Source organism: Mesorhizobium sp. M7A.F.Ca.US.008.03.1.1, assembly GCF_003997495.1.
In the GTDB taxonomy this organism is placed as follows: domain Bacteria; phylum Pseudomonadota; class Alphaproteobacteria; order Rhizobiales; family Rhizobiaceae; genus Mesorhizobium.
The window spans coordinates 1-56,997 of record NZ_RZRU01000033.1; the positions used below are offsets into that span (position 1 = coordinate 1).

52 protein-coding genes and 1 pseudogene are annotated in these 56,997 nt (G+C 64.0%); 30 read left to right on the forward strand and 23 right to left on the reverse strand.

What is annotated here, in order from left to right:
- A pseudogene (locus EOA16_RS33410) lies at positions 1–191 on the forward strand (ISAs1 family transposase); the annotation flags it as partial.
- 121 nt (positions 192–312) lie between these two features.
- Here EOA16_RS33410 and EOA16_RS29865 read toward each other — a convergent pair.
- On the reverse strand, positions 313–1,365 hold the full coding sequence (locus EOA16_RS29865; protein WP_127261349.1) for a TadE/TadG family type IV pilus assembly protein: 1,053 nt from the start codon (positions 1,363–1,365) through the stop codon (positions 313–315).
- Positions 1,366–1,624: 259 nt separating this feature from the next.
- Between EOA16_RS29865 and lepA the strand changes: the two genes are divergently transcribed.
- On the forward strand, positions 1,625–3,430 hold the full coding sequence (gene lepA, locus EOA16_RS29870) for a translation elongation factor 4 (protein WP_127261350.1): 1,806 nt from the start codon (positions 1,625–1,627) through the stop codon (positions 3,428–3,430).
- 112 nt (positions 3,431–3,542) lie between these two features.
- Here lepA and EOA16_RS29875 read toward each other — a convergent pair whose 3' ends face one another.
- A complete protein-coding gene (locus EOA16_RS29875) occupies positions 3,543–4,610 on the reverse strand; it encodes a cyclic nucleotide-gated potassium channel (RefSeq protein WP_127261351.1) in 1,068 nt (355 codons plus the stop codon).
- A 233-nt stretch (positions 4,611–4,843) separates the two neighbouring features.
- Here EOA16_RS29875 and EOA16_RS29880 point away from each other — a divergent pair, with 233 nt between their 5' ends.
- On the forward strand, positions 4,844–5,128 hold the full coding sequence (locus EOA16_RS29880) for a hypothetical protein (protein ID WP_245456060.1): 285 nt from the start codon (positions 4,844–4,846) through the stop codon (positions 5,126–5,128).
- An 895-nt stretch (positions 5,129–6,023) separates the two neighbouring features.
- Here the strand turns inward: EOA16_RS29880 and EOA16_RS29890 are convergent.
- The 9 genes from EOA16_RS29890 to EOA16_RS29940 all read right to left on the reverse strand — a co-directional run bounded on the left by EOA16_RS29890 (position 6,024) and on the right by EOA16_RS29940 (position 17,395).
- Positions 6,024–7,664: an ABC transporter substrate-binding protein gene (locus EOA16_RS29890; RefSeq protein ID WP_127261353.1), complete on the reverse strand. Its 1,641-nt coding sequence runs from the start codon at positions 7,662–7,664 to the stop codon at positions 6,024–6,026.
- Positions 7,665–8,007: 343 nt separating this feature from the next.
- Positions 8,008–8,985, reverse strand: a complete 978-nt coding sequence (locus EOA16_RS29895) for an alpha/beta hydrolase (RefSeq protein WP_164754430.1) — start codon at positions 8,983–8,985, stop codon at positions 8,008–8,010.
- Positions 8,982–9,662, reverse strand: a complete 681-nt coding sequence (locus EOA16_RS29900; protein ID WP_127261354.1) for an isochorismatase family protein — start codon at positions 9,660–9,662, stop codon at positions 8,982–8,984. The genes EOA16_RS29895 and EOA16_RS29900 overlap by 4 nt, the downstream gene beginning before the upstream one ends.
- Before the next feature lie 260 nt (positions 9,663–9,922).
- On the reverse strand, positions 9,923–11,227 hold the full coding sequence (locus EOA16_RS29910) for a Xaa-Pro peptidase family protein (protein ID WP_127261355.1): 1,305 nt from the start codon (positions 11,225–11,227) through the stop codon (positions 9,923–9,925).
- A 154-nt stretch (positions 11,228–11,381) separates the two neighbouring features.
- Positions 11,382–12,353, reverse strand: coding sequence for a GlxA family transcriptional regulator (locus EOA16_RS29915; protein ID WP_127261356.1), 972 nt, complete (start codon positions 12,351–12,353; stop codon positions 11,382–11,384).
- A gap of 221 nt (positions 12,354–12,574) precedes the next feature.
- Positions 12,575–13,756, reverse strand: a complete 1,182-nt coding sequence (locus EOA16_RS29920) for a PLP-dependent aspartate aminotransferase family protein (protein WP_127261357.1) — start codon at positions 13,754–13,756, stop codon at positions 12,575–12,577.
- A complete protein-coding gene (locus tag EOA16_RS29925) occupies positions 13,753–15,174 on the reverse strand; it encodes a pyridoxal-phosphate dependent enzyme (RefSeq protein ID WP_127261358.1) in 1,422 nt (473 codons plus the stop codon). Before EOA16_RS29925 ends, EOA16_RS29920 begins: the two co-directional genes overlap by 4 nt.
- Before the next feature lie 351 nt (positions 15,175–15,525).
- Entirely contained in the window at positions 15,526–16,860 is a 1,335-nt protein-coding gene (locus tag EOA16_RS29935) for an FAD/NAD(P)-binding protein (RefSeq protein ID WP_127261359.1), read from the reverse strand.
- Positions 16,861–16,891: 31 nt separating this feature from the next.
- Positions 16,892–17,395 (reverse strand): Rrf2 family transcriptional regulator, encoded by a 504-nt coding sequence (locus tag EOA16_RS29940; protein WP_127261360.1) that lies wholly within the window; start codon positions 17,393–17,395, stop codon positions 16,892–16,894.
- Positions 17,396–18,222: 827 nt separating this feature from the next.
- Here EOA16_RS29940 and tauA point away from each other — a divergent pair.
- The 8 genes from tauA (at position 18,223) to EOA16_RS29985 (ending at position 25,226) form a co-directional block, all read left to right on the forward strand.
- On the forward strand, positions 18,223–19,236 hold the full coding sequence (gene tauA / locus EOA16_RS29950) for a taurine ABC transporter substrate-binding protein (protein WP_127261393.1): 1,014 nt from the start codon (positions 18,223–18,225) through the stop codon (positions 19,234–19,236).
- A gap of 105 nt (positions 19,237–19,341) precedes the next feature.
- The gene (locus tag EOA16_RS29955; protein ID WP_127261361.1) at positions 19,342–20,151 is read left to right on the forward strand and encodes a taurine ABC transporter ATP-binding protein; all 810 of its coding nucleotides are present in this window, start codon (positions 19,342–19,344) and stop codon (positions 20,149–20,151) included.
- The gene (locus tag EOA16_RS29960; RefSeq protein ID WP_127261362.1) at positions 20,148–21,008 is read left to right on the forward strand and encodes an ABC transporter permease subunit; all 861 of its coding nucleotides are present in this window, start codon (positions 20,148–20,150) and stop codon (positions 21,006–21,008) included. Before EOA16_RS29955 ends, EOA16_RS29960 begins: the two co-directional genes overlap by 4 nt.
- Positions 21,009–21,037: 29 nt before the next feature.
- Positions 21,038–21,223 (forward strand): hypothetical protein, encoded by a 186-nt coding sequence (locus EOA16_RS29965; protein ID WP_013528709.1) that lies wholly within the window; start codon positions 21,038–21,040, stop codon positions 21,221–21,223.
- Between the two features lie 247 nt (positions 21,224–21,470).
- On the forward strand, positions 21,471–22,424 hold the full coding sequence (locus EOA16_RS29970; protein WP_127261363.1) for a sulfonate ABC transporter substrate-binding protein: 954 nt from the start codon (positions 21,471–21,473) through the stop codon (positions 22,422–22,424).
- Between the two features lie 69 nt (positions 22,425–22,493).
- A complete protein-coding gene (gene ssuD / locus EOA16_RS29975) occupies positions 22,494–23,651 on the forward strand; it encodes an FMNH2-dependent alkanesulfonate monooxygenase (RefSeq protein ID WP_127261364.1) in 1,158 nt (385 codons plus the stop codon).
- Complete coding sequence (locus EOA16_RS29980; RefSeq protein WP_127261365.1) at positions 23,648–24,424, forward strand: ABC transporter permease subunit; 777 nt, start codon at positions 23,648–23,650, stop codon at positions 24,422–24,424. Before ssuD ends, EOA16_RS29980 begins: the two co-directional genes overlap by 4 nt.
- A gap of 10 nt (positions 24,425–24,434) precedes the next feature.
- A complete protein-coding gene (locus EOA16_RS29985; protein WP_127261366.1) occupies positions 24,435–25,226 on the forward strand; it encodes an ATP-binding cassette domain-containing protein in 792 nt (263 codons plus the stop codon).
- Between the two features lie 224 nt (positions 25,227–25,450).
- On the opposite strand, the gene EOA16_RS32790 is transcribed toward EOA16_RS29985, so the two are convergent.
- Positions 25,451–25,627 carry a hypothetical protein gene (locus tag EOA16_RS32790; RefSeq protein WP_164754431.1) on the reverse strand — a complete coding sequence of 59 codons (177 nt, stop codon included), beginning with the start codon at positions 25,625–25,627 and terminating at the stop codon, positions 25,451–25,453.
- A gap of 309 nt (positions 25,628–25,936) precedes the next feature.
- Between EOA16_RS32790 and EOA16_RS29995 the strand changes: the two genes are divergently transcribed.
- From EOA16_RS29995 to EOA16_RS30015, 4 genes are all read left to right on the forward strand, one after another.
- Entirely contained in the window at positions 25,937–26,296 is a 360-nt protein-coding gene (locus tag EOA16_RS29995; RefSeq protein WP_127261367.1) for a septal ring lytic transglycosylase RlpA family protein, read from the forward strand.
- Between the two features lie 291 nt (positions 26,297–26,587).
- The gene (locus EOA16_RS30000; RefSeq protein WP_127261368.1) at positions 26,588–27,865 is read left to right on the forward strand and encodes a polyhydroxyalkanoate depolymerase; all 1,278 of its coding nucleotides are present in this window, start codon (positions 26,588–26,590) and stop codon (positions 27,863–27,865) included.
- A 233-nt stretch (positions 27,866–28,098) separates the two neighbouring features.
- The gene (locus tag EOA16_RS30010) at positions 28,099–28,716 is read left to right on the forward strand and encodes a transglutaminase-like cysteine peptidase (RefSeq protein WP_127261369.1); all 618 of its coding nucleotides are present in this window, start codon (positions 28,099–28,101) and stop codon (positions 28,714–28,716) included.
- Positions 28,717–28,951: 235 nt separating this feature from the next.
- Positions 28,952–29,182: a hypothetical protein gene (locus EOA16_RS30015; protein ID WP_127261370.1), complete on the forward strand. Its 231-nt coding sequence runs from the start codon at positions 28,952–28,954 to the stop codon at positions 29,180–29,182.
- A gap of 80 nt (positions 29,183–29,262) precedes the next feature.
- Here the strand turns inward: EOA16_RS30015 and EOA16_RS30020 are convergent, their stop codons facing one another.
- The 4 genes from EOA16_RS30020 to EOA16_RS30035 are packed head-to-tail and all read right to left on the reverse strand — an operon-like array spanning position 29,263 to position 32,041.
- Positions 29,263–29,631 (reverse strand): helix-turn-helix transcriptional regulator, encoded by a 369-nt coding sequence (locus EOA16_RS30020; protein WP_013528719.1) that lies wholly within the window; start codon positions 29,629–29,631, stop codon positions 29,263–29,265.
- 25 nt (positions 29,632–29,656) lie between these two features.
- Entirely contained in the window at positions 29,657–30,187 is a 531-nt protein-coding gene (locus tag EOA16_RS30025; RefSeq protein ID WP_127261371.1) for a Smr/MutS family protein, read from the reverse strand.
- On the reverse strand, positions 30,184–31,308 hold the full coding sequence (locus EOA16_RS30030) for a murein transglycosylase A (protein ID WP_127261372.1): 1,125 nt from the start codon (positions 31,306–31,308) through the stop codon (positions 30,184–30,186). The genes EOA16_RS30025 and EOA16_RS30030 overlap by 4 nt, the downstream gene beginning before the upstream one ends.
- Before the next feature lie 25 nt (positions 31,309–31,333).
- Positions 31,334–32,041, reverse strand: a complete 708-nt coding sequence (locus EOA16_RS30035; RefSeq protein ID WP_127261373.1) for a Tim44/TimA family putative adaptor protein — start codon at positions 32,039–32,041, stop codon at positions 31,334–31,336.
- Between the two features lie 217 nt (positions 32,042–32,258).
- Between EOA16_RS30035 and EOA16_RS30040 the strand changes: the two genes are divergently transcribed.
- Both EOA16_RS30040 and secB read left to right on the forward strand, forming a co-directional pair.
- Positions 32,259–32,759: an FxsA family protein gene (locus EOA16_RS30040; protein ID WP_024502218.1), complete on the forward strand. Its 501-nt coding sequence runs from the start codon at positions 32,259–32,261 to the stop codon at positions 32,757–32,759.
- Between the two features lie 129 nt (positions 32,760–32,888).
- Complete coding sequence (secB, locus tag EOA16_RS30045; RefSeq protein WP_023813420.1) at positions 32,889–33,386, forward strand: protein-export chaperone SecB; 498 nt, start codon at positions 32,889–32,891, stop codon at positions 33,384–33,386.
- Between the two features lie 149 nt (positions 33,387–33,535).
- On the opposite strand, the gene dnaQ is transcribed toward secB, so the two are convergent.
- The 5 genes from dnaQ to EOA16_RS30070 all read right to left on the reverse strand — a co-directional run bounded on the left by dnaQ (position 33,536) and on the right by EOA16_RS30070 (position 37,549).
- Positions 33,536–34,237: a DNA polymerase III subunit epsilon gene (dnaQ, locus tag EOA16_RS30050; protein ID WP_127261374.1), complete on the reverse strand. Its 702-nt coding sequence runs from the start codon at positions 34,235–34,237 to the stop codon at positions 33,536–33,538.
- Positions 34,238–34,312: 75 nt separating this feature from the next.
- On the reverse strand, positions 34,313–34,918 hold the full coding sequence (gene coaE, locus EOA16_RS30055) for a dephospho-CoA kinase (RefSeq protein ID WP_127261375.1): 606 nt from the start codon (positions 34,916–34,918) through the stop codon (positions 34,313–34,315).
- Positions 34,915–35,757 (reverse strand): shikimate dehydrogenase, encoded by an 843-nt coding sequence (locus EOA16_RS30060; protein ID WP_127261376.1) that lies wholly within the window; start codon positions 35,755–35,757, stop codon positions 34,915–34,917. The genes coaE and EOA16_RS30060 overlap by 4 nt, the downstream gene beginning before the upstream one ends.
- Positions 35,750–36,349: a Maf-like protein gene (locus EOA16_RS30065; protein WP_127261377.1), complete on the reverse strand. Its 600-nt coding sequence runs from the start codon at positions 36,347–36,349 to the stop codon at positions 35,750–35,752. The genes EOA16_RS30060 and EOA16_RS30065 overlap by 8 nt, the downstream gene beginning before the upstream one ends.
- A gap of 378 nt (positions 36,350–36,727) precedes the next feature.
- Positions 36,728–37,549, reverse strand: coding sequence for a pyruvate, water dikinase regulatory protein (locus tag EOA16_RS30070; RefSeq protein ID WP_127261378.1), 822 nt, complete (start codon positions 37,547–37,549; stop codon positions 36,728–36,730).
- Between the two features lie 405 nt (positions 37,550–37,954).
- On the opposite strand from EOA16_RS30070, the gene hemE reads away from it, so the two are divergent.
- From hemE to rho, 3 genes are all read left to right on the forward strand, one after another.
- Positions 37,955–38,986, forward strand: a complete 1,032-nt coding sequence (gene hemE, locus EOA16_RS30075; protein WP_127261379.1) for a uroporphyrinogen decarboxylase — start codon at positions 37,955–37,957, stop codon at positions 38,984–38,986.
- Positions 38,986–39,522: a protoporphyrinogen oxidase HemJ gene (gene hemJ / locus EOA16_RS30080; protein ID WP_127261380.1), complete on the forward strand. Its 537-nt coding sequence runs from the start codon at positions 38,986–38,988 to the stop codon at positions 39,520–39,522. The genes hemE and hemJ overlap by 1 nt, the downstream gene beginning before the upstream one ends.
- A gap of 229 nt (positions 39,523–39,751) precedes the next feature.
- On the forward strand, positions 39,752–41,017 hold the full coding sequence (gene rho, locus EOA16_RS30085; protein WP_013528732.1) for a transcription termination factor Rho: 1,266 nt from the start codon (positions 39,752–39,754) through the stop codon (positions 41,015–41,017).
- 154 nt (positions 41,018–41,171) lie between these two features.
- Here the strand turns inward: rho and EOA16_RS30090 are convergent, their stop codons facing one another.
- Positions 41,172–43,187 (reverse strand): thioredoxin domain-containing protein, encoded by a 2,016-nt coding sequence (locus EOA16_RS30090; protein ID WP_127261381.1) that lies wholly within the window; start codon positions 43,185–43,187, stop codon positions 41,172–41,174.
- A 61-nt stretch (positions 43,188–43,248) separates the two neighbouring features.
- Between EOA16_RS30090 and mnmE the strand changes: the two genes are divergently transcribed.
- The 5 genes from mnmE (at position 43,249) to EOA16_RS30115 (ending at position 49,172) form a co-directional block, all read left to right on the forward strand.
- Entirely contained in the window at positions 43,249–44,577 is a 1,329-nt protein-coding gene (gene mnmE, locus EOA16_RS30095) for a tRNA uridine-5-carboxymethylaminomethyl(34) synthesis GTPase MnmE (RefSeq protein ID WP_127261382.1), read from the forward strand.
- Positions 44,578–44,850: 273 nt separating this feature from the next.
- Entirely contained in the window at positions 44,851–46,731 is a 1,881-nt protein-coding gene (mnmG, locus tag EOA16_RS30100; RefSeq protein WP_127261383.1) for a tRNA uridine-5-carboxymethylaminomethyl(34) synthesis enzyme MnmG, read from the forward strand.
- The gene (gene rsmG, locus EOA16_RS30105) at positions 46,728–47,360 is read left to right on the forward strand and encodes a 16S rRNA (guanine(527)-N(7))-methyltransferase RsmG (RefSeq protein WP_127261384.1); all 633 of its coding nucleotides are present in this window, start codon (positions 46,728–46,730) and stop codon (positions 47,358–47,360) included. Before mnmG ends, rsmG begins: the two co-directional genes overlap by 4 nt.
- Positions 47,361–47,414: 54 nt before the next feature.
- Entirely contained in the window at positions 47,415–48,215 is an 801-nt protein-coding gene (locus EOA16_RS30110) for a ParA family protein (protein WP_013528736.1), read from the forward strand.
- A 69-nt stretch (positions 48,216–48,284) separates the two neighbouring features.
- On the forward strand, positions 48,285–49,172 hold the full coding sequence (locus tag EOA16_RS30115; protein WP_127261385.1) for a ParB/RepB/Spo0J family partition protein: 888 nt from the start codon (positions 48,285–48,287) through the stop codon (positions 49,170–49,172).
- Between the two features lie 499 nt (positions 49,173–49,671).
- Here EOA16_RS30115 and holA read toward each other — a convergent pair whose 3' ends face one another.
- Positions 49,672–50,718, reverse strand: coding sequence for a DNA polymerase III subunit delta (gene holA / locus EOA16_RS30120; protein WP_127261386.1), 1,047 nt, complete (start codon positions 50,716–50,718; stop codon positions 49,672–49,674).
- A 658-nt stretch (positions 50,719–51,376) separates the two neighbouring features.
- On the opposite strand from holA, the gene EOA16_RS30130 reads away from it, so the two are divergent.
- The 5 genes from EOA16_RS30130 to EOA16_RS30155 form a co-directional block, all read left to right on the forward strand.
- Positions 51,377–52,609, forward strand: a complete 1,233-nt coding sequence (locus tag EOA16_RS30130; RefSeq protein ID WP_127261387.1) for a 3-methyl-2-oxobutanoate dehydrogenase (2-methylpropanoyl-transferring) subunit alpha — start codon at positions 51,377–51,379, stop codon at positions 52,607–52,609.
- Positions 52,610–52,612: 3 nt separating this feature from the next.
- Complete coding sequence (locus tag EOA16_RS30135) at positions 52,613–53,626, forward strand: alpha-ketoacid dehydrogenase subunit beta (RefSeq protein ID WP_127261388.1); 1,014 nt, start codon at positions 52,613–52,615, stop codon at positions 53,624–53,626.
- A 1-nt stretch (position 53,627) separates the two neighbouring features.
- Positions 53,628–55,013 carry a dihydrolipoamide acetyltransferase family protein gene (locus EOA16_RS30140; protein ID WP_127261389.1) on the forward strand — a complete coding sequence of 462 codons (1,386 nt, stop codon included), beginning with the start codon at positions 53,628–53,630 and terminating at the stop codon, positions 55,011–55,013.
- Between the two features lie 239 nt (positions 55,014–55,252).
- A complete protein-coding gene (gene lpdA / locus EOA16_RS30150) occupies positions 55,253–56,665 on the forward strand; it encodes a dihydrolipoyl dehydrogenase (RefSeq protein WP_127261390.1) in 1,413 nt (470 codons plus the stop codon).
- A gap of 84 nt (positions 56,666–56,749) precedes the next feature.
- The coding region (locus EOA16_RS30155; protein WP_245456018.1) for a transposase family protein at positions 56,750–56,997 on the forward strand (248 nt) is incomplete at its 3' end.

Sequence of the window (56,997 nt, forward strand, 5' to 3'; positions counted from 1 at the left end):
TTGATGTCGTCTTCCATGAAGATGAGGCCCGCACCCGAAAGGACAACGCCCCACAAAACCTGGCTATCATCCGAAGGCTTGCGCAAAACATCTTGGCTGCCCATCCGCTCGACAAACCAATCGCAAGCAAAATGCGAAGGGCAAACTGGAGCAAAGACTTCTTCCATGACCTCTTTACTCATATGCGATAGCCCTGCCCGCAAGGGGGAGATCGACTCTCATCATCGCTTTTCGCCAATCATCGGCTTCGCAAAAGGAGCGCGGCCGCCGAAGCAGCCGATCTCCCCCCTCGTGGGGGGAGATTGGCAGCGTCTACTGCGTCAGCCGCGTGTTGTTCGGCCGCTTGTTGAAGTCGCACTTGCCCGCCACGTTGTAGAAAAAGTCGGCGTTGCCGACAGGCGCCGGAACCGAGTTGCCGCCGTCTTCCCAGGCCTGGTAGCCTGTCGAGCCACAAGGCACGAGGCCAAAGATGTCAACGATCTTGCCGGTCGCCATTTCGGCCGGGGGGATGTCCGCGCTTGTCGAGCTATAGAGCCGGTTGGACGTGGCCGGATCGTTCGAATAGAGGTTTTTCGGGTTGCCCGATGGCACGTTCATCTGCAGATAGAGGCCAGCCATCTGGCTGACGTCGATTGCCGCACCGGCGGTGTTGGCAGAAGTCATCGTGTCCACACAGTAATAGGACGTGCCAAACTTGTCGGTGTTGAGCGTCACCCCGTTGGGCGGGTTTTTGCCGACCTTGCAGACCTGCGTCTGGGCCACCGTGGAGACGCCCAAACTGTCTATCTTGCTGACCGTGGTGGTGCCGTAACCTTTGGGATCCGTGCCGCCGCCGTATTTGTAATCGATCGTCATCAGCGGCTTGCCCTGCGCCGCACCGAACATCGTGCCGTAGAGCGTCATTGTCTTGTTCCAGTAGCCCGACACGCCGGTGACCTTGAAGGTCGCCTCCACCAGGGCCGGCGCCTTGTTCACCGCCGACGTGACGCCGATCGCCACCGTCGGGATCCTGGCGATCTGCATGAACACGGTCGGCATGGCGAAGCTGGCCGAGGCCTGCGCGGTGGCGGTGCCGTTGGCGCTGACGTCGAAGCTGTTCAGGGTCGCTGTGCCCTGTCCGCCGTTTTCTCTGTAGGTATCCTGGAGCAGCACCTGGCGCTGCGGTTTCGTCGAGGCCGTATCCATCGTGGTGATGGACAGGATCGCGGCGTCGAGTGCCGACTGCTCGGTCGACCTAGTCTGGACCGCGGAGGTGTAGTCGACGGAAAAGCCGATCGCGGTGATCAGCGGAATCATGGCGAGAACAAGTATCGGTGCGAACGAGCCGCTCCGCGACTTGATAAAACTGCCTGCAAGCCCCCGCATGCCTTCGTCCTTATAAGAGATATTTCCCCCCGCTAACATGCCGATCACAAATTATGCTCTAACGCGCATGGTTAAAATTTATCGATTTTTCGAGGAAACCGGGGGAAAGAGCGACAAGCGCCCGCACCGCTTGCCCCCGGCAGCCGCCCGCTCTGCTTCCCGGCAACGGCTGTACGGCTTGCCAGGCAACGGGCCGCCCCACATGTGCGGCGGCAGCCTGCCGCTTGCTCGGGCAAGCCACCCCTGCTAAACGCGCGCCATGAGCACGCCCCTCGACCACATCCGCAATTTCTCCATCGTCGCCCATATCGACCATGGCAAATCCACGCTTGCCGACAGGCTGATCCAGCTGACCGGCGGGCTGGAGCTGCGCGACATGAAGGAGCAGGTGCTGGACTCGATGGACATCGAGCGCGAGCGCGGCATCACCATCAAGGCGCAGACGGTGCGGCTGAAGTACCACGCCAACAATGGCGAGGACTATATCCTCAACCTGATCGACACGCCCGGACACGTCGACTTCGCCTATGAAGTGTCGCGCTCGCTCGCCGCCTGCGAGGGTTCGCTGCTGGTGGTCGACGCGAGCCAGGGCGTCGAAGCGCAGACGCTGGCCAATGTCTATCAGGCCATCGACAACAACCACGAGATCGTCGTGGTGCTGAACAAGGTCGACCTGCCAGCGGCCGAGCCCGAGCGCATCCGCGAGCAGGTCGAGGAGGTGATCGGCATCGACGCTTCCAACGCCGTGCTGATCTCGGCCAAGACCGGGCTTGGCATTCCCGACGTGCTCGAAGCCATCGTCCACCAATTGCCGCCGCCGCGCGAAGGCGACGCGACCGCGCCCCTGAAGGCAATGCTGGTCGACAGCTGGTACGACGCCTATCTCGGCGTCATCGTGCTGGTGCGCATCATCGACGGCGTGCTGAAAAAGGGCCAGACCATCCGCATGATGGGCACCGGCGCCAAATATCTGGTCGAGCGCACCGGCGTGTTCACGCCGGCCCGCATCAATGTCGACGAGCTCGGCCCCGGCGAGTTCGGCTTCTTCACCGGCTCGATCAAGGAAGTGGCCGACACCCGCGTCGGCGACACCATCACCGAGGACAAGCGCGCCACCGCCAAGGCGCTGCCCGGCTTCAAGCCGGCGCAGCCGGTGGTGTTCTGCGGCCTGTTCCCGGTCGACGCCGCCGATTTCGAGGATCTGCGCGCCGCGGTCGGCAAGCTGCGCCTCAACGACGCCAGCTTCTCCTTTGAAATGGAAACAAGTGCTGCGCTCGGCTTCGGCTATCGCTGCGGCTTCCTTGGCCTGTTGCATCTCGAAATCATCCAGGAGCGGCTGGAGCGCGAGTTCAACCTCGACCTGATCGCCACGGCACCATCAGTCGTCTACCGGCTGGCTCTGACCGACGGCTCGATGAAGGAATTGCACAACCCGGCCGACATGCCCGACGTGGTCAAGATCTCGGCCATCGAGGAGCCGTGGATCCGCGCCACCATTTTGACGCCGGACGATTATCTCGGCGGCATATTGAAACTCTGCCAGGACCGGCGCGGCATCCAGTTCGACCTGTCCTATGTCGGCAAGCGCGCCATGCTGATCTATGACCTGCCACTCAACGAAGTCGTGTTCGATTTCTACGACCGGCTGAAGTCGATCTCCAAGGGCTACGCCTCCTTCGACTACCACCTCACCGACTATCGGGAAGGCGACCTCGTCAAGATGTCGATCCTGGTCAATGAGGAGCCGGTCGACGCGCTATCCATGCTGGTGCACCGCACGGCGGCGGAAAAGCGCGGCCGGCAGATGTGCGAGAAGCTGAAGGAGCTGATCCCGAACCACCTGTTCAAGATCCCGATCCAGGCCGCCATCGGCGGCAAGGTCATCGCCCGCGAGACCATCTCGGCGCTGCGCAAGGACGTGACCGCCAAATGCTACGGTGGCGACGTCTCGCGCAAACGCAAGCTGCTGGACAAGCAGAAAGAGGGCAAGAAGCGGATGCGGCAATTCGGGAAGGTCGATATCCCGCAGGAGGCGTTTATCCAGGCGCTGAAGATGGGGGACTAAGCGGTCCGGCCTTTGGCCGGACGCATCAACCCGGTGGGTCGATGCGAGCGCAAGCCCGGGTGGGAGCTGCCGCGGGCTGCCGGCCCCCGCTAGTGCGGCGAGCTGCGCGGGCTCAAGCCATCGGCGCCGCGCCGCGCCGCTCTAGCGCGGTCTGGCGGATGATTTCCGCGATCTCCGGGCTGCTGCTGCACAGCATCTGGAAATCCGCCGCGTGCAGCGACAGAAGGGAGACCGCCGTCGCGGCGTTGACGGTCGCCGAACGCGGTTCGCCGCTGATCAGCGCCATCTCGCCGAAGAAAGCGCCAGGGCCAAGCTCCACCGGGTTCGGCGTCGCGACGCTGACCCGCCCCTCCACGACGAAGAACATCCGATCCCCGGTCTCGCCACTGCGGCAGATCACGGCGCCCGCCGGCAAATTACGAGGTCTTAGCGCGCGCACGATCTCGACCAGCACGGCCGGGCCGAGCTTCTGAAACAACGGCACGCCGGCGACCAATTGCCAATTGCGGACGAAATCCTCACGACGGATTTCCTGATAGAAGCCGGAGGCAAGAATGCCGGCCCAGAGCGCGAAGATGCCGATGCCAGTCATCATGACCGCCCCGGCAAGGACGCGGCCGGCGAAGGTTTGCGGGATGTCGTCGCCATAGCCGGTGGTGGACAGCGTGACCACCGCCCACCACATTGCCTCGGGGATGCTGCCGAACTTTTCCGGTTGGATGTCGCGCTCGATGACATAGGCGGCGAGTGCGACACCGAACAGAACGACGCCGAAGAGCGTGGTGACGCCGATCAGGTTGCGCGCTTCGTTGGCCAGCACCCTGCCCAGCACCGGGAAGAAGGTCGAGTCGCGCAGCGGTTTCAGCAGCCAGACACCACAGTAGAGGCTCCAGTCGGGTGTGCCGTCGAGCAGAAATGCGGCGAGTGGAACCAAAACCGCGAGCACGTCGATGGCGATTGCCGGCGTCCTGTCCCGAAGGTCTCCCGCCCAGTGCTTGAGCAGCGTCGCGGCCATCTGCAGAAGATAGGCGCCCCAAATGACCGCGAGCAGGGCGATCAGAGCCAGTCTGCTTCGTCCAGACAGGTTCGGTGTCGTGAGCGCAGCCACCGCCAGAAGCCCAGGCGCAGCCAGCACCGCGTTGAGCGGCGCGTAAATTCTCAGGAAAGGCAGTACCGACATTCCATGCCCACGAGCCGCTACTATCCGCCAAAATAGGCTGCCTTCAAGGCAAGCGTAAAGGTGCTTGCTGCGATGCGCCGATATCGGTTTTCGGGCAAGGCCGACTTTGTCGATTGCGGGCGCTGCGGACCGCTCTCTCGACAGTCTCTGCCTTCACGCGCTTGTCGATTTCGGGCTGACACTGGAGCCGCGTCGGGAAGTCAAACAGGTGAGAGCGCCTCGGCAATGACTACGTGGCGGCCGGGTTCCTGACCTTCCTCGCCGGCGAAAGCCTGCTGCTATCAGGCAATGCGGCGGGGCTCGAGGCCAGCGTGCCCTCCTATGTCGGCGCCATCTCGTTGTGGGCGGCGGCACTCATCCTGATCAGCGCGCCGAACACGTTCGCGCTTTGGATGCAGCTCACCGCATTCGTTGCCGCCGCGCTGTTCTTCGTCTCGGTGGGCATGATGCTGTGGGGCGCGCCTTGCTGCCGACCTCGTCGCCACTGCCTGCCGCCGGTTACCCGTTCCTGGTGCTGACTTTCGCCGGCTGGATGTGGACGCTGCTGAAGCCGGTGAGCCGGTCGCCGGATTGAACATCGCGCGAATACCCCGCGTCATTGAGCCTCCGGCCATTGGGGGAACCTCCATGAAGAAAACCTATCAAATGACGCAGCGGGAGGATCGGTTCGAATCCGTACAGACCGTCCTGCCCCGATTGATCGCGGGGCGCCCGGACGCTAGTTAGAACATGCGGCGGTCCTTTTTTAGGTCGCCAGTGGCCGGCGCGGGCTCAGGCAACTGCCTCACCGGCATTCGCGCCGGCCATTCCGTTGGGCGGCGAATGCCGGGCCCCCGCGTCAGAGCAGCGAACCGCTCGACACCGCTTTCCGCTTCACTCGCCCCATGTTCGCCGCTGTCGAAATCCGCAACAGCGGGTCGCTGGCGCCGCCCCTCATCTGGCTGCCGCCATCTTCTCCCCGTGGAACGGGGAGAAGGGCGCTGTCATCCGCGATTTCGCTGATCACCAACGTTGCAAGAAGAGCGTCGGCGTTGCGGCCAGCCTCTTTCTCCCCGTTTACGGCAGGGCAATCGCATATGGCGGCGCCAGCCCCCACTCCGGCCGCTTCGCGGCCACCTCTCCCCCATGTCCATGGGAGAGGAAACCCAAGCCTTTCAAGGCCGCGACCTTGGAGGTAAGCATTTCCTCTCCCCCACGAATGTGGGGGTAGAGGTGGCTCGGCGAAGCCGAGACGGAGTGGGGGGAGCGCCATATGCGATTGCCCTACCGGTTACGGGGAGAAATGCCCGGCAGGGCGATGAGGGGCGACGCCAGCTTCGGTAGCGATCCGCCCCGGCCCTTCGCATGGCTCAGGGCGTTCGAAGCTCGAAAAGCCAAGCAATTGGCTTTTCGTCCGCTTGAGCGGACCGCTTCTCACCCCTCGATCCAGACCTTCTCGAAATGCTGCTCCAGCGCCTGGTGCTGTTCGCAGCCTTCGACGCCTTTGCGATACGTCCGGTAGACCGAGCGCCAGTAGGGCTGGATGATGATGCCGCTATCGCGCAGATTCTGCTCGATCTTGGCCATAATCTCCTTGCGTGCCTTGGCGTCCGGCGTCGCCAGTGCCTTGTCGAGCAACGTGTCGAACTCGGGATTGGCGTAGGCGCTTTCGTTCCAGGCGGCGCCGGATTTATACGCCAGCGCCAGCACCTGGACGCCGAGCGGGCGGCCGAGCCATTCGGTGCAGGAGAAGGGGTATTTGCTCCAGTCGTTCCAGAAGGTGGCGGCGGGCAGCACCGTGCGCTTGATCTTGAGGCCGGCCTCGCGCATCTGCGCGCCGATGGCGTCGCCGGTGCTCTTTTGCCATTCGACATCGACGGAGATGAGCTCGAACTCGTGCTCGGCCTTGCCGGCTTCCGCGAGCAGCTTCTTCGACTGCTCGACGTCGCGCTTTGCCGGGCCGATATCGGCATATTCGGGGTGCATGGGGCCGACATGGTGGTTGTAGGCGGGCTTGCCGCGGCCGCCGAGGCCGAGCGCCAGCACGGCGGAATTGTCGACGGCGAGCTGGGCGGCGCGGCGCACCTTGACGTCGTCATAGGGCGCGTTGGCGACATTGAAGCGGGCAACGATGGTCGAGCCGGTGGCGATCTCGGAGTTCATTAGCCCCATCGTCTCGGTCTGCGAGACGGCATCGGAGGCGGTCTCGTGGTCGGTGTCGATCTCACCGGATTCGAAGGCCGACAGCATGGCGTTGGGGTCGGAGCCGTAATCGACCCATTTGATGCCGTCGAGATGGAATTCGCCTTTCCACCAGGGCTTGTCCCTGCGCTTCACCTCGGCGCCGGTCTCGGCATCCCAGCTTACCAGCTCGCAGGGGCCGGTGGTGATGGCAAGCGCCTTCATCGGATCGCCGTCGCCCTCATAGGAGCGGTGCATGATCAGCGCCGGATAGTCGGCCATGCCGGCGATCAGCGAGATGTCGGGCTTGGGCAGATTGAGCTTGATGGTGAAGTCGTCGACCTTGGCTATGCCGCCATCGATGACCTTCTTGGTGTCGGCATTGACCAGCGCGCCCATGCGGGCGGCGACCGAATTGCCGGGCACCGAGGCGTCGCACCAGCGGGTGAGGTTGTGGATGACATCGTCGGCGTTGAAGGCATCGCCGTTCGACCAGGAAATGCCTTTGCGCACATGCAGGGTCAGCGTCCTGGCATCGTCGCTGGCCTCCCAGCTTTCGAGCAGCCAGGGCTCGAACGAGAAGTCGGTGTTCCAGCGCACCAGATATTCGTTGCAGTGGCGGGCGACGTTGGACATTTCGACGCCGTCGAAGGTGCGCGGGTCCTTGAAACCCTTGACGTTCATGGCGACGCGCAGGACGCCGCCTTTTTTTGGCTCGGCCGCACGGGCAGGGGTGGCGCCGAGCCCGCCCAGCGCCAGCGCGCCGGCGGCGCTGACGCCGAGCCCGGCCATCAAGGCGAGATATTCGCGGCGGTTGATGCCGCCGGTCCTGAAGTCGTCGGCGACGGGTTTGGCTTGCGGGTGCAGTTTGCGGTCGGTCAGCATGAATTTCATCGTCGTTCCCCGTTGTTGGGCGCCCCGGCCGATCGCTTTTCGCGGGGGAGGATGCGATCGCCAGGACGCCATTGCCTTGGCCGATGATAGAGCGGGGTGACGCTGGGGAGTGTTCGGTTTTCCGCAGTGATTGTGCGGTGCTCCGCAGGAGGTACAGCCGATCTCCCCCCGCGTGGGGGAGATGTCCGGCAGGACAGAGGGGGGCGCTGTCCTGCCGCCCTCTCAGCCAACTGCTTATGTATCAAGAGACTTCGGGCGCTCCAAAGAAGAAAGGTTGGCGATCCTTCGCGCCCCCCTCTGCCCTGCCGGGCATCTCTCCCACGAGGGGGCAGTTCGACCGGCCTCAGTAAGGCCACTCACCCCTACCCAGCGCGCCGACCGCACCGACAATCCGCGCAAACGCTTCCGCCGCGGCCGGCACCGTAGCCCGCGCGCGCAGGAAGCTGTGCACCAACCTCGGCTCTTCGTGCCACCAGGCCTTGCCGCCGGCGGAAACAATACGGTCGCGATAGGTTTCGCCATCCGACGACAGCGGGTCGCACTCGGCCGTGACGATGACCGTTGGTGGCAGGCCGGAGAAGTCGGTGTCGCGCAAAGGCGAGAAGGTCGGATCGTCCTGCGATTGCCGCTTGGCCGCGCGGACATCGCGGTAGAAGGCGACGTCGTGCAGCGACAGAAGCGGTGCTTCGCCGTGCTCGACATAGGAGCCGGCGCGCTCGTTGCCGCCCAATTGGGGGCTCCCGAGGTCGGGATAGATCAGCACCTGGCCGATGGCGGCCCTGATATGGCGGCGCGTCGCCTGCGCTACGGCCGCCGCGAGATTGCCGCCGGCGCTTTCGCCGCACAGCACGAGCGGCAGGCCTGTAGTGGCGGCTGCCCATTCGAAGGCGGCGACTGCATCGTCGAAGGCGGCGGGATGAAGATGCTCCGGCGCCAGGCGGTAGTCGACCGACAGCACGTCGAAGCCGGTGCCGGCGCAGAGCTCGGCGCTGATGTCGTCATGGCTGTCGAGCCCGCCGAGGATGAAGCCGCCGCCGTGGTAGTAAACCACCATCGCCTTCGCTGCGTTGCCGGCGAGCCGGTAGCGGCGGATCGGGATGTCGCGGCCGGGGGCGGCGATCAGGCCATCGCTGGCCTTCACGCCGGGCGGGCGGCCTTGGTGGAAGGCGCGGCTCATCCTGTCATAGACGGCGCGCTGCTTGTCGATCGGCAGGCCGAGGATTTCGGGCGGATACCAGGTGTTGACCGCGTCGATATAGGCCCACAGCGCCGGGTCGAGCCTCGTTTCGTATTTGCCGCGCGTCATGCTTTCGGCAGTCATAGATCGGCGTAAAGCGCGGCCGCGTTGTCGAAGCTGAAGCGCAGCGGCACCGAGCCTTCGACCTGCCAGGCGGAGATGGTTTCGCCGGCCAGCAGCCGGCAGGCGCCCTCGGTGTCGGTGACGGCACCGCCATAGAGCCGGTTGGCGAGGTTAAGGATACCGGTCTGGTGCATGGCCGCACTACCGCTGCCGCAGGCATCCTTGACCAGCAGCACGCGAAAGCCTTTCGCCACCGCGTCCTTAACCGTGGCGTCGATGCAGGCCTCGGTCCAGACGCCTGATACGACCAGCCATTCGATGCCGGCCGACTTGATGTCGCGGGCCGCCGGACCGGTGCGGAAGGCGCTGGCCTCGGCCTTGATCAGCAGCACCTCGCCATTCGCCGGCGCCACCTCATGGCAGATCTCGGTCAGCGGATCGCTCTTGTCGGAGAAAGCCGACTTGCCGTCCTCACCGACCGGGTGGAACGGCCGGTCCTGTTTGTCGAGGTCGACGATGTAGGCCCAGTGGTAGAGCGGCACATGGTTCTGCCGCGCCGCCGCCTGCAGCCGCTGGACGTTGGCGAGGACGCTGCCGAAGCCCTCGACGAGGTAACGCGGGTCCTGCCGGTGCTCTTCCTGCAGGTCGATGAAGATTGCAGCCACGGTGCCGGGTTTGATGGCGATGGGGGTTTTCATGTGAATGCGCCTTGGTCATGCACGGGCGAAGCAGCTCCTTGCATAGGTCTGCGGGACAGCACCCCCCCTCTGCCCTGCCGGGCATCTCCCCCTCAAGGGGGGAGATTGGCTGTCACGAATGCTTTCGCCGATCGCCAGAGTTGCAGGAAAAAGCGCTGCCCCCAAAGCTGCCGATCTCCCCCCTTGAGGGGGAGATGTCCGGCAGGATAGAGGGGGGTGCGAAGGAATGAGGCGCTCGTTATAAGCGGTGGATACCGGAATCAAACCTGCGTCTCCAGAAACTCGTCCTCATAGGGAAAACGCGACAAAAGTTCGGTGCCGGTGTCGGTGATCAGGATCTCGTCCTCCAGCTTGACGCCCTCGCGGCCGCCCTTTTCGCCGATATAGCTTTCGACGCTCACCACCATGCCTGGCACGATATGGCCGTCGCGGCCATAGGTCTCGTAGTCCATGGAATGCGCGATGAACGGCGTTTCGCCATGCATGCCGACGCCGTGCATGACCGAGGTGTAGCGCTGGTCGACGAAGCGGTCGGGGATTTTCCAGGCCTTTTCGGCAATCTCGCGAAAAGCCATGCCCGGTTTGACGATGGAAATATTGTGCTGAACCTGGTCGTGCGCCATGCGGTAGAGCGACTTCTGGTAGGGGGTCGGCTTGCCCGGCCCGCAGCGGAAGGTGCGCGAGAAATCGGAATAGTAGCCGTAGCAGCCGATCGTGTCGGTATCGAGCGCCAGCAGTTCGCCCGGCCGGATCTTGCGACCGCTGGCCTCGTTGAACCATGGATTGGTGCGCTGGCCGGAGGTGAGCAGCCGGGTCTCGATGAACTCGCCGCCCTGGCGGATGACCTCGCCATACATGATGGCGAACAGGTCGTTTTCGGAGACGCCGGGCTTGATCGCCTCGCGCACGGCGTAGACGGCGGCCTCGGCGCCGGCCATCGACACCTGCAGGCATTTGACTTCCTCGGGCGTCTTGACGGCGCGCACCGCTAAAATCTCGCCCTGGCAATCGCGGACCTCGCAGCCACGTTTTTCGAGCGCCAGCGCCTGCAGATGGCTGCAGCGGTCGAGGCCGAGCTTCATCGAGCCGCCGCCATGCTGCTTGAGCAATTCGGCGATCTCGTCGGCGAAGGGGCCGGCGGTTTCGTCGTCGCGGCCGGACACCGAGGACCAGACCAGCTTGGACGGACGCGCCTCGTCGATCGTGTCGAGCACCATCGAGACGTGGTAGCTCTGCGGGTATTCGAACAGCACGATCGGCCCGTCGGTCGGGATAAAGAAATAGCGGGTCGAGTTGCGCAAGAAATAGCCGAACATGTTGCGCGAGCCTGTGGCGTAGCGCTGGTTGTAGGGATCGAACAGCACGACGCCGCCATAGTCGGCCTCGCGCATCCAGCCGCGCAGCTTGGCCAGCCGGCCCTTGCGCAGCGCGTCAGCGTCGATGAAGGATGGCTCGGTATCGGACAGCCACATGCCGCCGGCCGGATCGGCCGCGGCGGGATGGCGCATGCGGTCCTTGAAGTCCACATCCTCGGTGCTGTCGGGGTCGAAAACGACGATGCTCATGGGCCTGGCCTTGGGTGGGTTGCAAGGTTTTAGCATGGTGCAGAAGGAGCGGAATGATTGTGCGGAAAACCGCAGGTGTTGTGCGGGATGCCGCTGAAGGCCAATGGAACGCCGGCAGGACAGCACCCCCCTCTGTCCCGCCGGCATGGGTTACCTAATGCCTTCTCGCCAACTTCGGCGGATGGCCGTGCTCCTCGCGAAACGCCCGGGCAAAACTCGACATCGAGGCAAAGCCGCAGGCCAGCGCCACGTCGCGCACCATCAGTGTCGAATGCGCGAGCAGGTCGGCGGCGCGCCGCAGCCGCAGCCGCCGGTAATAACCATTCGGCGAAATGCCGAGTTCTGTGCGGAAATTGCGCTCCAGTTTGTCGGAGGACACGCCTAGCTTCGCGGTCAGCTCGGCCATGCCGAGCCGCTCCTCCACCGCGTCCTCCATGATGGCGATGGCCGACAGCACCAGCTCGTTCTGCACGCCGGTGCGCAGCCGCAGCGGCATCATCTTGCGGTCGATGCTGGAGCGCAGCTGGCTGTGCACGAACCATTCGGCGACGCCGGCGGCAAGCTCGGCGCCGTAGTCGCGGGTGATGATCTCCAGCATCATGTCGAGGCTGCCGACGCCGCCGGCAGAGGTGAAGCGCTTGCGGTCGATGACATAGAGGTCGCGCCTGAGCTCGATGTTGGGGAAAGCCTCGGTGAAGGCCGCCTGGCTGGTCCAGTGCAAGGTGCAGGCATGGCCGTCGAGCAGGCCGGCCCGCGCCAGGAAGAACGCGGCATCCGCCACCGCGCCGATATGGGCGCCGTTGCGCAGGCTCTTGCGGATCCAGCTTGCGGCATCCTCGGCGACGAGGTGATCGGCATCGCCGCCGGAGCAGACGACGATGCGGTCGACCTTCGGCGCGTCCTCCGCGTAAAAACCCGGCTGGATGACGACGCCGTTCGAGGCCTCGACCGCACCTTTCGTGCCGCCGACGATAATCCAGCGATAGCATTCCCGCTTCGCCAAGACATTGGCGGCGCGCAGAGGCTCGATAACCGAGCTGAACGCCATCATCGGAAAGCCGGGGAACACCAGCACCGCGAAGGTGAGGGGCGTTTCCGTGGGCTTTGATGGTTCGCGCGTGGCCATGGGGCGCTACACTTCGGGCAGTTGGGGTGCGGGGTCAATCGGGTCGTGATGATCGATAATCACGAGACGTCAGCGCTGCCCCTCACCTGCCTGCCGGCATCCTCTCCCCGTAAACGGGGCGAGGGACGCTGTCATCGCCGCTTTCGCCAATCGCGATTAGCTTCTTTCTCCCCGTTTACGGGGAGAAATGCCCGGCAGGGCAAACCTCGAAACGTCGGTCGCTATCCCCCCAGCGCCTGATCCAGATCCGCGATCAGATCATCGCCATCCTCGATGCCTGCCGACAGCCGCACCAGCGAATCCGATATGCCGATCTCGGCCCGCTTCTCCGCCGGAATGGACCCATGCGTCATCAGCGCGGGATGCTCGATCAGGCTCTCCACACCGCCGAGGCTTTCGGCGAGCGTGAACAATTGCGTGCGTTCGAGGAACTTTTTCGTACCGGCTAGATCGCGGTCGAGCACGGCTGTGATCATGCCGCCGAAGGCATGCATCTGCTGGACGGCGACGGCGTGCTGCAGGTGGCTGGCGAGGCCGGGATAGATGACGCGGCGGATGTCGCGGCGCGCTTCCAGCCACTGCGCGATTTTCAGACCGTTGGCGGAGTGCCGCTCCATCCTGAGCGCCAGCGTCTTCAGCCCGCGCAGCGCCAGAAAGCTGTCGAACGGACCCGAAATGGCGCCGATGGCGTTCTGCAGGAACTTCAGCTGGGTGGCGAGATCCTTGTTGTCGCCGACGACCGCCACGCCGCCGACCATGTCGGAATGGCCGTTGAGATATTTGGTCGTCGAGTGGACGACGATGTCGATGCCGAGCTCCAGCGGCCGCTGGATATAGGGGCTGCAAAAGGTGTTGTCGGCGACCGACAAAATGCCCTTGCGTTTGGCAAGTGCGGCGACGCCTTCGAGGTCGACGATGCGCAGCAGCGGGTTGGTCGGCGTCTCGACCCAGAGCATTTTCGTCTCGGGCCGGATCGCCGCCTCGACGGCGGCGAGGTCGGTGAAGTCGACGAACGAGACCTGCAGATTGGCCGAGCGTTTGCGCACCCGCTCCATCAGCCGGAAGGAGCCGCCATAGATGTCGTCGGTGGCGACGATATGGGCGCCGGAATCGAGCAGTTCGAGCACCGTGGCGATCGAGGCAAGGCCGGAGGCGAAGGCAAAGGCAGCCGAGCCGCTTTCGAGATCGGCCACGGCACGCTCGAAGGCAAAGCGCGTCGGGTTCTGGCTGCGGGCATATTCAAAACCCTTGTGCACGCCAGGCGACTGCTGGGCAAAGGTCGAGGTGGCATAGATCGGCACCATCACCGCGCCGGTCAGCGGGTCGTGGCTCTGGCCGCCATGGATGGTGCGCGTCGAGAAAGCCAGACGGTTTTTTCCGGCTGGCGGAGTATTGCTGGTCATCGTGCGCGCCTCAGATGGTTGATCAGGTCGATGCGGGTAATCAGGCCGACGAATTCGTCGCCGTCGAAGATGATGGCGACCTCGTTGCGGTCGAAGACCGGCAGCAGTGCATCCAGCGTCTGGCTGGCCTGCAGGGTGTGCAGATTCGAGGTCATCGCCGTGCGCACCGGGCCGTTGAAACGCTCCCAGCGGCCGTCATAGGGGCCGTCGACATGAGCAAGAATATCGCTTTCGTCAACGATGCCGACGAGCTTGCCATTGTCGAGCACCGGCAGCTGCGAGACATCGGAACGGCGCATGCGGCCATAGGCGTTGAGCAGGCTTTCGTCCGGGCCGACGTAGACGGTGTCGCCGGTGCGGTGCGAACGCATCACCAGATCGCGCAGATCGCCATGCTGTTCGTGCTCGGCCAGTCCCTGCTCGGCCAGCCAGAAATCGTCGAACACTTTCGACAGGTACTTGTTGCCGCTGTCGCAGACGAAGGTGACGACGCGCTTGGGCACCGTCTGCTCGCGGCAATAGCGCAGGGCGGCGGACAGCAGCGTGCCCGAGGATGAGCCGGCGAGGATACCTTCCTTCGACAAGAGGTCACGCACCGCCAGCATGCTCTGCTTGTCGGGGATGGAATAGGCCTTCTTGACCAGCGACAGATCGGCATTGGGCGGCACGAAATCCTCGCCGATGCCTTCCACCGTCCAGCTGCCGGCCTCTTCCATCTTGCCGGTCTTGATCAGCGGCGCCAGCACAGAGCCGACGGGATCGGCCAGCACCATTTCGGTCTTCGGCGACACTTTCGCGAAGTAGCGGCCAAGCCCGGTCAGCGTGCCTCCCGAGCCGACGCCAACGACCACCGCGTCGACGTCACCGTCGAGCTGCGAAAAGATCTCCGGGCCGGTGGTGGTTTCATGCGCCAGCGGATTGGCCGGATTGGCGAACTGGTTGGCATAGAAGGCGCCGGGCGTTTCCGCCGCGATCTTCTCGGCCATGTCCTGGTAATATTCGGCATGGCCCTTGCCGACATCGGAGCGCGTCATGCGCACCTCGGCGCCGAGCGCGCGCAGATGCTGGATCTTTTCGCGCGACATCTTGTCGGGCACGACCAGCACGATGCGGTAGCCCTTGGGGATGCCGACCTGGGCAAGGCCGAGGCCGGTGTTGCCGGCGGTCGCCTCGACAATGGTGCCGCCACGCCTGAGCTTGCCCTCCCGCTCGGCGGCGGCGATCATCGACAGCGCGATGCGGTCCTTGATCGAGCCGCCCGGATTCTGGCTTTCGAGCTTGATGAACAGCCGGCATTTGCCGGTATCGAACTTGGTCAGCTCGACCACCGGCGTCTGGCCGATCAGGTCGAGAACCGACGCATAGGGCGGACGCAGGCGGGACAACTCGTCGGCCGCGGCGATCTCGTGCTCGCTCATATCGATGCTCCATGACCAAGCGACCGCCCAGCCTCAGCATCTCGTGGGGGCAGAGCGGCAGCGTATCCTCTTTTCCAGCCCTTTGCAGTCGGAAAGAAGATAGATCGTGCCAATCAACCGGCCAGATGCGGAATGAAATTCCGGGTTGTGGCATGGTTAGTGGGGCACGCCCCCCTCTGGCCTGCCGGCCATCTCCCCCTCAGGTGGGGAGATTGGACGTGATGACCGCCTTCGCCAATCTCTACCGTCAGCAAGAGACCACCGGAGCCGAAGCTGCCAATCTCCCCCCTTGAGGGGGAGATGTCCGGCAGGACAGAGGGGGGCGCCGTAGAGCGCCGACCAACGAAGACCCTACCCCAGCAGCTGCTTGCTCAGCCTGGCACACTGCACGCGGATATCGGGGATGGCGTCGATCTCGAAGAAGGTGCCGCGGGTCAGCGGGCCGACGGCGAGGATCTTGGCCGAGACGGTTCCGTCGCCGGCGATGATCTCGCATTTGGCCGATACGTCGAGGCCGATGCGCAGCGGATCCGGCCTTGCCAGGCCGCGGTCGACCAGCGAGCGCACAACGCTGTTCGACGAGGTCGAGATGTCCCTGACGATGCCAGAGCAATCGTAGATGCGGGCGACCTCGAAAGTCTCGAGGCGCTGCGTGTGGCGCGACTGGACCTGGACGGTGAATTCGCCATTACGCGCGATGTCGACGACGCGGCCGGCGACCAGGCGGATGCGGCCGGACCGCACGGCTTCGGTGACGCGGGCGTAGACCTCGGGCGCCATGCGATGGCGGTGGATGTCCCACCAGGCCTTGGTGTGCTCGACGAAGCGGCGCTTGGCGGAAGCCGGCCAGTTCTGCCAGATCTTCTGGTTGAACGGCCGCAGGCCGTCGACGACGTCGCGCCAGTCGATGCCGGCCTTCTGGTTTTCCTTGATCAGGTCGCGGAACCAGCCGACGAAATAGGAGAGCTGCGTGCCGAGCGGAATATCGGCGACGTCGAGCTTGATCGGATTGCCCTTGCGATGCGGCGAGGGCAGCAGGCCGCGCCGCGACACAGCTATGATGTCGCCGCGATGGCCGCGCTGTTCCAGCGCCAGGAAGGCATCGACCATGCTGAGGCCGGTGCCCAGCACCATGACGCCGGCGTCGGGGGGAAGTGCTGTGTCGGCTTCCGATCCCATCCTGATGGCATGGCCTTGCGCCGGCTCCTCGTCGTGGCCGGTGGCCAGCACGGCGAGATGCGCAACGACGCTGGTGCCGTTGGCCAGCGCCACTTCGACACCGGATGCGGTGGGCGTGATCGAGAGGCTTTCCTCGCGGATCAGCCGAAGCCGCCCGGTCTGCTTTTCGCGCGCCTGCAGCTCGTCGAGCAACTCGCCGAGGTAACGGGCATAGATGCTGCGCGGTGCATAGAAGGGCGCCTGCTCGGGCGTTGCCAGGCCGCGTTCCTGCAGCCAGCGCCAGAAATTGCCGGGATCGTCGGCATAGGCGCTCATGCCGGCGGCGCTGACATTCAAGACATGCGCCGACAGCAGCGTCGAATAGGCGATGCCCTGGCCGAAATGCGGGCGCCTTTCAATCAGCGTGACGCGCAGGTCCGGATTGGGCGACTTCAGGAGATGCGCGGCCAGCACGACGCCACTGGCGCCGCCGCCGACAATGATGATGGAGTTGGCACGCCCGGTCATAGGCCCGCCTTCGCGGTGCGCAGCGCCAGCGTCAGGCCTGGACCTTCACCGCGACCGGCAGATCGCCGATGTCCCTCGCAACCGGCAGGTCGTCGATGGCCCTCGCGACCGGAAGGTCGTCCAGCGCAATATCGCGCATTTCGGCGAGGCTGCGCTGATCGAGCACCTCGGCGATCGCCTGCCGGACCTCGAGCATCAGATGTCGGACTTGGCATGTCGCCTCGTTGCAATCTTCACAGCGCTGGTACTGGGTGCGGCTGGCGCAAGGAATCGGCGCCAGCGGACCGTCGAGGACGCGCACGACATGGCCGACCTTGATCTCGTCGGCGGGGCGCGCCAGGCGATAGCCGCCATCCTTGCCCTTGCGGCTCTGGACGAAGCCGGCATTGCGCAACTCGCCCAGGATGGCGTCGAGAAATTTCTTCGGGATGTTGTTGCCGGTGGCGACGTCGTTGACGAAGGCGAGTTGTCCGGCCGGCAATCGCGCGAGGTGGACAAGCGCTTTGAGGCCGTACTTCCCTTTTTTCGTGAGCATGAGATCAAAATTTCTCTGTCATGCGACGGCACGGAACCATCGATTGCAAAACGCCTGGCGTGCGTTGCCGCCGCGTCCGAGCCCGCATGACACATAAATTCTAGTGACATGATCTACAAGCCGAGAACTGTTGATTTTGCTTCGTTTTCAAGCCGCTGTAGCCATTTTGATCGGCCTTTGTGCCCTAGAGAACACAGAAATGCGCTTTGACGGCCGAGACGCACCAGCGATCGTCGCGATAGGCTGCCTGCACATCGTCGCCTCCAGTTCTCAATGTCCATAAGATTACTATACTTACCCGCGTTCACAGGGAATGGGTTTTTAAATGCCTGGCGAGATGCAGCAGGAATTTCTCATATGGATGGCGGAGCGGGAATTTCTTGTTTTGCGCGCCGAGCCTAGAGGATACCGGGAAAGACGCGACGGCCCGAACGTCTCATTCCTTGGCGCCCCCCTCTGTCCTGCCGGACATCTCCCCCACGAGGGGGGAGATCGGATGTCGCGACGGCCTTCGCCAATTGTCAACGCAGGAGAAAAAAGCGCGGGAGCCGACGCCGCCAATCTCCCCCCGTGTGGGGGAGATGTCCGGCAGGACAGAGGGGGGCGCCAAGGAACACGGCTTTTGCGCCCATTGCGAAACCTTGGCGGACGCTGTGCATCAGTGGACCGGCGGCGAGGCGGCAGCCGCCCTATCCGCCCTGGCAGCCAACCACCGGTGGCTTTTTCTAACAAGCTCGCCTTCCTTGGAAGGATTTAACTCTACAAGAGTGATAGAATTAGCTGACTATCATGGGGCATTCCGATTTTTCTCTTTTCAGGAGCCCTTCATGTCCACCGTTTCGCGACGCATTGTTCTGCTCTCATCGGCGGCACTTGCCGGTGCGGCCTTCCTCGGCCCGGCCCTTGCCGACGACCTCAAGATAACCATCGGCTACCAGACGGTGGTCGAGCCTTCGAAAGTGCCGCAGGCCGACGGCGCCTATGAAAAGGCGACGAAGGCCACCATCGACTGGCGCAAATTCGATTCCGGCGCCGATGTCATCGCCGCGGTCGCTTCCGGTTCGGTCGATATCGGCTATGTCGGCTCGAGCCCGCTGGCGGCGGCGGCGAGCCGCGAGTTGCCGATCCAGACCATCTTCATCGTCGGCCTGATCGGCGAATCCGAGGCGCTGGTGGCGCGCAACGGCGCCGGCATCGAGAAAATCGCCGACCTTGCCGGCAAGAAGGTCGCGGTGCCGTTCGTCTCGACGACACATTACAGCCTGCTCGCGGCACTGAAGCATGAGGGCGTCGATCCGAAGTCGGTCGAGATCCTCAATCTCAGGCCACCCGAAATCGCGGCGGCCTTTTCGCGCGGCGACATCGATGCGGCTTACGTCTGGGATCCGGCGCTCGGCCAGATCAAGACGACCGGCAAGGTCGTGCTGGATTCCTCCCAGGTCGCCGCCTGGGGGGCGCCGACCTTCGACGCCTGGATCGTGCGCACCGACTTCGCCGAAAAGAACCCTGAGGCAGTACGCGACTTCGTCAAGGTGACCGGCGAATCCTATGCGCAATTCCTGGCCAAGCCCGACGCCTGGTCGGTATCGTCCCCGCAGGCGGCCGCGATCGCCAAGCTCACCGGCGCCAAGCTGGAGGAGGTGCCGCAGCTGCTCAAGGGCTATGTCTTCCCGACGCTCGAAGAGCAGGCCTCCGACAAATTCCTTGGCGGCGCCACGGTCAAGGCGGTCGAAGCGACATCCGCCTTCCTCAAGGAGGAAGGCAAGATCGACGCCGTGCTGCCGGACTATTCGAAATACGTGTCGTCGAAATATGTCACCGAGGCGCTGGCCTCGAACTAGACGCATGAAGGCCCGCGCGCTTCTTCGCTGACGCCGCGTGCTGACTGCCCCGGAACCGCTGACGAGGGCCGGGGCAGTCGGATTTCAACGAACCGCGAGGCATCCATGCCGCATCTCGTACTGGACCTCCATCTCGTACTGGACCCCCATCTCGTACTGGACAAGGTCTCGATCCACTATGACGGCCAGGCGGAGCCTGCCGTCGAGCGGGTGTCGATCGATGTCGCCAAGGGCGATTTCGTCGTGCTGGTGGGCCGTTCCGGTTGCGGCAAGACCTCGCTGCTCAACGTCGCCGCCGGCCTTGTCGCGCCGGCGCGCGGTACGGCTTCCATCAACGGCAAGCCGATCACCGCGCCGGGCTCGGACCGGGCGGTGGTGTTCCAGAACGATGCTTTGTTCCCATGGCTGACGGCGCGCGAAAACGTTGCCTTCGCGCTGAGGCTGCGCGGTGTCAGGCCAGCCGAGCGGGCGCGGCGCGCCGATGAGCTCCTGGCGCTGGTGAAGCTCACCGACGCCGGCGACAAGCGCATCTGGGAGCTTTCCGGCGGCATGCGCCAGCGTGTCGGCCTGGCCCGGGCGCTCGCCGCCGAACCCGAATTCCTGCTGCTCGACGAGCCGCTCGGCGCTCTCGATGCGCTGACGCGCGAGCGCATGCAGACGACGTTGCTCGATTTGTGGACGGCAAGCGATGTCGGCGTGCTGATGGTGACGCACGGCATCGAGGAGGCGCTGGTGCTCGCTACCCGCATCGTCGTGCTGGCGCCTGGCCCGGGCCGCGTGGTGCGGAGCTTCGAGCCCGGCTTCTCCAGGCGCTACGCATCGGGCGAGGCCATCCGCACCATCAAGGCCGATCCGGCCTTCGCCGCGGCGCGCGGCGAATTGACCGACGCGATCTTCGAAGGAGAGGCGGCATGACCGTTACCTCCTACACCGAGCGGCCGGGACATAAGATCGACGAGGCTGACGGCCTGTCGGTGCCGTGGTCGCGGCCCAGCCCGAAACGCAAAGGCGTTTCCGCGCGCGCGGTCAGCGTGGTGACCATCCTGGTGGTGCTGGCGCTGTGGGCGCTGTCGGCCCGCCTGCAACTGGTGTCGCCAGTGTTCCTGCCCTCGCCGGTTGCGGTGTGGAACAAGTTCATCACCGTCGCCCGCGACGGCTTTGTCGATGCGACGCTGCTGCAGCATGCGGTCGCCAGCCTGGGCCGGGTTTTCGCCGCGCTGGTCGCCGCCATCCTCATCGGCGTGCCGGTTGGGCTCGCCATCGGCATCAGCACGATCGGGCGCGGCATCTTCGATCCGCTGCTGGAGTTCCTGCGGCCGATCCCGCCGCTCGCCTACCTGCCGCTGGTCATCATCTGGTTCGGCATCGGCGAGCCGTCGAAGATCCTGGTGATCGCCATCGCCATGCTGGCGCCGGTGGCATTGTCGACCGCGTCCGGCGTTCGCGGCGTCTCGCAGGAACGCATCAATGCGGCACGCTCACTGGGTGCTACTCAGCGCCAAGTGGTCCGCCATGTGATCCTTCCCAGCGCACTGCCGGCGATCCTGACCGGCCTGCGCATCGCGCTCGGCGCCGGCTGGTCGACGCTGGTCGCCGCCGAACTGGTCGCGGCGACGCGCGGGCTTGGTTTCATGATCCAGTCGGCCGCCCAGTTCCTCGTCACCGACGTGGTGGTGATGGGCATATTGGTGATCGCGGCCATCGCCTTCGTGCTGGAATTCACCCTCCGCAGGATCGAGCGCGTGCTCGTCCCGTGGGCGGGACGCGAATGATCGGAGCCGAGAGGAGCAGGAGAATGACGATGACCCATTCCACCGCCGTGCTGTTCGCCCAAGCCGGGAACTGGCTTCTCGCCTGGACCAGGGAAAGCCAGCCGCTTGAACAGCAACCGAAATCGCCAACGCCGGTCCGCTGGGACGCCGAGCGCGACCGCCTGCCGCCACGCGACGAGAGTTTTTACTGGGCCTGGCAGTATTGGTCGCAGTGAAGGGTGGGTGGGCTCGACTTTGCGCCGGCCCCGCATCTTCGTCATCCTAGGGCGGAGCAAGGAGCGAAGCGACGCGGCGCAGACCCTAGGATGACGAATTCTGGGTTGCCCCAGAAGATAATTCCTCATTCCCACCTCAACTCGCAAAATCATTCCTCTACTAAATTTATAGAAATACCTAGCCTGATCCATCTTCCAACCGGCGAGGCCATTTCCGGCGCCGATCCGCAGCGAAGGAGAGGGATCAATGTTCAATCTTACCAGACGTGTTTTCGGCATCGGCCTGCTGGCGGCGACGGTTGCCGTGTCGTTCGGCACGGCCGCGCAGGAGCTGAAACAGCTCAGCATCGGCTACCAGAAGACCGGCCTGCCGGTGATCGCCAGGCAGCAGCAGGTGATCGAGAAAGCGCTTGAAGACAAGGGCGTCACCGTCAAATGGGTCGAGTTCACCGCCGGGCCGCCGCTGGTCGAGGCGCTCAATGTCGGCGCCATCGATGTTGGCTGGACAGGCGACGCTCCGCCGATCTTCGGCCAGTCGGCCGGCGCCAACATCGTCTATGCGGCAGCGCTGCCGTCGAATGGCGAGGGCGAGGCGATCTTCGTCAAGCCGGCGTCGCCGATCCAGTCGGTAGCCGATCTCAAAGGAAAGCGCGTCGGCGTCGGCAAGGGCACCAGCGCGCACAATCTGCTCGTCGCCGCGCTGGAAAAGGCCGGCGTTCCGTTCGACCAGATCACGCCGGTCTATCTCAGCCCGGCGGATGCGGCCGCCGCCTTCGCCAGCGACCAGATCGATGCCTGGACCGTCTGGGATCCGTTCTTCGCCATCGCCGAAACCCGCTACCAGCCGCGTGTGCTGGCCCGCTCCAGCGAGGTGCTCAAGGTCAACACCTATTTCCTCGCCAACAAGGATTTCGCCAAGGCGCACCCCGAAACCATCACCACGACGATATCGGCCCTTGGCGAGGCGGCGAAATGGGCCGACCAGAACCGCGACAAGGTGGCCGCGGCGCTGCATGAGGTGACCGGCGTGCCGCTCGACGCGCAGATCATCGCCGCCAACCGCACCAAATTCGGCATCTTTCCGATCACCGACGAGATCATCGCCGGCCAGCAGGCCACCGCCGACCGCTTCTACAAACTTGGGCTGATCCCGAAAGCGGTCCGCATCTCCGACGCGGTGTGGACAGCGCCAGGCAATTGATTCCTGTCACGCGGCGCCGGGCGGAAGACGCCCGGTGCCGTCTGCCGTTTTCGCTTCGAGGATTTCGCCATGACCGCGCCAGCCAACCCGCTCGATTTCTTCTGGTTCATCCCGACGCATGGCGATGGCTCCTATCTCGGCTCCGAGGAGCAGCAGCGGCCGCCTGAATTCGGCTACTTCAAGGAGATCGCGCAGGCGGTCGACCGGCTCGGTTTTCCCGGCGTGCTGTTGCCGACCGGCCAGAATTGCGAGGATTCCTGGATCACCGCGACGGGCCTCGCGACGCTGACCGAAAAACTGAAGTTCCTTGTCGCGCTGCGGCCGGGCGTCACGCTGCCGACTTTCGCGGCACGCCAGACCGCCGCCCTCGACCGCTTAAGCAATGGCCGCCTGCTGCTCAATGTCGTGGTCGGCGGCAACCCGACCGAGCTCGCCGGCGACGGCGTCTTCCTGCCGCATGACGAGCGCTATGCCCAGGCGCATGAGTTCCTGACCATCTGGCGCGGCCTGGTGTCGGGCGAGCGGGTCAATTTCGACGGCAAATATTACCGCGTCGAGAATGGCCGCCTCGACCTTCTGCCGCACCAGGAGCGGCCGCCGCTCTATTTCGGCGGGTCGTCGGATGCGGGCCAGGACCTCGCCGCAGACCTCGTCGACATGTACCTGACCTGGGGCGAGCCGCCGGCACAGGTGGCCGAGAAGCTGGCCACGGCGCGCGCAAAGGCGGCACTGCGCGGCAGAAAGCTCCGTTTCGGCATCAGGCTGCATTTCATCGTGCGTGAGACCGAGGACGAAGCCTGGCGCGCCGCCGACCGGCTGATCAGCCATGTCACCGACGCCCAGATCGAAAACGCGCAGGCGCGCTTCCTCAACCAGATGGACTCGGTCGGCCAGCGCCGTATGGCCGAGCTGCATGGCGGCCGCCGTGACAGGCTGGTCGTCTCGCCCAATCTGTGGGCCGGTGTCGGGCTGGTGCGCGGCGGCGCCGGCACGGCGCTGGTCGGCACGCCGGAACAGATCGCCGAGCGCATCCGCGAATACCAGGCGATCGGCATCGATACCATCATCGGCTCGGGCTATCCGCATCTCGAGGAGGCCTACCGCGTCGCCGAGCTTCTGTTTCCAAAGCTCGGGCTCGGCACCAGGCGGCAACGGGCGCATGAGAACATCGCCAACGAATTCTCGGTCGGCTTCCATGGCGCCAACCGCCTGCAGGCTTCGTCATGAGTCTGGCGCTACCTGTCGGCAAGAACGGCATCGGCTGGCTGCTGCCGGCGCTGATCATTGCCGGCTGGGAGGTGGCTTCCCGCGCCGGCGTCATGCCCGCCAACGTGCTGCCGGCGCCGAGCGCGGTCGCCGAGGCCTTCTGGCGGCTGATGCTGTCGGGGGAACTGATCCGCAACATCGGGGTTTCGACCGCGCGCGCCCTTGCCGGCTTTGCCGTCGGCGGCTCGATCGGCTTTGCGCTTGGCCTTGCCAACGGGCTGTCGACGCTCAGCCGCGGCCTGACCGACACGACGCTGCAGATGATCCGCAACATTCCGCATCTGGCGCTGATCCCGCTGGTCATCCTGTGGTTCGGCATCGACGAGGAAGCCAAACTGTTCCTGGTGGCGCTCGGCGTGTTCTTCCCGATCTACGTCAACACGCTGCTCGGCATCCAGAGCGTCGACCCGCAGCTGGTCGAGATGGGCCGCGTCTACGGCATGGACCGGCGCGCCCTGTTCTTCCGCGTCATCCTGCCCGGCGCACTGCCGGCGATCTTCGTCGGCCTGCGCTATGCGCTGGGCATCATGTGGCTGACGCTGATCGTCGCCGAAACCATCTCGGCCAGCTCGGGCCTCGGCTACATGGCCATGCAGGCGCGCGAATTCCTGCTGATCGACGTCGTCGTGCTCTCGATCCTGATCTACGCGCTGCTCGGCAAGCTCGCCGACAGCCTCGCCCGCCTGCTCGAGCGTTTGTCGCTCGGCTGGCATCCGGCCTTCCAGAACGGATGAGAGATTGCCCATGACCGCCGCCAGCCTGACCGCAGCCCGTTCCTTCGCCGCCACGCCGGTGCGGCCGATCGGCTCCGTCGAAGGACAGCGGGCCTTTGCCTTCAGGCATGCCGGCAAGCGCTTCGGCGACAAGACCGTGCTCGACGGCATCGACCTGGACGTGCCGGCCGGGCAGTTCCTTGCCGTCATTGGCAAGAGCGGCTGCGGCAAGAGCACGCTTTTGCGGCTTCTGGCCGGGCTCGACCGGCCGACATCGGGATCGCTGACATTCGGCGTGGCAGAGGAAGGACACAGCCGCACGCGCTTCATGTTCCAGGAGCCACGGCTGCTGCCCTGGGCCAGCGTGGTGAAAAACGTCGAGGTCGGGCTGACCGGCATCGCCACCGGTAGCGAAGCAAGGCACCGCGCGCTCGACATCCTCGGCGAGGTCGGGCTTGCCGACCGGGCCGACGAATGGCCTTCGGTGCTGTCAGGCGGCCAGAAGCAGCGCGTGGCGCTGGCCCGTGCACTGGTCGGCCACCCGCAGATCCTGGCGCTCGACGAGCCGCTGGGCGCCCTCGACGCCCTGACCCGCATCGAGATGCAGCAATTGCTGGAACGCATCTGGATCGCGCAGAAGTTCACCGCCGTGCTGGTCACGCATGATGTCGCCGAAGCGGTCGCGCTGGCCGACCGGGTCGTGGTGATCAGCGAGGGCCGGATTGCGCTTGATTTGGATGTGCCCGTGGAACGGCCGCGCCGGCGCGGTTCGGTGGAGCTGGCCCGGCTCGAGGGTAAGATTCTGGATCGGCTGTTCGGGTAGGTCCTTCAGGGCAGAACCGTCGGCGGGACAGCGCCCCCCTCTGCCCTACCGGGCATCTCCCCCTCAAGGGGGGAGATTGGCAGCTTCGGCCTCGCTGCCCTTCTTTCGATGATGGAGATTGGCGAAAGCAGTGATGACGGCCAATCTCCCCACTAGAGGGGGAGATGTCCGGCAGGACAGAGGGGGGCGCCACAGATCGCCAGCGCTCATTCTCTAGCTCACCCCTACCGGTTAGCCCACACCAATCCCACCAGCCCGACCATCATGGTGACGACGCCGACATACAGCCATTGCGATTGGCCGGTCATGAAGCTGCCGCCGACCACGCCGATGCCTTGCAGCGACCACAGCGCGCCGACGGCAAGCACAATCAACGCCAGCAGATTTTTGGTCAGCCTCATTGCCGGATCTCCCTTTTGAAGTCGATTGGTTGCAGCATCGGGGCCGCGAGAAAAGAGCCAAAGGAAGTGGCCCGACCGTGCCCGACTCTACTTGGATATTAATGTTCGATCTTGTCAAACGGAGGCCTGACGCCGGGACAAAGATCATCATTGATTTATCATTGCGCGCCGGAAAATCCCTGACAGACTGTTACCCAGCGACTCCAAACGTGTGCTATTGCCACGGAACCGCCAGATCACTGCCGCATTTCGTGCCTTATTTGGCACCTAACGGCTGGGGTCTGTCAAAAACGGAGCCATCCCTCAAATATGAAGAACTCAAAACAGACCGCGCTTGTCGCGGTAACGATCGCTGCTGGCCTGATGGTCGGCGCATCTTCGGCAACCGCGGCCAGCCAGTGCGGTCGCGCCTCGTGGTACGCCCTGCACTCCAGGACCGCATCGGGCGAGCGCATGAACCCGTCGGCGCTGACCGCCGCGCATCGCACCTTGCCTTTCGGCACCAAGCTCAGGGTCACCAACAAGAACAACGGCCGCAGCGTCGTCGTGCGCATCAACGATCGCGGTCCGTTCATCAAGGGACGCGTGCTCGACCTGTCGAAGGGTGCCGCCGGCCAGCTCGGCTTCATCGGCTCCGGCCACACGTCCGTGTGCATGGCGCGCGTATAGAGTGACTGTTTCTTCGACCATGACCTTTCCGAAAACCGGAATCCACTTTTCGGGATCATGATCGGGTGTCCGGCAAGAGGGGCCGGACACACTACCTACACATTTCGCAGCCGCACACTGAGCCGGCTGGCACCGTTCGGCCCCGATTTCCATGGCCTTGAGCCAAAGAAGCATTGGTCACGCAGCGTGACGTATTGCATCGCAGCAATTAGTTGTTAACTTCCCCGCGAGACATCTAGGGCTCGGCGCGGCTCGTCGTCCCTTCGGTCGCAGGCAGCAGCGGGGTTCTCGATGTTCTACCAGCTCTATGAGATGAACCACGCGGCCCTGCAGCCGGCGCGCCTCTATGCCGACGCGGTGCGGATGTTCTACTCCAATCCGCTCAATCCGTTTTCCCACACGCAATGGGGCCGTTCGATCGCGGCGACGGCCGAACTGTTCGAGCGCACCACGCGCCGCTACGGCAAGCCGGCCTTCGGCCTGACCAAGACCGTGGTCGACTGGAAGAGCGTCGAGGTCACTGAAAAGACCGTCTGGTCGAAGCCGTTCTGCAATCTCGTCCGCTTCGAGCGCACTGTCCCCGCCGGGCGCAAGCCCGATCCGAAGCTTCTGATCGTGGCGCCGATGTCGGGCCACTATGCGACGCTGCTGCGCGGCACGGTCGAAGCCATGCTGCCCTATGCCGACGTGCACATCACCGACTGGGTCGATGCCCGCATGGTGCCGCTGGCCGACGGCAGCTTCGATCTTGACGATTACATAGACTACGTCATCGACATGCTGCACACGCTGGGGCCGGACACGCATGTGATGGCGGTGTGCCAGCCTTCCGTGCCGGTGCTGGCCGCCGTGGCGCTGATGGAAACCAAGGGCGACCCCTTCGTGCCCTCGACCATGACCTTGATGGGCGGCCCGATCGACACCCGCAGCAACCCGACCGCGGTCAATCTGCTGGCACAGGAAAAGGGCATCGACTGGTTCCGCGACAATGTCGTGATGCATGCGCCCTGGCCGGTGCCGGGCTTCGGCCGCGAGGTCTATCCGGGCTTCCTGCAGCTGTCCGGCTTCATGAGCATGAACCTCGACCGCCACATCATCGCCCACAAGGACTTCTTCATGCATCTGGTGAAGCATGATGGCGACAATGCCGAGAAGCACCGCGATTTCTACGACGAGTATCTGGCGGTCATGGATCTGACGGCGGAGTTTTATCTGCAGACCGTCGACACGGTCTTCGTGCGCCAGGCCTTGCCCAAGGGCGAGATGACGCATCGCGGCACCAGGATCGATCCGTCAGCGATCCGCAACGTCGCGCTGTTCACCGTCGAAGGCGAGAACGACGACATATCGGGCCTTGGCCAGACCAAGGCGGCGCATGATCTATGCCCCAATATCCCGGCTGAGCGGCACGCCCACTACATGCAGCCGGCGGTTGGCCATTACGGCGTGTTCAACGGTTCGCGCTTCCGCTCCGAAATCGTGCCGCGCATCGTCGACTTCATCACCAGCTATGGCCGCCAGGAGCGTGTCGCGGTGAAGCCGAAGCTGGTCCGCGCCGCCAAGAGATAATGCAGGCCGCCCAAAATTGCGGGTTTTGGGACGGCGACCTGCATAAACCAAGCTTAACGGCGACAAACCGTGAAATTGACCGGTAAAAGCCGGCTGGCTGGCCGATTCTGTTGCACAAGTGCCGCTGTCCAGCCCCTCGGGTAACCATGCCGACAATCCGACTGTCGTCGTAATTGACACGGACTGTAAATCCCCCTTAACCTTTCGTTAATAACAAAGGGTGAGCGGGGACAATGATTTCCTCATCGATGGCGCGACGGCTGCGCGTGTATGTGGCGGCCGGGCTGGCAATGACGGCAGGCTGGGTGGCACCGGCCTTGGCGGGTGGAGCGATGGCGACCGGGGGCCTCACCTCGCAGCCGATCGGACACTATGATTTCTGCAAGCTGCATCCGGGCGAGTGCTCGATCCGCCCGACCAATCTGGCGCCGGCTCCGATGAGCGACGGGCTGATGCGCAAGCTTCTCAATGTCACCGCCAGGGTCAACGCCGCCGTCAAGCCGATGAGCGACATGGACATCTACGGCAAGGACGAGGTCTGGGCCTATCCCGACAAGGGCGTCGGCGATTGCGAGGACTATGTGCTGGAAAAGCGGCGCCAGCTTTCGCGCATGAGCATCTCGCTTGCCGATCTTCTGATCACCGTCGTGCGCAAGCCCGACGGCGAGGGCCACGCCGTGCTGACGGTGCGCACCGACGAGGGCGACTATGTGCTCGACAATCTAACCGACAAGGTCAAGCCATGGGAAGCGACCGGTTACCGCTTCCTCAAGCGGCAGGCGATCGACAACACCGGCCGCTGGGTCTCGATCCGCGGCGGCCAACAGGTTCTGGTCGGCGCGGTTCAGTAAATACGGCGTTTGCCGGAAGCGTCCATCGCTTCGTCAGCGATGCCGGCATCACATATCTTTTGCACCGCCGCGACGCTTGCAGTTCGCGGCATGAATCCTCCGGTCCGCGCGTCCGCTTCGCCCGTGGATGACGAAATCGAGGAGCCTCCGACAGAATTCCCCATTTCTCCGTGAACCATTTCGCTCCGGCCAGCGACACACAGCCGTGAACCGAAACCAACCATGGAGACTTCAGATGACTGCTTTTCTGCGAAACACCCTTCTTGCCGCTATCGCGGTGTCGAGCATGGCCGGATCCGCCATGGCCGATCAGACCACCACCAGCTGTGCCAAAACCAACCTCAACGACCTCTGGTCCGGCCGCTGTTGCGGTGATGCCGGGGCGTCGGACTGCCTGGGTGGTGGAAACAACGGCCACGGCGATCATGGCCGGGGTGGAAATGGCGGCACCGCCGGCAAGAAATGATCTCATCACTGTGCCCGCTGGCGCTCCGCCGGCGGGCAGTTTCCTCGTGAGGCAGGCGAGCACCAGCGCAGACCGTCGGACTACGGCCGCTGGTTTAACGCCGCGCGGATCGATGCGGTGATGCGGCGAAGCTCGGTTTCGTCGAGTTTCTCGATGTTTTCCGCCAGCAGATTGGCAAGCTCGGTGGCAGCGGGGGAAAGACCCGACGTGTCGAGTTTTACGCGCGGGTGCGAGGCCTCGGCCAGCCGCGCCAGTTCCTCGGCATCGTCCCAGATGATGTTGAAATAGCCGATGATCTTCTGGATCAGCGTCCAGGTCGGGGCACCGCGCCTGCCATGTTCGAGCGCCGACAGATAGGCGGCGCTGACGCCGATCGCCGCAGCCATGTCCTTCTGGCGGACACCGCGTTCGCTTCTAAGCGTCCGCAGCTTCTCTCCGAACGGGGTCATGCCCCCACCCTCATGAACGAACTCCTCACACGCGCGCCCGCCGCAGCCGGATATAGAGCGCACCCGAACCGCCATGATTGCGGGCGGCATGGTCGTGGCTGGAGACGAGCGGCCGGAAGGCAGGCGTCGACAGCCAGGCGGGCACGGCGCGCCGCAACACGCCATCGCCGCCGGAGGACGAGCCCTTGCCGGTGATGACCAGGACATAGCGGACGCCGCCGGCATGCGCCCGGTGCAGGAACGAAAACAGCAGCGAATAGGCTTCGTCTTGCGTCATGCCGTGCAGATCGACGCGACCCTCGATCGGCAGCCGGCCTTTCGACAGCTTGTCCAAGGTCGGCTCGTCGAGCGCGTGGGCGACATGCTGCGTCTTCGGTTTGGCTGCGCCGCCCGGATTGGCCATGGGCTGAACCGGTTGCGACTGACTTGGCCTGACCTCTGCAGGGATTTCAGGGATGTCGACGGCAAATTTGCCCTTCAGCGGTTTGGCCGTGCGCGCCACCAGGTTCCACAGAACCCGGTCGTCCTCGCTGAGCTTGTCCGGGCGCCGGGTCATCGGACCGCACCCGCAACGAGCGCGCGTGGGATCAGCGCGTAAAAATCCGCGGCATTGCGGACCACGCCGGCGATCTCGCCCGCGGCATCGCCCGAACCGGCGAACAGGTCGCCCCGCGCGGGTCCAGTGATGGCCGAGCCGGTATCCTGCGCGATCATCAGGCGGCGGAATGGTTTTGCGTCGAAAGCGGTGAGCGTCGGCGCGTCGATGTAAAAGGGCGTGCCGAATGTATGCAGCAGGCGGTCGACGGCGATCGAGCGGCCCGGCGTCAGCGGCACCTTGGCGGCGGCGATCGGGCCAAGGGCCGCGTCCTCGACATCGGCCGGGCGGAAGAAGATGTAAGAGCGGTTCTGCCACAGGATCTCGTCGACGCGGTCCGGATGCGCCTTGAACCAGGCGCGGATCGACTGCATCGTCACTTCCGCCAGCGGGATCTCGCCAAGCTCGCTCAGGATCTTGCCGGGTCCGGTGAAGCGCTGGCCGGATTTGGCGGCATAGGTGACGCGGGCAAGCCGGCCGTCGGTCATGGCGAGGCGTGCGGCACCTTGCACGTGAATGAAGAAGGCATCGACCTTGTCGGCCAGCCAGGCGATTTCCAGCCCCTTGCCATTAAGCGCGCCACGCTCGATCTCGCCACGGTCGGGATACTCGACCGGCCCGGCCGGCGTCTGGCGCGCGAAAGCGAGGTAAGGATCCAGGCCGGCAGGCCGGTTGCTTTGGTCGATATCGACGAGATCGGCCGGGCGCGACAGCAATGGCACCGAAAACCGGTCCGTGCGCACCGGTGACGCCTCGACTTGCGGTTCATAGAAACCGGTGACGAGCCCGGCGCCGGCATTCTCGGCAGAGATAAGCGCCGGGACAAAATGTCGCTCGAAGAAGGCGCGGGCTTCCCCTCGGGTCAAAACCGGCGACCGATTCGCCGGCGAAACGGTTCGGGCATCGGCGCAGGCATCGGCAAAGGCGTCGAAGTCGACGCCGAGCGCACCGCTGCGATAGGGTTTGGTCAGGACATGGAAGGCCGAGCGGCGAAAGGCGGCGAAGGCCGCCGAATGGTCGTCATCGTCCCATCCGGGCAGATCGCCGAAGGCTTTCTCGACAAAAAGAGGCGATAGCGACACCGGAGCCTCGCCGCGGGTTTCCGAACTAGTCTTCTTCCTCGGTGGCGACGAGCTTCCAGTTCGGATCGCGCGAGCGCGTGTCGCGGGCGAAGGTCCAGACATCCTTGACCTCGGCGACGGTTTCCGGGTCGCCATCGATGACGGCACCGGCCTTGTCGCGGGTCGCCGAAATCAGCTCGCTGATGATGCGCAGCGTGAGATGCGCCTCGCCGCCCTTCATCTCGGCCGAGACGATGTCGGCCTTGTCGATGCCGACGAAGGAGGACTGGATCTTTTCCGCCTTGGCCTCGCGCTCGCCGATAGCGGCGACAAAACCGTCATAGACCTCGCGCGACAAAAGGTTCTTCAGCGTTTTGCGATCGCCGTCGGCATAGGCCATGACGATCATCTCGTAAGCCATCTTGGCGCCGTCGACGAAACCCTTCGGCTCGAAGGAAGGATCATTGTCCTTGATGGTGCGCAGGCCCTTGTTGAGGTCGGTATCGGGCTTGGCGAAAGCGTCGATCGCGGCATAGGTGTCGGGAGCCGGCTCGCCTGGCGGGCGCTTGCGCGGCAGCGAGACGACGTTTTCGGATTTCTGGGCGGCATCCTTATCGCCGCTGCGAGCCGCCGAATAGGGATCGAAGGGCGGTCGTTCGCTGCCGGTGCGGCGGCCCAGCACGTTGCGCAGCTGGAAAAAGATGACCACCGCCGCAATCAGGAAGAAAATCGTGCCGAAGTCGAAGAATCCCATATCTTCCGCCAATCAATCCCTGCCCTGTGGCCGGACCGTCAGGCCCAATGGCCACGGTCGCATAGCGTTCAACATTCAAAGCATATAGAACGCAAGGCGCAATCATTCAAATCAAAGGCAGGCATACCTATCTAACAGCCTCAGTGCCAGCGGCGATTGCTCGCTGGCGGCCAAAACAATCGAAACGATCATAACAATCGAAAAAGGTTGGCAAGACTTGCGCATTTCGCTGCTTCCCTTCTTTCTCCTCGCGCTTCCGCTGCTGGAAATCGCCGGTTTCGTCATCGTCGGCCGCGAGGTCGGCGCGCTGGCGACGGTCGGGCTCGTGCTGGCCTCGAGCATCGCCGGCGTGCTTTTGCTCCGGTACCAGGGCTTTGGTGTCATGGCCCGCATCCGCACCGAGATGGCCGCCGGCCAGAACCCCAGCCGCCACCTTGCGCACGGCGCCATGATCGTGGTTGCGGCGATCCTTCTGATCATCCCCGGCTTCATCACCGACATCATCGGCCTGCTGCTGTTCCTGCCGCCGTTGCGCGACTTTGCCTGGAGCCGGTTCAAGGGCCGTATTGTCGTCGCCACCGATTTCTCGACCGGCGGTTTTCGCGGCCGCCAGCGCGACAGGGTCATCGACCTCGAAGACGGCGACTATTCGCGCGAGGACGATCTGAAGCGCGGCCCGGATCACAACTCGCCATGGCGCCGCCTGAAGGACGATTAGGGCGCCGTCCCATCTACATCTGCAGCCGGGAAGCAAGGCGGCAAACCTTGTCTTGTCATCCCCGCCATGGTAGCGAACGCCCGATTTCAATTCGGTCAGCGACGCTGCCCAGGCAAGAGGACAAGGCTTATGGCCAGCAAAGATGACGCGCCGGTCGGCGCAGCCAACGGAAACGGCAATGCGGCGCAGCCGTCGCTCAACGTTCTGGCGCAATATGTGAAGGACCTGTCCTTCGAAAGCCCCGGCGCGCCGAATTCGCTGCGCGGCCGCGACAAGGCGCCGGGCATCGCCATCAACGTCAACGTCAACGCCAACCCGCTCTCCGACAAGCAGTTCGACGTCAATCTGACGCTGAACGCCAAGGCGTCCTTCGACCAGGAAGTGCTGTTCAATGTCGAGCTGGTCTATGGCGGCGTGTTCGCCATCGCAGGCTTTCCGCAGGAGCACATGCTGCCGATCCTGTTCATCGAATGCCCGCGCCTTTTGTTCCCGTTCGCCCGCCAGATCATCGCCGAGGCAACCCGCAATGGCGGCTTCCCGCCGCTGATGCTCGACCCGATCGACTTCGCCCAGATGTTCCAGCAGAAGCTGGCCGAGGACGAGGCGTCCAAGGTCAAGGTGAGCTGAGGCTGCCTGCCACGAACTGTGAAAAGCCCGGCTCGCGCCGGGTTTTTGTTTCGGAGGCCGGCGGGACAGCACCCCCCTCTGCCCTGCAGGACAGAGGGGGGTGTGAAGGATCGCTACGGAACGGGTTTCGTTGCCTGCCGGGCGCAGGTTCAGTTCCCGACAACCTTCAACCACAACGCCTTCTCACCCAACGTTCCGACCATGCCGGCATGCGCGGCGCGTTCGGCTTCGGTGAGGCGGGGCCGCAGGGGTGCCGGGCGCTGGCTGATGATGATCTCGATCTGGCGGACATTTTCGCCTTGCGCCGGCGCGGTGGCGCTGTCGAGGATAAGGGCGGCCTGCTTGCCGCCGATCAGCTCGATATAGACCTCGGCCAGCAATTCGGAATCGAGCAGGGCGCCGTGCTTGGTGCGCCTGGTGTTGTCGATGCCGTAGCGCCGGCAGAGCGCATCGAGCGAATTAGGACCCATCGGGTGCTTGCGGCGCGCCAGCGCCAGCGTGTCGACGACGAGACCATTGTCGATGACGGGGTGGCCGAGCCGGCCGAATTCGACGTTGAGGAAGCCGACATCGAAAGTGGCATTGTGGGCGACCAGCTTGGCGCCGTCGGTGAAGTCCAGCCACTCCTGCGCAATCTCGGCAAAGGTCGGCTTGCCCGCGAGGTCAGTCGCGCTGATGCCGTGCACCGCCTGTGCCTCGGCGTGGATCGCGCGACCCTGCGGGTTGATGTAATGGTGGAAGGTCCTGCCGGTCGGGAAGCGGTTGACCAGTTCGACGCCGCCCAGTTCGATCACGCGGTCGTCGCGCGAATCGAGGCCGGTGGTTTCCGTGTCGAAGATGATCTCACGCATCGAATCAGTCGCTCCAAAGGAGCAGAATCATGAGGCCGGAACAAAATGGCAATGGGCAATGCCGACGGCCTGCCGTCAGGAGCCTGCCTTGCCGGACTTATCCCCGGAGAGTTCGGTGATGATGGCCTTCACCGCCGCCCGCGCGGCGTCCAGCCCCTGGCCGGTGTCGACGACGAAATCGGCCTGACGACGCTTTTCCGCATCCGGCACCTGCTTGGCGAGGATCGATGCCAGTTTTTCCTCCGTCATGCCCGGCCGCGCCAGCACGCGTTCTCGCTGGGTCTCGGCCGGGGCGGTGACGACGACGACCTTGTCGACGCGGTTGCGGCCGCCGGTTTCGAACAGCAGGGGAATGTCGAGAACAGCGATCGATTCGCCGGCGTTACGATGCCTGGCCAGAAAGGCATCGGCGTCGGCGCGCACCAGCGGATGGATGATGGCTTCAAGCTGCTTCAGCGCGGCGGTGTCGCCGAGCACGCGCGCGCCAAGTTTTGCCCGGTCGACCACCCCGGCAATTGTGGTGCCGGGGAAGGCGGCTTCGACCAGAGGCGCCGCCTTGCCGGCATAGAGGCGATGCACCGCCTCGTCGGAATCATGGACCGGCACGCCGGCGTCAGTGAACATCTTTGCCGTCGTCGACTTGCCCATGCCGATCGAGCCGGTGAGGCCGAGCACGATCATGGCTTCGGCACCAGATCGGCGACGATCAGCGCCCGGAGTTCGGCCGTCACCCGCGGCCTGATGCCGAACCAGCGCTCGAAGCCGGGCACGGCCTGATGCAGCAGCATGCCGAGACCGTCGACCGTCTTCAGGCCCCTGGCGCGCGCCGCCGCAAGCAGTGGCGTCTCCAGCGGCACATAGACGATGTCGGTGACGATGGCGTGGTCCGGCAGCCGGGCGGGATCGGCCGACAGGCCTTCATTGCCATGCATGCCAAGTGCCGTGGTGTTGACCAGCAGGCCGGCATCGCCGAGCAGTTCATCCATAGCCGCCATGCCATGCGCCGACACGCCGGCGCCGAAACGATCCCTCAATTCCTGCGCTCGGGCCAGAGTGCGGTTGACGATGCGGATGTCGGCAGCGCCGCGCTCCTTCAGCGCATGGATGACGGCGCGCGACGCGCCGCCGGCGCCGAGCACCACCGCCGGACCCTTGCTTGCCCAGCCCGGTGCATGATCGTCGAGGTTGGCGGCAAAGCCGTGACCGTCGGTGTTGCCGCCCCACAAAATGCCGTCCTCGAACCACAGCGTGTTGACGGCGCCGATTTCTTGCGCCGCCTTGTCGCGGCGTTCGGCCAATGCGAAGGCCGCTTCCTTGTGCGGGATGGTGACGTTGCCGCCGCGGTAATTGTTTGCCTGCAGCGTTTTCACGAACACGGCAAAGTCTTGCGGCGCGACATCGATGGCCTGGTAGCTTCCGTCGATGCCATGTTTGGCCAGCCAGTGGCCATGGATCTTCGGCGAGCGCGAATGCTTGACCGGATGGCCGGTGACGAACGCCTTCTTTGATGCCTCAGCCATCGATCGCTCCCAGCGTGCGCAGCTCGGCCAGCAGCGGCAACAACGGCAGGCCGACAATGGTGAAATGATCGCCCTCGATCTTCTCGAACAATTGAATGCCTTCGCCTTCGATCTGGTAGGCGCCGACGCTAGACAACGCCTTGACGCCGACGCGGGCGAGATGGCGGCCGATGAAGGCCGGGTCGAGCTTGCGCATGGTCATCGAGGCGATGCCGACATGCCGCCACAAAACCTTGCCGTCGCGAACCAGAACAGCGGCGCTGTTGAGCTGGTGGGTCCTGCCCGACAGCGCCAGCAAATGACGGCGGGCACCCTCCATGTCGGCCGGCTTGTGGAACACCTCGTCGCCGAGCGACAGCGTCTGGTCGCAGCCGAGCACCAGGACGCCCGGCCTGCGCTCGCTCACTTCTGTGGCCTTGGCCTCGGCCAGCACCAGGGCGACGTCCTCGGGCGAGACACCGCTATCCTGCAAAGGCGACTCGAGCGCGCGCTCGTCGACATCGGCCGAAACCGCCTCGACATCGACGCCGGCATTGACGAGCATCGCCTTGCGGAACGGACTGCCGGAAGCGAGGATGAGTTTCTCGGTCATGTTTTTCGCCTATTATCCGTCTAACCGTCGTTGAGGTTCTGGCCCAAAACTGAGAACCGCTGCACTCCTCGGCCGCCGCCACGGCATGGATCCTAGGGTCTGCGCTACGTCGCTTCGCTCCTGCTCCGCCCTAGGATGACGAAGGTGTGGAGGCTTTTTGCCCAATCGCGGATGTCGGGGTTTGGCATCCATGCCGTCGAACAGCAGCTGATGGCAACTCGCGAACCTTCAAAATTGGCTGAGACAATCGTCCCTTCGTCATCCTAGGGCGAAGCAAGGAGCGAAGCGACGCGGCGCAGACCCTAGGATCCATGCCGTGACCTTCAATCTTCGCGGCGTTGAATGGTTTGGCAACGCATTACCCGACCCTTGGCCTCATTATCTCGTCTTCCCGCGCAGGGCAACGATGGCCGCCGCCGTTTCCTCTATCGAGCGGCGGCTGACGTCGATCATCGGCCAGCCATGGCGCGTACAAATCTTGCGGGCATAGGCGAGCTCTTCGCTGATCGCCGCGCGGTCGATATAGTCCGATGCCTCATACGAGCTGCTGTTGCCGAGGATGCGGTTTTGCCGGACGTGCGAGATGCGCTCGGCGGTTGCGATCAGCCCGACGATCAGCGGCTTGCTGGCGGCAACCAGGCTTTCCGGCACCGGCACGCCTAGGACGATCGGGATGTTGGCGGTCTTGATGCCGCGGTTGGCGAGATAGATGCTGGTCGGTGTCTTCGACGTGCGAGAAATGCCGATCAGCACGACATCGGCATCGTCCATGTTGAGCGGCAACTGACCGTCATCATGGTCCATGGTGAAATTCAGCGCGTCGATGCGACGGAAATATTCGGCGTCGAGAACATGCTGGGCGCCGACGCGGCGGCCGGCCGGGGTGCCGAGATAGGACTGGAACACGGTCAGCACCGGCTCCAGCACCGATACACAGGGCAGGCCCATGGCCGCGCAGCGCTCGTCGATGCCGCGCGCCAGCTTCTGGTCGACGACCGTATAGAGGATGATGCCCGGCTCCTCTTCGATGTCCTCGAACACCTTCGCCACCTGCTTTTCGGTGCGGATAAGCGGATAGATATGCTCGATGGCGCGCGCGTCCTTGTACTGCGCCGAAGCCGCCCGGCCGGCGGCGAGCAGCGTTTCGCCGGTCGCGTCGGAAATCAGGTGCAGGTGGAAGAAGCTCTGGGGTTTGTTCACAGGGGGTCACCTGGGGCTGTGGGCTTCTGTGGATAAAGCGGGATGAAAAGACGGGCCTGTCGGAGGCGACTGTATCAGATGGCAGTTTGTCCACAATTCGATGCGCTGTCAGCTTCGTCGGGCGACTGGGGACAAGTTTGGGGACGGCTTTTTTCGACTACGATCCATCCACAGGACCTGCCTTTCACCGCTGTGCCTAACACTTTGACTCGACTGATCGATTCCGAACTATCCCCAGAACCCTACATCTGGGAAAAAGAAGCACGCGACAATATGTTGGCTGGTGTTTTCCGGGGCAAAGCGGGACAGGTGACAACCACCAGAACCAACAGACTCTTAGAATCAGAAGAATCTTAGATATAAGAATCTTTGATTATAAAAGAGGCTGGGAGAAGCGAGCGCCCGATGCCCCAGAACCGGATCATGCTGGACGTCCTCAGGGGCAAGGCCCATTTTCCGCCTCCGCTCTGGATGATGCGTCAGGCCGGGCGCTATCTGCCGGAGTATAGGGACACACGCAGGCGAGCAGGCTCGTTCCTGGACCTCTGCTACGATCCCGACCTTGCGGTCGAAGTGACCTTGCAGCCGATCGAGCGCTTCGGCTTCGACGCCTCGATCCTGTTTTCCGATATCCTTGTCGTTCCGCATGCGCTTGGCCGTGACGTCCGCTTCGAAGAGGGCAGAGGGCCACTGCTGACGCCGATCACCGCGCCGGAGATTTTGGCTCTGGAAGGCAAGGTGTTTCACGTGAATCTCGAACCGGTCTACGAGACGGTTCGCCGGTTGCGGGCCAAACTCCCCGAAGAGACAACCCTGATCGGCTTCTGCGGCGCGCCGTGGACGGTGGCGACCTACATGATCGCCGGCCATGGCACACCCGACCAAGCGCCGGCGCGGCTTTTTGCCTATCGCGAGCCGGTGGCCTTTCAACGATTGCTGAAGGTGCTTGCCGAACATTCGGCCGCCTATCTCATCCGCCAGATCGAGGCGGGCGCGGATGTGGTGCAGATTTTCGATTCCTGGTCCGGCGTGCTGGACGATGAAACTTTCGATCTGTTCTGCGTTCAACCAATGGCCGAGATCGTTGGCAGGGTGCAGGCGGTTCATCCCGATGTTCCGATCATCGGTTTTCCCAAGGGCGCCGGTTCGCGCTACCGGACCTATCGCCAGAAGACCGGCGTAACGGCGCTGGGGATCGACTGGACGGTGCCCCTGATCGCGGCGAAGGAATTGCAGCGCTCGGGTGCGGTTCAGGGCAATCTCGATCCCTTGCGGCTCGTGGCTGGCGGCAAGGCGCTGTCGGATGGCGTCGAGGCGATCCTGAGAGCGCTGGGAGACGGGCCGCTGATCTTCAACCTCGGTCACGGCATCACGCCGGAGACGCCGATCGCCCATGTCGAGGCGATGGTGAAACAGGTGCGGAGCGCGACACGCTGATGGCTCGGATGAACAACACGAGCAGCACCGGCCAGGCGATGATGCGCATGACGATCGGCCTGGGTGTCCTGGTCGTTCTCACCGCGCTTTTGTATTTCGCGGCACCCGACAGTTTCTACCCTTGGGCCAAGGCGATCCATATCCTCGCGGTCATCTCGTGGATGGCTGGCATGCTCTATCTGCCGCGGCTGCTGGTCTATCACGCCGATGCCGAGAAGGGCTCGGTGCAGTCGGAGACCTTCAAGGTGATGGAGCGGCGCCTGCTGCGCGGCATCATCAACCCGGCGATGATCGTTACCTGGGTGTTCGGCCTGTGGCTCGCCTGGAAGGGTTTTGGTTTCCAGGGCGGCTGGCTTCACGCCAAGATCGGAGCGGTGCTTTTGCTGTCGGCCATGCATGGCTATCTGTCCGGCGCGGTGCGCAAATTCGCCGAGGACCGCAATGAAAAACCGGCCAGGCACTGGCGGATGGTCAACGAGATCCCCACATTGCTGATGATCGCAATCGTCATCCTGGTGGTGGTCAAGCCGTTCTGATGCATGTTGCTCAGTAACGGCCAGGAGACAGCGACAGGTTTGATACGTTTTAAGCCTTCATAGGTCACGCAAAACGCAGCTTGCTCTTTCACCCGACCGACGATAAAAGACGGGTCTTCCTTCCCGTCATGCGCCGCCCCTCGTTGTTTTCGGCCGCGCCCGGCATTTGTCGCATCCCGCCGATATTTTCCCAAAGCCTACCCAGACTCCATCTATTCAAGGTCCGTCTATGCAAGAAATGAAACTCGCCGAGTTCAAGAACAAGAAACCGCCAGAGCTGATCGCTTATGCCGAATCGCTCGAGGTCGAAAACGCCAGCGTCATGCGCAAGCAGGAGCTGATGTTTGCGATCCTGAAGAAGCTGGCCGCCCAGGAGATCGAGATCATCGGTGATGGCGTGGTCGAGGTGCTGCAGGACGGTTTCGGCTTCCTGCGCTCCGCCAACGCCAATTATCTGCCAGGTCCCGACGACATCTATATTTCGCCGTCGCAGATCCGGCGCTTTTCGCTGAAGACCGGCGATACGGTCGAAGGGCCGATCCGCAGCCCGAAAGAGGGCGAGCGCTATTTCGCGCTGCTCAAGGTCAACACCATCAATTTCGACGATCCCGAGAAGATCCGTCACAAGATCCACTTCGACAATCTGACGCCGCTCTATCCGACCAAGCGGCTGAAGATGGAGATCGAGAATGTGACCACCAAGGACATCTCGGCCCGCGTGATCGACCTGGTCGCGCCGATCGGCAAGGGACAGCGCGCTTTGATCAACGCGCAGCCGCGTACCGGCAAGACGGTTCTGATGCAGAACATCGCCCACTCGATCACCGCCAACCATCCGGAATGCTATCTGATCGTGCTTCTGATCGACGAGCGGCCGGAAGAAGTGACCGACATGCAGCGCTCGGTGAAGGGCGAGGTGATCTCCTCGACCTTCGACGAACCGGCGGTGCGCCACGTGCAGGTCGCCGAAATGGTCATTGAGAAGGCCAAGCGCCTGGTCGAACATGGCCGCGACGTCGTCATCCTGCTCGATTCGATCACCCGCCTCGGCCGTGCCTACAACACCGTCGTGCCGTCATCCGGCAAGGTGCTGACCGGCGGTGTCGACGCCAACGCCCTGCAGCGGCCGAAGCGCTTCTTCGGCGCCGCCCGCAACATCGAGGAAGGCGGCTCGCTGACCATCATCGCCACCGCCCTGATCGATACCGGCAGCCGCATGGACGAAGTCATCTTCGAAGAGTTCAAGGGCACCGGCAACTGCGAAATCCAGCTCGACCGCAAGGTGGCCGACAAGCGCATCTATCCGGCCATGGACATCTTGAAGTCCGGCACCCGCAAGGAAGACCTGCTGGTTTCCAAGCAGGATCTGCAGAAGATCTTCGTGCTGCGCCGCATCCTGGCGCCGATGGGAACCACCGACGCGATCGAGTTCCTGATCGACAAGCTCAAGCAGACCAAGACCAATGCGGATTTCTTCGATTCGATGAACACGTAAAGGCTTACCCTCCCCTTGTGGGGAGGGTCGATCCGCGCAGCGGAGCGGGGTGGGGGTCAGCACCGAGGTTGGGGGTTTAACCCCCACCCCGTCTCACGATCTACGCTTCGCTAGGATCGCGAGCCGACCCTCCCCACAAGGGGAGGGTGAGGCATTATCGCCGCAACAGCTTCTCCAACTCCTCAGCATCCGTCACAGCGGGAAGACAAACCTGGCCGGTGCAGAACCAGGCGCCCGCTTTATCGGTCGGCGGCAGGATTCCACCGGGCAGCAAGGGTCGATTCGCACCCGTACCGATCGGTACGACGATGTCGACGCGGCGTGGATCCGGACATCGATTCGCCACCGGAACGAGCTTTGGGCTCTCACGGGAATCGACGATGACGAGCTTCAGCGGCTCGATCGCCAGCGCGCAGGCGTTGACGATGCCCGCCTGGCCATAGGCCTGCTGCGCCGCGCGGCCGGCGGCATGCTCGGCGACCTCCCAGGCTTTTTCCTGCAGCTCGAGATCGCCGGTGACGGAGGCGAGGCGAACGAGCGCTTCGATGATCTGGCCGGTGGCGGACGGAATGGCTTCATCGACATCGCCGCGGATGCGGATCGGCACGTCGGTGCTGTCCGAAGCGGTCAGGTAATAGCCTGTCTTGTCGGTATCGGCGTGCCAATGATCGAGCTGCCCGATGAACTGGCCGGCCTGGTCGACATAGCTCCAATCCCCAGTGGCCTCAAACAGCGAGATCGCTGCGTTGGTCATGGCGGCATAGTCGCTGGACAAAGCAGGAAACAGTTTTCTGGCGCCGAGCATTGAATGCGGCAGACGGCCGTCGCGGCTGGCAGTGGTGATGTGAGTGAAGGCCTTTGCCGCCGCATCGATCCAGTCAGGCCGCGCCAGCGACCGGCCGGCCTCTGCAAGCGCTGCGATCATCTGGCCGTTCCAGTCGGTGAGGGTCTTTGCGTCAAGGCCGGGCCTAACCCGCTTTTCCCGGACTGCAAGAAGTTTCGCCTTGAGCGGGCTGATCTCTTCGCGATCGATCACATAGGACGATTGCTGGGACCGTGTTTGGCGGACAACCGGCTTGCCTTCCCAGCCATGCGGGCTGGATAGGGTGAAGTACTTGAGAAACAATGAGGAATCCTCACCGAGAGCGGCTTCGATCTCTTGCCTGCTCCAAGTGTAGAACAGGCCCTCCTCGCCGTCGCTGTCGGCGTCGAGACTGGCGGCAAAAGCGCCGCCGTCGACGCGCATTTCGCGCAGCAGCCAGTCGATCGTCTCTTCGATTCGCCCCCGGAACAATTCATTACCGTTTGCGGCATAGGCCCAGTTGCAGAAGCGGATCAGCTGGGCGTTGTCGTAGAGCATCTTTTCGAAATGCGGCACCAGCCATTCGGCGTCGGTCGAGTAACGGCTGAGCCCGCCGCCGATATGGTCGTAGATGCCGCCGCTGACCATCTGTTCGAGGCTGTTGAGGACGTCGTCGCGATGGCTGGCGTTGCCGTCGCGCAGCCAGGACAGCCACAGCGTTTGCATGAACGGCGCATTGGGAAATTTCGGCGCGCCGCGCAGGCCACCCAGATCACGGTCGACCATGCCGTCTATGCCCCTGGCCAATTCCGCCAGCGCATCGCGGTCGAGCACGGTTCTGGCATGCGAGCCGGCAAGCCGCGCCTCGACATGTGTGGCCAGGCCGTCGGCGCTCTGGTTGAGGCTCGCCCGCTTCTCGCGCCAGGCCTTGTCCACCGCCTCCATCACCTGGATGAAACCGGGGCGGCCATAGCGCGGCTCGCGCGGAAAATAGGTGCCGCCCCAGAATGGCTTGCCGTCCGGGGTCAGGAACATGGTCAGTGGCCAGCCGCCCTGCTCGCCCATCGCGGACAGCGCCGCCATATAGATCTGGTCGATATCCGGACGCTCCTCGCGGTCGACCTTGATATTGACGAACAGACGGTTCATGACGGCGGCGACGCCATCGTTTTCGAAGCTTTCATGCGCCATGACATGGCACCAATGGCAGGCCGCATAGCCGACCGAGAGCAGGATCGGCCTGTCCAGAGCCTTGGCCTCTTCGAGCGAAGCCGGCGACCAGGCCCGCCAGTGGACGGGATTGCCGCTGTGCTGCTGCAGATAGGGGCTGGCTTCTTCAGCAAGCAGGTTTTGCGCGGGCAGCGTCACGATGGGCAAACTCGGGTGGTCGGATGGGCGTGAAGCTAGGGCGGTTCGGTAGAGCGGGCAAATGATTTCAGGCGATTCCATCGTAGCGCTGTCGAGCGGCCGGCTTCCGGCCGGCGTTGCCGTCATCCGCATTTCAGGCCCGCAGACTCGATTCGCAGTCGAAAGGATTGCCGGAGGTATGGTTAAGGACCGCGTCGCGGTCTTGCGCAGGTTCACAGCGCCCGACAGGGCCGTGCTCGACACCGGCCTGGTCGTTTTCTTTCCCGGTCCGGCCAGTTTCACCGGCGAGGACGTCGCGGAATTCCATGTTCATGGCGGTCGTGCCGTTGTGGCCAAAATGCTGGAGACGATCGCAGGCCTTGACGGCGTCAGGCACGCGGAAGCAGGCGAATTCACACGTCGAGCCTTTCTCAACGGCAAGGTCGACCTGGTCGAGACCGAGGCTCTGGCGGATCTCGTCAGTGCCGAGACCGAGGCGCAGCGCCGCTTTGCTGTCCAGAATGCCGAAGGCGTTCAGAGCGAACTCTATCTCAGCTGGCGCCGCAGGCTGATCCATGCCCGCGCCATGATCGAGGCCGAGATCGATTTCGCCGATGAGGATGATGTCCCCGGTTCCGTTTCGGATACGGTTTGGTCCGATGTCAGAACGATGATCGGCGAGATCCACCGGCACATTGCTGGATATCACGCCGCGGAGATCATTCGCGACGGCTTCGAGGTGGTCATTCTTGGCGCACCCAACGCCGGTAAGTCGAGTCTGTTCAATGCCCTGGCGCGGCGGGATGCCGCTATAGTAACGGATGAGCCCGGCACGACGCGGGATCTGCTTGAAGTGACACTTGACCTCCAGGGGCTGCGGGTCAGGCTCACGGATACGGCCGGGCTGCGCGATGCGCCTGGCAAGGTCGAGGCGATCGGCATCGAGAAGGCGAGGGCTAAGGCGCATGGCGCGGATCTCTTGTTGCTGCTCAGGGATGTCGCCGATCCCAGGGCGATCGGACCGCTGCCGACCGAGGCGCCGATCTTGCGTGTCGGCACCAAGCTTGATCTGCTGGAAAGCCGCGCGGCGAGCGGCGCGGCGGAGGATGACGTTGTCATTTCGGTAAAGAACGGGACGGGCGTGGAGGAACTGCTGGCGGAAATCGGCCGTCGGGCGGCGGAAGCAGCCGGCAGTGTCGGCGATGTTTTGCCGTCGCGTCTGCGCCACGTCGAATTGCTTGGCGCGGCGAATAGCCACCTGCTTCGCGCAACCGACGGCCAGACTGGCGGGCAGGAATTGCGCGCCGAAGAGTTGAGGCTGGCGGCCGACCGCCTCGGCCGAATCGTCGGGGCGATCGATGTCGAGGACATGCTTGACGTGATCTTTTCGCAGTTCTGCATCGGGAAATGACTCACGTGAAACAATGCTCGCTGGGAGGGACCCGCGATGCCGGGATTTTGGCGAAGCGCCCGTGGATGACGAAGGCGGGATGCTCAGACCAGGTCGCCGCGCTGTGCCGGCGGCGTGACTCACGTCAAACGCCGGAGGCTTGATGACTCACGTGAAACACGCGCGATGGCAGACGCAATGCTGTTTCACGTGAAACTTGTTGCGGAGTTTTCTTGACAGCACTGCTTGGCGGGGACATGTGTCCCTCAATCTTTTGAGTCTGGGACGTTGGGAATGGCCAATCACTATGATGTGGTTGTGGTGGGCGGCGGTCACGCGGGTTGCGAGGCGGCCAGTGCTGCCGCACGCGCTGGTGCCAGGACCGCGCTGGTGACGCTGCGTTTCGACACGATCGGCGTCATGTCGTGCAATCCGGCGATCGGCGGGCTCGGCAAGGGTCATCTGGTGCGCGAGATCGATGCCATGGATGGCCTGATGGGTCGGGTGGCGGATGCGGCTGGCATCCAGTTCCGCCTGCTCAATCGCCGCAAGGGCCCCGCGGTGCGCGGCCCCCGCACGCAGGCCGACAGAAAGCTCTATCGCCTTGCCATGCAGGAAGCGATTCGGAACCAGAACGATCTCGAGGTCGTCGAAGGCGAGGTTCTGGACTTCGAGATCGTCGATGGGCGGATCACGGCTGTTCTCCTGGCCGACGGCAGGCGGCTTGCCTGTGGCGCCGTCGTTCTGACGACCGGGACCTTCCTGCGCGGGCTTATCCATATCGGCGAGGAGAAGATTGTCGCCGGCCGCATGAACGAACAGGCCAGCCTTGGCCTGTCGGCGACGATGGACCGTGCTGGCTTCAAGCTCGGACGGCTGAAGACCGGCACGCCGCCGCGGCTCGATGGCCGGACCATCGACTGGGCGTCGCTGGAAAAGCAGGCCGCCGATGAAGATCCGGTGCCGTTCTCGCTTATGACCGATCGCATCGAGACGCCGCAGATCGATTGCGGCATCACGCGCACGACCACCGCCACGCACGAGCTGATCCGCGCCAATCTCGGCCGCTCGGCCATGTATTCCGGCTCGATCGAAGGCGTTGGGCCGCGCTATTGCCCGTCGATCGAGGACAAGATCGTCAAGTTCGGCGACAGGGACGGCCATCAGATCTTCCTCGAGCCGGAAGGGCTCGATGACGACACGGTTTATCCCAATGGAATTTCGACATCGCTGCCTGAAGATGTGCAACTCGAGATCCTGAAAACCATCCCGGGCCTGGAGGGCGCAACCATGCTGCAGCCCGGCTATGCCATCGAATATGATCATGTCGATCCGCGCGAGCTGCGTCAGACGCTGGAGACGAAGCGCATCAGTGGTCTCTTCCTCGCCGGGCAGATCAACGGCACGACCGGTTACGAGGAGGCGGCCGGGCAAGGGCTGCTTGCAGGCCTCAATGCGGCGCGGCGGGCGGCGGGCAGCGAGCAGATCGTGCTCAGCCGCACCGAGGCCTATATCGGCGTGATGGTCGACGATTTAACCAGCCGCGGCATCAGCGAACCCTACCGGATGTTCACCTCGCGGGCCGAGTTCCGGCTGTCGCTGCGTGCCGACAATGCCGATGAGCGGTTGACGCCGCTGGCGGCGAAATTGGGCATCGCCTCGGCGCAGCGGATGCAGCGCTACGAACATGTCATGCAAGGCCTGGACGAGGCGCGGGATCTGGCGAAGTCGCTCACAATGACGCCGAACGAGGCGGCGCGATACGGGCTGGAGATCAACCGGGATGGCGTGCGCCGGTCCGGTTATGAACTGTTGTCCTATCCCGATGTCGATGTGGCATGGCTGGCTCGTGTCGATCCGCGCTTTGCGGACATCGACTGCAAGACGGCGGAGCGCCTCGAAACGGAAGCGAAATATTCGGTCTACCTGGATCGCCAGAAAACCGACGTCGCGCAGATCCGGCATGAGGAGAGCCGGCTGATACCGGAGACCATCGATTTCGCCGGGGTGCCGGGTCTGTCGAACGAGCTGAAGCAGAAGATGCAGGCGCGGCGGCCGCGTTCCATCGCCGACGCTCAGCGCATGGAAGGCATGACGCCGGCAGCGCTGGCGATCATTGTCGCGCATGTCCGGCATGCGGAGAGCGCCCAGCGCCCACAAAGGGATGTTGCGTGAGTTCACTATCCCTAGAGAGCCTGCAGGATGCGGCAGGCCCGGTTTCACGTGAAACATTCGATCGGCTGGTGGCATTCGAGCAGATGTTCCAGAAATGGAATCGCAGCATCAACCTTGTCGCGCAATCGACGTCTGGCGATGTCTGGCAGCGCCACATCCTGGACAGCGCGCAGCTCGGGCGCATAGAGCCAACTGCCACGCGCTGGGTGGATCTCGGCTCGGGCGGCGGATTTCCGGGCCTTGTCATGGCCTTCCTGCTTGCCGAGCGCGCTGGCGCCAGCATCGATCTGGTTGAAAGCAATCGAAAAAAGGCATCCTTCCTGCAGACCGTGGTCGGGCAGTTCAGCCTGCCGGCGCGAGTCGTGGCGCGCCGCATCGATGACAGCCATGCGCTTGTTTCGACACCGCAAATCGTCACGGCTCGGGCGCTGGCCTCGCTTTCGACCTTGCTCGACCTGTCGGCGCCATGGCTGACGTCAGGCGCGCGCGGCCTGTTCCACAAAGGCCGGGATTATCGCGCCGAAGTGCAAGAAAGCGTTAACCGGTGGTCCTTCGATCTGGTAGAACATCCCAGTGTGACCGACCCTCAGGGCGTCATCCTTGAACTGTCCAACCTGCGACCTGTCTGATCCGCGACGGGTCAGACTCTTTGGCGACCCAAAATGAATTTCTGGCATAGACCCATGATGAAGAATGGCCCCCGAATCATCACCGTAGCCAACCAGAAGGGCGGTGTCGGCAAGACCACCACCGCCATCAATCTAGCGACTGCGCTGGCCGCGATCGGCGAAAAGGTGCTGATCGTCGATCTCGATCCGCAAGGCAATGCCAGCACCGGCCTCGGCATCGACCGCAAGGACCGCACGGTCTCGTCCTATGACGTGCTGACCGGCGAGCTGGAGCTGGAGGCTGCGGCCATCCCGACGGCGGTGCCTGGCCTGTCGATCGTGCCGTCGACGCTCGACCTGCTTGGTATCGAAATGGAGATCGCCTCGGCGCCCGACCGGGTGCTCAAGCTGCGCAATGCGCTGCGCGCCGCGACCGAGCGCGGGGCGCCGTTCGGCTATGTGCTGATCGATTGCCCGCCGTCGCTCAACCTTTTGACTTTGAATTCAATGGCTGCAGCCGATTCTGTTCTTGTGCCGCTGCAATGCGAGTTTTTCGCGCTCGAAGGTCTGAGCCAGTTACTGGAAACGGTCGAGCAGGTTCGCCGTTCGATCAATCCGGATCTCACCATCCAGGGCATCGTGCTGACCATGTATGACGGCCGCAACAATCTCGCCAACCAGGTGGTGCAGGACGTGCGGGCACATATGGGCGATAAGGTCTACGAGACCGTCATTCCGCGCAATGTTCGGGTGTCCGAGGCCCCGTCCTACGGCAAGCCGGCGATCCTCTACGATTTGAAGTGCTCGGGCAGCCAGGCCTATCTGCAACTGGCGTCGGAAGTGATCCGCCGAGAGCGCAAGTTACGCGCCGCTTGATGAGGCTGGATGCATAGTTAAGAGCCGATTCGATACCGAAACGATCTGGAATAGCCAACTGGAATAAAGATGAGCGAAGACCTTTCGAGAAAGAGACTGGGGCGTGGGCTGGCGGCGCTGATCGGCGAGATCGATCGCCCAGTAGCGCCTGAAAAGCCTGGCATGAGCGCCGACGGCAAGGTGCCGATCGAGTTCCTGACCCCCAATCCGAAAAATCCGCGCCGGCATTTCGGCGACGCCGAGCTGACGGACCTCGCCCAGTCGATCCGCGAGCATGGCGTCGTCCAGCCGGTGGTGGCGCGGCCATCGCCGACACAGGCCGGCCGCTACGAAATCATCGCCGGCGAGCGGCGCTGGCGCGCCGCGCAGCGCGCCGGGCTGTCCGAGATCCCGGTCATCATCCGCGAGGTCAACGACCGCACCGCGCTCGAACTGGCGATCATCGAAAACGTCCAGCGCACCGACCTCAACGCGGTCGAGGAAGCACTTGGCTATCAGCAGCTGATCGATGAGCACGGCTACACCCAGGCCGATCTCGGCCAGGTGATCGGCAAAAGCCGCAGCCATGTCGCCAATACGCTCAGGCTCTTGAAGCTGCCGGAAGTGATCCGCGACATGCTGATCGACGGCGCGCTGTCGGCGGGCCACGCCCGCACGCTGGTGACGGCGGAAGATCCGGCCGGCCTTGCCAAGCGCATCGTCGAAGAAGGACTTTCGGTGCGCCAGGCCGAAGCGCTGGCGCAGATGCCGGCCGGCACCAGCAGCGCCAGGGAAGCCAGGCCCGCGCCAAGTCCTGACGAAAAGGACGCCGACACGCTGGCACTGGAAAAGCTGTTGACCGATACGATCGGCATGATTGTGTCGGTGGATCACAAGGGCAAGGGCGGCGTGCTGCGGGTGGCATATCGGTCGTTGGAGCAGCTTGATGAGCTGTGCCGCCGGCTGAAGCAGGATTGATGTAGTTAGCCGGCGAATTATCTTCTGGATTGAGCAAGGGCTGGCGATTGCCAGCCCTTCTCTTTTTCAGCGCTGATGATTGGCGAAATCGGCGAAGCCGCGAATCTCCCACCTTGAGGGGAGATGGCCGGCGGGATTGTTCCTGTCTTACAGCGGCGTGCGTTTGGCGAATGGCTTCCCCCACTCCGTCGCTGCTACGCAGCGCCACCTCTCCCCCCTCCGGAGGGAGAGGAAGGGAGCCAAGCTCGGCAAACTCGCGCCTTTCCTCTCCCCCGTCGATCGGGGGAGAGGTGTCGTGCGAAGCTCGACGGAGTGGGGGTCGACCTTTCACCAAAGCAATACCTCTCACTGGATTGCCGCTGACCGAGTTTTCGTGCGCGCAGGCCAGAGCGGGTCGGTTCGACTGAATGCGACCTCCTTGCGACAGATGGAGGCCAGCGCTTCACGCGCAACGACCCCTCTGTCGCCTTCGGCGACATCTCCCCCTCGAGGGGGGAGATCAGGCTCGCTGCGCCAGCCGGCTGCTCTCGACCGCTATGCCAAGCAGCGCCTGCCGTGCCAACGCCACGGAAAGATCCGGCCGCCGCCTGGTCTGCAGCACCGCCGTCTGCAGCCGGGTCAACGCGCGGCCGAGCGCGTCGGTGCTCCAGCGCTCCAGCGCCTTCTCGACCAGCTTGCGCCGCGAGAAGAACACCGGCGGGCGAGCGGCGGCAACGACCGAGGCGGCGTTGCGGTTGCCGGACTCCATCTGGCCGCGCATGACCTGGATCTGCTGCAACTGCCGCATCGCTGAAGACAGCACCAGGAAGGGCTGGCCGCCGGATTGGCAATGGCGGGTGAAGGCGGTATCGAAGTCGCCGATCTTGCCTTCGAGAAGCGCGTCGACAGCGTCGTCGAAAGAGGCGCCGGATACGTCGCCCGACATCGCCTTGACCTCCTCCAGCCCGATCTCGTTCTGGCCATGGGCGTAGAGCACGAGCTTCTCGATCTCGCCGCGCGAGGCCAGCCGGTCGCCGCCGAGATTGCGGCGCAGCGCCTGCCTCGCCTCCATGGTCATCGACATGCCGGCCTTGCCCAATTCGGCGTCGATGACGCCGTCGATGTCGCGCGCCTCATCGGCATAGCACGGCAGCGCCATGGCACTGTCCGCCGCCTCGACGATGGCGCGCAGGCCGACACCCTTCTTGAGGTCGCCGGCCTCGATGAGAATGATGGCATCGCGCGCGGGCTCCGCCGTCAGCGCCTTGACGTCGTCGGCCAATGCCTTCTGGCCGCTGGCATTGCGCACCCACAGCAGGCGCCGGTCGGAAAACATCGGCACGGTGCGGGCCTCGTCGAGCAGCCGGCCTTCGTCGCGGTCGACCTCCGAACCCTCCAGCCTGACCACTGAGAAGGGATCGTCAAGCGGCAGGCCGGTCTTTTCGGCAAAGGCCTTTGCCCGTTCGGAGACGAGGCCGCGATCGGGGCCGTAAAGCAGGACGATCGAAATGCGCTGGTCCGGTCGGGCCAGCCATCCGTCGACCTCGAAAGCTTTCTTCTGTCCCATGGGTGGTGGGTTAGCATGATGCGGGGTCGGCATCCAGCTTGGGCGAACGGTCGACCCCCACTCCGTCGAGCTGCGCTCGACACCTCTCCCCCGATCGACGGGGGAGAGGAAGGCGCGAGCTTGCCGGCCTAGGCACCTTTCCTCTCCCTCCGGAGGGGGGAGAGGTGGCGCTGCGAAGCAGCGACGGAGTGGGGGAAGGCGTTTGCCAAACGTGCGGCGGCAAGACAGGCACAACCGGCGAGCAAGAAAACTCAGGCAAGGCGGCAATCAGGTGGAAGCATTGCTTGATGAACGGTCGACCCCCACTCCGTCGAGCTTCGCTCGACACCTCTCCCCCGATCGACGGGGGAAAGGAAAGGTGCGAGCTTGCCGACCTGGCTCCCTTCCACTCCTCCCGACGGGGAGAGGAAAGGTGCGAGTTCGCCAACCAATCACCTTATCTGCCAGCAAACCCTTCCCAACCTTGCGCCAAATTGCGCGCGACCGCCCAACATCGACAAGAAATTTCGCGGACATATCTCCATCTTGGCGCGGGAGGCTGGATCGGCCGGCGCGGCCGGGACCGGAGGCTTGCCCGACGAATTCGCACTCGCCGCGCGGATATGTAAATATTCCCCAGGTCGACATTGGGGGCAGGCAACATTGGAGGACAAAGGTCATGGCCGATGCTGGGATGTTGCGTTTTCACGTTCCGGAACCGGAAGTGCGCCCGGGCGGAACGCCAGATTTTTCCAATGTGCCGATCCCCAAGGCCGGCTCGGTGCCGCGCCCTGAAATCGATGTCGATCCGCGCACCATTCGCGATCATGCCTTCTCGATCATCCGCGTGCTGAACCGCACTGGCGAGGCCGTCGGCCCCTGGGCCGGGCTGCTCTCCGATGAGGAGCTTTTGGCCGGCCTGCGCCACATGATGACGCTGCGGATCTTCGATGCCCGCATGCAGATGGCGCAGCGGCAGGGCAAGACCTCGTTCTACATGCAGCATCTGGGCGAAGAGGCTGTGGCTTGCGCCTTCCGCAAGGCGCTTGAACCCGGCGACATGAACTTTCCGACCTATCGCCAGGCCGGGCTGCTGATCGCCGATGGCTACCCGATGGTCACGATGATGAACCAGATCTATTCCAACGAAGCCGATCCGCTGAAGGGGCGGCAATTGCCGGTCATGTACTCGTCGAAGGAGCACGGCTTCTTCTCGATCTCCGGCAATCTGGCAACGCAGTACGTCCAGGCGGTCGGCTGGGCGATGGCCTCGGCTATATCGAACGATTCGCGCATCGCAGCCGCCTGGATCGGCGACGGCTCGACGGCCGAATCCGATTTCCATTCGGCGCTGGTGTTCGCCTCCACCTACAAGGCGCCAGTCGTGCTCAACGTCGTGAACAACCAGTGGGCGATCTCGACCTTTCAAGGCATCGCGCGCGGCGGCTCGGGCACTTTTGCGGCCAGAGGCCTCGGCTTCGGCATCCCGTCGCTGCGCGTCGACGGCAATGATTATCTCGCCGTCCATGCGGTCGCCAAATGGGCGGCGGAGCGGGCGCGCAGCAATCTCGGGCCGACGCTGGTCGAATATGTCACCTACCGTGCCGGCGCGCATTCGAGTTCGGACGACCCCTCGGCCTATCGGCCAAAGACCGAATCCGACGCCTGGCCGCTCGGCGATCCGATCGTGCGGCTGAAGAACCATCTCATCGCGCTCGGCGTCTGGTCGGACGAGCGGCACGCGCAGGCCGAGGCGGAAATCCTCGACACGGTGATCGCGGCGCAGAAGGAAGCGGAAAGCCACGGCACGCTGCATGCCGGCGGCAAGCCATCGACGCGCGATATGTTCGAAGGGCTCTATGCCGACATGCCGCCGCATCTCAGACGCCAGCGACAGCAGGCGGGAGTCTGAGCCATGCCGAGACGGACCATGATCGAGGCCATTCGCGATGCCATGGACGTGTCGATGGGGCGTGACGACAAAGTCGTCGTGTTCGGCGAAGATGTCGGCTTCTTCGGCGGCGTCTTCCGCTGCACGCAGGGCCTGCAGGCCAAATACGGCAAGAGCCGGTGCTTCGACGCGCCGATCAACGAATCCGGCATTGTCGGCTCGGCCATCGGCATGGCAGCTTATGGGCTGAAGCCGTGCGTGGAGATTCAGTTTGCCGACTACATGTATCCGGCCTACGACCAGCTGACCCAGGAAGCGGCACGCCTTCGCTACCGCTCGAACGGCGATTTCACCTGCCCGATCGTGGTGCGCATGCCGACCGGCGGCGGCATTTTTGGCGGCCAGACGCACAGCCAGAGCCCAGAAGCGCTGTTCACCCATGTGTCGGGGCTGAAGACGGTGGTGCCGTCCAACCCGCATGACGCCAAGGGGCTTTTGATCGCGGCGATCGAGGATCCGGATCCGGTGATCTTCCTCGAGCCGAAGCGGCTCTACAACGGTCCGTTCGATGGTCATCACGACCGGCCGGTGACGCCATGGTCGAAGCATGAGCTCGGCGAGGTCGCCGACGGCCACTACACTGTCCCGCTCGGCAAGGCGGCGATCCGCAGAGCGGGTTCGGCGGTCACGGTGCTTGCCTACGGCACCATGGTCTATGTCGCGCAGGCCGCGGTCGAGGAAACCGGCATCGATGCCGAGATCATCGATCTCAGGACGCTGCTGCCGCTCGACCTCGACACGATCGTCGCCTCGGTCAAGAAGACCGGGCGCTGCGTCATCGTGCACGAGGCGACGCTGACCTCGGGCTTCGGCGCCGAACTGTCGGCGCTGGTGCAGGAAAACTGTTTTTATCACCTCGAAGCGCCGGTTGCTCGCGTTGCCGGCTGGGACACGCCCTATCCGCATGCGCAGGAGTGGGATTATTTCCCCGGTCCCGCCCGCGTCGGCCGTGCCTTGCTTGAAACCATGGGAGCCTGAGATGGGCGAACACATCATCAAGCTGCCCGATGTCGGCGAAGGTGTCGCCGAGGCCGAGCTGGTCGAATGGCACGTCAAGATCGGCGACATGGTGCGCGAGGACACTGTGCTTGCCGCTGTCATGACCGACAAGGCGACAGTCGAAATCCCGTCGCCGGTCGATGGCGAGATACTGTGGCTGGGCGCCGAGATCGGCGACACGGTGGCGATCGGTTCGCCGATCGTGCGACTGAAGGTGGCGGGCGAGGGCAATGTTGTGGGTGGTGCGACGCCGGCAAAAGTCACGGCTGAGAGTACCCCCACCCCTAGCCCCTCCCCACAAGGGGGAGGGGGACGTGCCACGGCCTCGAAGGACAAAGCAAAGTCTACTTCGCCGTCATCGGAGTCCTCCGCAAAAAGTGCGCGAGCAGCGCAGCCCGAATCCCCCTCCCCCTCGTGGGGAGGGGCCAGCGGTGGGGGTACAGCGCCGACATCCGGAGTTGCCACGCCCGCCGGCGCACCGCGTCCCGAAGGCGAGAAACCGCTGGCTTCTCCGGCTGTGCGTCTGCGGGCAAAAGAGGCCGGCATCGATCTCAGGCAGGTTGCGGGATCCGGCCCGGCCGGCCGCATCGGCCATGAGGACATCGAGGCTTTCCTGGCACGCGGACCACAGGTCGCCAGGACGTCCGGCCTTGCCCGCAGCGACGCTGTCCAGGACATCAAGGTGGTCGGCTTGCGGCGCAAGATCGCCGAGAAGATGTCGCTGTCCAAATCGCGTATCCCGCACATCACCTATGTCGAGGAGATCGACGTCACCGCGCTCGAGGAATTGCGCGCCGCGCTCAACAAGGAGAAGCGCCCGGGCGTGGAGAGGCCGAAGCTGACTCTGCTGCCGTTCCTGATGCGGGCGATGGTCAAGGCGATCGCGGACCAGCCCAACCTCAACTCGCTGTTCGACGACGAGGCCGGAATCATCCACCAGCATGGCGGCATCCATATCGGCATTGCCGCGCAGACGCCGTCGGGCCTGGTGGTGCCGGTGGTCAAGCACGCGGAGGCGCGCGACATCTGGGAGTGCGGCGCGGAGGTCATCAGGCTGGCCGAGGCGGCCAAGTCCGGCACGGCGACACGCGACGAGCTGTCCGGCTCGACCATCACCATCACCTCGCTTGGCGCCATGGGCGGCGTGGCGACGACGCCGGTCATCAACCATCCCGAAGTGGCGATCATCGGCGTCAACAAGATGATGGTGCGGCCGGTGTGGGACGGCAGCCAGTTCATGCCGCGCAAGATGATGAACCTGTCGTCGAGCTTCGACCATCGGGTCATCGACGGCTGGGACGCGGCGGTGTTCATCCAGCGGATAAAGACGCTGCTGGAAACGCCGGCGCTGATTTTCGTGGATTGAGGGGAAATGATCGAGATGCCGGCGGGACAGCACCCCCCTCTGCCTTGCCAGGCATCTCCCCCTCAAGGGGGGAGATTAGGCGTCGCCAGGTTGGCGTCAATCTCCAATGTCGTAAGGCCCGGCGAAGCGCTGAAGCTGCCAATCTCCCCCCTTGAGGGGGAGATGTCCGGCAGGACAGAGGGGGGGCGCGAAGGATCACTACCGAGCGCATTCTGCGCGGCGACAACCAAGGTACCAACATGAAAGAAATCTCCTGCAAGCTGCTCGTCATCGGCGCCGGTCCCGGTGGGTACGTCTGCGCCATCCGTGCCGGACAGCTCGGGGTCGACACGGTGATCGTGGAAGCCGGCAAACCGGGCGGGACCTGCCTCAATGTCGGCTGCATCCCGTCCAAGGCGCTGATCCATGCGGCGGAGGAGTTCGAGAAGGTGTCGCACATGGAAGGCGGCAACAGTCCGCTCGGCATTTCGCTCACCGCACCCACGCTCGACCTTGCCCGGACCGTCGCCTGGAAGGACGGCATCGTCAGCCGGCTCAACAGCGGTGTTGCCGGCCTGCTGAAGAAGGCAGGGGTCAAGACCGTGCATGGATGGGCGATGTTTCGCGACGGCAAGACGGTGGCGGTCGAGACCGAGACGGGCGTGCAGGTCATCCGGGCTGAGACGGTCGTCATCGCCACCGGTTCGGCGCCGGTCGAGCTGCCGTTCCTGCCGTTTGGCGGGCCAGTGATTTCGTCGACGGACGCGCTGGCACTCGGCGCGGTTCCAGAAAAACTCGCGGTCGTCGGTGGCGGCTATATCGGGCTGGAACTCGGCATGGCGTTTGCAAAAATGGGCGCCAAAGTCACCGTGGTCGAGGCGCTGCCGCGCGTGCTGGCGCAGTATGACGCGGAGCTAACCCGGCCGGTGGTCAAGCGGCTCGCCGCGCTCGGCGTCGAGCTGATGCTGGGCGCCAAGGCCAAGGGACTGTCGTCCCAGGGACAGGCGGGCAAAGGTGACGCGCTGCTGGTCGAGACCTCGGACGGCAAGAGCGCCAAGGTCGCCGCCGAAAAAATCCTGGTCACGGTCGGCCGCAAGCCGGTGACCGAAGGCTGGGGGCTCGAGCAGATCGATCTCGACAGGACGGGGAAATTCATCCGCATCGACGACCAGTGCCGCACCTCGATGCGCGGCATCTTCGCCATCGGCGACGTCACCGGCGAGCCGATGCTGGCGCACCGGGCGATGACGCAGGGCGAGATGGTCGCCGAGATCATTGCCGGCCACAAGCGCAGCTGGGACAAGCGCTCGATTCCGGCCGTCTGTTTCACCGATCCGGAACTCGTCACCGCAGGCCTGTCGCCGGACGAGGCCAAGGCGCTGGGCGGCGAGATCAAGATCGGCATGTTCCCGTTCGCAGCCAATGGGCGGGCAATGACGAAGCTGGGCGAGGATGGGTTCGTCCGTGTCGTCGCCCGCGCCGACAATCATCTGGTGCTCGGCATCCAGGCGGTCGGGCAGGGCGTGTCGGAACTGGCGGCGGCGTTCGGCCTGGCGCTGGAGATGGGCGCGCGGCTGGAGGACATCGCCGGCACCATCCATGCGCATCCGACGCAAGGCGAGGGGTTCCAGGAAGCGGCGCTCAAGGCGCTGGGACACGCGCTGCATATATGAGGGGGCTCCTTTCCTCTCCCTCCGGAGGGCAGGGGAATCGCAGATAAGTTGATTGGCACTTGCCAAGCAGGAAAAGAGGGATTCTTGAGAGGCTTTCTCGTTGCAGAGGAGGCCGCGGTGCCGTTTGTTATGTCTATCCTGCGAGAGGTTCGTGATCCGCGCGATATCAATGCGCGGCATAATCTTGCTGAACTTCTGTTCCTGGCGCTTGCAGCGACACTGTGCGGTGCCAAAAGCTGTGTGGACATTGCTGAATTCGTGGAGGGCCGGGAAGACGAGTTGAAAGAGATCGTCGAGCTGAAGCATGGGTGTCCGAGCCACGACACCTTCAG

Bases quoted from the DNA above. Each gene is read 5' to 3' on its own strand.
- mnmE (WP_127261382.1), top strand. From the start codon at position 43,249: ATGATTTCAGGCGATTCCATCGTAGCGCTGTCGAGCGGCCGGCTTCCG.
- EOA16_RS32790 (WP_164754431.1), bottom strand. From the start codon at position 25,627: ATGAGGCTGACCAAAAATCTGCTGGCGTTGATTGTGCTTGCCGTCGGC.
- EOA16_RS29935 (WP_127261359.1), bottom strand. From the start codon at position 16,860: ATGACCGGGCGTGCCAACTCCATCATCATTGTCGGCGGCGGCGCCAGT.
- EOA16_RS29960 (WP_127261362.1), top strand. From the start codon at position 20,148: ATGACCGTTACCTCCTACACCGAGCGGCCGGGACATAAGATCGACGAG.
- EOA16_RS29900 (WP_127261354.1), bottom strand. From the start codon at position 9,662: ATGAAAACCCCCATCGCCATCAAACCCGGCACCGTGGCTGCAATCTTC.
- EOA16_RS29910 (WP_127261355.1), bottom strand. From the start codon at position 11,227: ATGAGCATCGTCGTTTTCGACCCCGACAGCACCGAGGATGTGGACTTC.
- EOA16_RS30010 (WP_127261369.1), top strand. From the start codon at position 28,099: ATGATTTCCTCATCGATGGCGCGACGGCTGCGCGTGTATGTGGCGGCC.
- EOA16_RS30000 (WP_127261368.1), top strand. From the start codon at position 26,588: ATGTTCTACCAGCTCTATGAGATGAACCACGCGGCCCTGCAGCCGGCG.
- EOA16_RS29980 (WP_127261365.1), top strand. From the start codon at position 23,648: ATGAGTCTGGCGCTACCTGTCGGCAAGAACGGCATCGGCTGGCTGCTG.
- EOA16_RS30015 (WP_127261370.1), top strand. From the start codon at position 28,952: ATGACTGCTTTTCTGCGAAACACCCTTCTTGCCGCTATCGCGGTGTCG.
- EOA16_RS29920 (WP_127261357.1), bottom strand. From the start codon at position 13,756: ATGACCAGCAATACTCCGCCAGCCGGAAAAAACCGTCTGGCTTTCTCG.
- coaE (WP_127261375.1), bottom strand. From the start codon at position 34,918: ATGATCGTGCTCGGCCTCACCGGCTCGATCGGCATGGGCAAGTCGACG.
- EOA16_RS30020 (WP_013528719.1), bottom strand. From the start codon at position 29,631: ATGACCCCGTTCGGAGAGAAGCTGCGGACGCTTAGAAGCGAACGCGGT.
- EOA16_RS30115 (WP_127261385.1), top strand. From the start codon at position 48,285: ATGAGCGAAGACCTTTCGAGAAAGAGACTGGGGCGTGGGCTGGCGGCG.
- EOA16_RS30135 (WP_127261388.1), top strand. From the start codon at position 52,613: ATGCCGAGACGGACCATGATCGAGGCCATTCGCGATGCCATGGACGTG.
- EOA16_RS30060 (WP_127261376.1), bottom strand. From the start codon at position 35,757: ATGGCTGAGGCATCAAAGAAGGCGTTCGTCACCGGCCATCCGGTCAAG.
- secB (WP_023813420.1), top strand. From the start codon at position 32,889: ATGGCCAGCAAAGATGACGCGCCGGTCGGCGCAGCCAACGGAAACGGC.
- lepA (WP_127261350.1), top strand. From the start codon at position 1,625: ATGAGCACGCCCCTCGACCACATCCGCAATTTCTCCATCGTCGCCCAT.
- EOA16_RS29965 (WP_013528709.1), top strand. From the start codon at position 21,038: ATGACCCATTCCACCGCCGTGCTGTTCGCCCAAGCCGGGAACTGGCTT.
- EOA16_RS29875 (WP_127261351.1), bottom strand. From the start codon at position 4,610: ATGTCGGTACTGCCTTTCCTGAGAATTTACGCGCCGCTCAACGCGGTG.
- EOA16_RS29995 (WP_127261367.1), top strand. From the start codon at position 25,937: ATGAAGAACTCAAAACAGACCGCGCTTGTCGCGGTAACGATCGCTGCT.
- holA (WP_127261386.1), bottom strand. From the start codon at position 50,718: ATGGGACAGAAGAAAGCTTTCGAGGTCGACGGATGGCTGGCCCGACCG.
- EOA16_RS30130 (WP_127261387.1), top strand. From the start codon at position 51,377: ATGGCCGATGCTGGGATGTTGCGTTTTCACGTTCCGGAACCGGAAGTG.
- EOA16_RS29970 (WP_127261363.1), top strand. From the start codon at position 21,471: ATGTTCAATCTTACCAGACGTGTTTTCGGCATCGGCCTGCTGGCGGCG.
- EOA16_RS29915 (WP_127261356.1), bottom strand. From the start codon at position 12,353: ATGGCCACGCGCGAACCATCAAAGCCCACGGAAACGCCCCTCACCTTC.
- EOA16_RS30035 (WP_127261373.1), bottom strand. From the start codon at position 32,041: ATGGGATTCTTCGACTTCGGCACGATTTTCTTCCTGATTGCGGCGGTG.
- dnaQ (WP_127261374.1), bottom strand. From the start codon at position 34,237: ATGCGTGAGATCATCTTCGACACGGAAACCACCGGCCTCGATTCGCGC.
- hemJ (WP_127261380.1), top strand. From the start codon at position 38,986: ATGGCTCGGATGAACAACACGAGCAGCACCGGCCAGGCGATGATGCGC.
- EOA16_RS29925 (WP_127261358.1), bottom strand. From the start codon at position 15,174: ATGAGCGAGCACGAGATCGCCGCGGCCGACGAGTTGTCCCGCCTGCGT.
- hemE (WP_127261379.1), top strand. From the start codon at position 37,955: ATGCCCCAGAACCGGATCATGCTGGACGTCCTCAGGGGCAAGGCCCAT.
- EOA16_RS29955 (WP_127261361.1), top strand. From the start codon at position 19,342: ATGCCGCATCTCGTACTGGACCTCCATCTCGTACTGGACCCCCATCTC.
- EOA16_RS29985 (WP_127261366.1), top strand. From the start codon at position 24,435: ATGACCGCCGCCAGCCTGACCGCAGCCCGTTCCTTCGCCGCCACGCCG.
- EOA16_RS29940 (WP_127261360.1), bottom strand. From the start codon at position 17,395: ATGCTCACGAAAAAAGGGAAGTACGGCCTCAAAGCGCTTGTCCACCTC.
- EOA16_RS30025 (WP_127261371.1), bottom strand. From the start codon at position 30,187: ATGACCCGGCGCCCGGACAAGCTCAGCGAGGACGACCGGGTTCTGTGG.
- EOA16_RS29895 (WP_164754430.1), bottom strand. From the start codon at position 8,985: ATGACTGCCGAAAGCATGACGCGCGGCAAATACGAAACGAGGCTCGAC.
- EOA16_RS30140 (WP_127261389.1), top strand. From the start codon at position 53,628: ATGGGCGAACACATCATCAAGCTGCCCGATGTCGGCGAAGGTGTCGCC.
- EOA16_RS29890 (WP_127261353.1), bottom strand. From the start codon at position 7,664: ATGAAATTCATGCTGACCGACCGCAAACTGCACCCGCAAGCCAAACCC.
- mnmG (WP_127261383.1), top strand. From the start codon at position 44,851: ATGGCCAATCACTATGATGTGGTTGTGGTGGGCGGCGGTCACGCGGGT.
- EOA16_RS29865 (WP_127261349.1), bottom strand. From the start codon at position 1,365: ATGCGGGGGCTTGCAGGCAGTTTTATCAAGTCGCGGAGCGGCTCGTTC.
- EOA16_RS30065 (WP_127261377.1), bottom strand. From the start codon at position 36,349: ATGACCGAGAAACTCATCCTCGCTTCCGGCAGTCCGTTCCGCAAGGCG.
- rho (WP_013528732.1), top strand. From the start codon at position 39,752: ATGCAAGAAATGAAACTCGCCGAGTTCAAGAACAAGAAACCGCCAGAG.
- EOA16_RS30110 (WP_013528736.1), top strand. From the start codon at position 47,415: ATGATGAAGAATGGCCCCCGAATCATCACCGTAGCCAACCAGAAGGGC.
- ssuD (WP_127261364.1), top strand. From the start codon at position 22,494: ATGACCGCGCCAGCCAACCCGCTCGATTTCTTCTGGTTCATCCCGACG.
- lpdA (WP_127261390.1), top strand. From the start codon at position 55,253: ATGAAAGAAATCTCCTGCAAGCTGCTCGTCATCGGCGCCGGTCCCGGT.
- tauA (WP_127261393.1), top strand. From the start codon at position 18,223: ATGTCCACCGTTTCGCGACGCATTGTTCTGCTCTCATCGGCGGCACTT.